Genomic DNA, 55,511 nt, shown 5'->3' on the forward strand with positions numbered 1-55,511 from the left:
CGGTGAAGTCGAAGAAATACAGGGCCAGGCCGCCCTCGATCTCGTCGACGAGCATGCCCCCCGCGCGCGCCTCGCACGCCCTGCCGGCCTCCGTGATGACCGCGCGCGCGAGGTCCTCCATCGTGGTCGCGCGGCCCATCGCGCTCTCGAGCTCGAAGAGCAGCTTGAGGTCGCTCACGCGGTGCTCGAGCTGCTCCTTCGTCTCCACGAGCTGCGTGTTCTTCTGGATCACCGAGAGGAACAGCCGCGAATTGTCGATCGAGACGGCCGCCTGCGTCGCCAGCGCGCTCAGGAGCTCCTCGTCGTGGACCGAGAACTCCCCTTCCCCGTGCTTGTTCAGGACCTGGATGACCCCGATGGTCCGGCCGACGTGGTTCTTCATCGGCGCGGCGAGGATCGAGCGGGTGCGGTACCCCGTCACCTCGTCCCAGTCGCGCTGGAACCTGCGGTCCCGGTAGGCGTCCTTCACGCGGACAGTGCGCCCGATCTTGGCGACGTGGCCGGCGATCCCGGCGCCGACGGGCAGCTCGATCGCGCGCGCCTCCTCGCCGATGACGATCCGCGAGAACAGCCGCTGGCGCTGCTCGTCGAGCAGGTAGAGGGTCGCCCGGTCCGCGTCGAGCAGCTCCGTGATCTTGTTCAGGATGAGCGCGAGCAGCTGGTCGAGATCCAGGGTGCTGCCGAGCGCGAGCCCGACATCCCGGAGCGCCTGCACGGTCTTGTCACTTTGGGCAAGGCGCGCCTCGAGCTCTTGAATCCGAGCCTGAAGCGCTTTCGTGCGTTGTTCCGCCTTCGCGGTCACCAGGAGACGCTAACACGACTTCGTCCGCAGAAGCGCGCGCGGTCCCCTGCGCGACCCGTTCGTCCCGCAGAGAGCGCCCCCTACGACGGCCGGGAGCGCCCCTAGGACGAACCGCTACTGGTTCATGCTCTCGAGGAATTCCTGATTGGTTTCGGTGCGGCTCACCTTGTCCAGGAGGAATTCCATCGAGTCGATGACGTTGAGGGGGTGCAGCAGCTGGCGGAGCAGCCACACGCGCTGGAGGATCCACTCCGGCAGCAGCAGCTCTTCCTTGCGGGTCGCGCTCTTGTTGATGTCGAGGCAGGGGAAGATCCGCTTCTCCATCAGCTTGCGATCGAGGTGGATCTCGCTGTTACCGGTCCCCTTGAACTCCTCGAAGATGACCTCGTCCATGCGCGAGCCTGTGTCGACGAGCGCGGTGGCGACGATGGTCAGCGACCCGCCTTCCTCGACGTTGCGCGCGGCGCCGAAGAACCGCTTCGGCTTGTGCAGCGCGTTCGAGTCGACGCCGCCGGACAGGATCTTGCCGCTCGGCGGGACGACCGTGTTGTAGGCGCGCGCCAGGCGGGTGATCGAGTCGAGCAGGATCACGACGTCGTGCTTGTGCTCGACGAGGCGCTTCGCCTTCTCGATCACCATCTCGGCCACCTGCACGTGCCGCGTCGCCGGCTCGTCGAAGGTCGAGCTGATCACCTCGCCCTTCACGGTGCGCTGCATGTCGGTCACCTCTTCCGGGCGCTCGTCGATGAGCAGCACGATCAGGGTCGTGTCCGGGTGGTTCGCCGAGATCGCGTTGGCGATCTGCTGGAGCAGCACCGTCTTGCCGGCGCGGGGCGGCGAGACGATGAGGCAGCGCTGCCCTTTGCCGATCGGGCAGAGCATGTCGATGATGCGCGTCGAGAAGCTCTTCGTCCCGTTCTCGATGTTGAACTTCTGCTGCGGGTAGAGCGGCGTCAGGTTGTCGAACAGGATCTTGTCGCGGGCGACCTCGGGGGGCTCGCCGTTGATCTTGTCGACCTTGAGCAGCGCGAAGTACGCCTCGCGCTCCTTGGGCGGCCGGATCGAGCCGCTGACGCTGTCGCCGGTGCGGAGGTTGAAGCGCCGGATCTGGGACGGCGAGACGTAGATGTCGTCCGGGCCCGGCAGGTAGTTGTAGTCCGGCGCCCGGAGGAACCCGAAGCCGTCGGGCAGGCATTCGAGCACGCCCTCACCGTAGACCGGCTGGTCCTGCGCCGCGTGGGCCTGCAGGAGCGCGAAGATGACCTCCTGCTTGCGCAGCCCGGCAGCGCCCTCGATGTTGAGCCCCTTCGCCATCTGGACGAGCTCGGCCATCGGTTTCTGCTTCAGTTCCCTGAGGTGCATGAGTCGGAAAGCTCCAGGATGCGACAGCGCGCGCCCTGTCAAGGGCGTGGAGGCCGTCGGTCGATGGTTTCTGTTTGGGGGGGTCTAGCGGGTCGAGCCCGAGGCGGGGCCGAGCATGTCGTCGATGTCGGCGGGTCGCCAGGGGGAAGAGGGCTCGCCTCGTAACCGGCGCCCCTCACGTTCATGTCGCTCGATCGGCGGGCTGCGCTTGCCGATCGGGCGGCGACTCTATCAAGCGCGTTTGCTCTGTCAATGCGCGCCGGGAACCACGGACGCGGGGTCGACGGCGCCGCGCGCGCGGAACGGCGGGGGCGAACTGCCTGTGGCACCCCGGCGCTGCCCGAAGTTGCCTCCCCTGGAGTGCGCGGCTAAGTCAAGCTGGTTCCATGGGGCTCAAACAGGTTCAGCTGTTCGTCCGCGGTCGCGTCCAGGGCGTCTTTTTTCGTGCTTCCACGCAGCGCGAGGCCAAGCGGCTCGGCCTCACCGGCTGGGTGAAAAACCGCTCCGATGGCAGCGTAGAGGTGCTCGCCGAGGGAGAGGAGGACGAGCTCAAGGAGCTCATCGCGTGGGCGAACCGCGGCCCGAGCGCGGCGCGCGTCGAGCGCGTCGACGTCCGGTGGCGCGGCTTCTCGGGCGACTTCTTCGACTTTCGCATCACGGATTGATGCGCTTGGCACGCAGCTCGTCGGATCCGAGGAGCGCAGGCGCGCGGCCGTCGCGGCGAGGCAGCCCGGCGTGCGCGTGGCTCGTCCTGCTCAGCCTGATCGCGGCCGCGCCGCTCGCGCCGCCCCTGGCGCACGCCGCCGCGCAGCGCGACGCTGGCGCCGCCGCGCCGGCCTCGTCGGCGCTCCCGGAGCTCCCGCGACTCGCCCCGATCGCCCGTCCGGAGCCCGACATCACCGCGGTCCGCGAGCTCGATCGCGTGCTCGACCAGATCACGTCGCAGGACGCCCGCTCACGGGAGAGCGCCCGCGCGTCCCTCGACGAGCCGATCTCCGGCATCGTCGATGCGGTTCGCCTCCGCGTGCAGGACATCCGCGGCTCGATCGATCGCGACGCGGCGCCCCGCGTGCTCGCGGAGGCGCGCAGAGAAGGGCGCAAGGCGCTGAAGGGCGACAAGGGCGATGACGCGCGCGACGACAAGAAGAAGGGCGCGGACGCGAAGGACCCCAAGGGCGCGAAGAAGAGCGGGGGCGACGCCAAGAAGGACGCCAAGGGCGCGAAGAAGGGCAGCGGCGACGCCAAGAAGGACGCCAAGGCCGACCAGGGCGCGAAGAAGGGCGCCGGCGACGAGAAGGACGAGGCCGAGGGCGACTGGGTGGACTTCATGCTCGCCGTGCCTCGGCCGCGCGACAGCGCGTGGCGCGATGTCGTGAAGCTGCTCGCGATGGAGCGGATGCTCGTCGCTGCGGGCACGACGCCGGCGATCCGCGAGCTCATCGCGCTGCACGCCTATTTCGGCGAGCTGCTCCGCATCGATCTCCAGCGGCAGATCGCCAAGCTGCGCGACAAGGCGGTCCCCGCGCTGATCGAGGCGCGCCAGCACGACGCCAAGATCGTCCAGCGATGGGCCAACAAGCAGCTCGATCTGCTCGGCCGGGCGATCCCCGGCGAGGCGATCGCGTCGAACGACACGCAGATCCTCGCCGACGTCCTCCGCGCATACGGCCGCGTCCGGGACGTGGACGCCATGCGCGTGATCCTGAGCTTCTGCAACAGCGACCGCGCGCGGCTGCGCGACGCTGCGCGCGAGGCCATCTCTGCGATCGGCGAGCCCGGCGTCTGGCAGCTCCGCGACGCCTACCTGAACCTCACGGGCGACAAGCCGCCGCGCGAGTGGTCGTGGGACCGGATCGCGCGCGAGCTCTTCGCGACGTACGATCGCGCTCGCCTCGCCGAGGTGTACAACCTGATGGACGAGGGCGTCGCCGCGGCGAGCGCGAGCAAGCTCGCCGAAGCGACCGACGCGTTCGACCGGGTCCTCGCCCGCGCGCCGCTCTTCGAGCGCCGCAAGGAGATGGTGGGGGCCTACGTCGAGCGGGCGAAGTCGCTGCCGGCCGACCGACGCGACGACGCGCTCGCGATGCTCCGCAAGGCGCTGCGCCTCGACCCGACCGGCGAGCGCGCGGGGAAGATCGAGGCCGAGATCGCCTACCACGAGGGCGTGCTCCTCATCGATCGCGGCACGCCGGACAAGTTCGTGCTCGAGCGCGCGCTCGAGCTCGACCCGGGCCACGCCGGGGCGAGGGCGGCGCTCGCGTCGCTCGGGGACAAGGTCGCCGAGCGGAAGAGCCAGAAGAACCGCTACATCGCCGCGGGAGCGGTGGGGTTCGTCGCCCTGCTCGCGATGTTCTTCCTTGCCCGACGCCGGAGCGATCCGGGGCCGTCTCGACAGCAGCCCAGCTCCGCTCCGCCGCAACCGCCGGCGTCTCCCGGCCCGGAGCCGTCTCGCGAGCCGGCCTGCGCCGCTCCTCCGCAACCGCCGGCGCCTGCCGAGCCGGCGCTGTCCCCGGGGCAGGACGGCGCCCCACCTCGGCATGCCCCGGCGTCGTCCGAGCCGGCGTTGTCCCCGAGGCAGGACGGCGCCCCACCTCGGCATGCCCCGGCGTCGTCGGATCCGGCGCTGCCGGCTGCCCCGGCGCCGTCTGCCGCCGCCTCGGAGGCAACCCCTGCCCTTCCGGTCGAACAGATCGAGCCGGCCGAACCGCGAAACGACGACGCACCTGAAACCGGAGCGCTCGACCGCTGAGCCACGGTACGCGCCCAATTTTACACCAGCGCAAGAATTTTTAAAGTACTGGTGCAGTCGCTGGGCCTCCCCTGGACTACTCCGGGCGAGCTCGCGACATCGAGGGGCCGGCGCGCGATCGCGCATCGGCTCACAACGCAGAGACGCCGGGGAGCTCATGGCTCTCCCGGCGTGCTCTCTGCTACTGCGCCGGCGCTACCGGGCGCCAGCCTGCATCCGGCTCAGCCGGCGGTCGTCGCCGGGGTAGCCGGCTCCGCTGCGGCGACCGGCTCGGCCGCCTGCGCGGGTGCGTCGTCCTCCACCGGAGGTGCGTCGATGAACTCGATGAGGCACATCGGCGCGTTATCGCCGCGACGCGGCCCGAGCTTGATGATCCGCGTGTAGCCACCCGGACGCCCCTCGAAGCGCTTCGAGAGATCGATCATCACCTTCGCGATGATATCGACCTTCTTGCCATCGGTCTCGACCCCCCACCGAGGGATGTAGCTGCCCACGAGCCGCTCGGCGTGAAGCCGGCGCGCTCTGTCACCGGGGCTGAGCTCCGCGTGCGCGGTATACGCGACCTTGCCGAGCCGCGTCGCCTTGGTGATGAGCCGCTCGGCCACGCGCCGCAGCTCCTTCGCCTTGGCGTCGGTCGTCTCGATCCGCTCGTGGGTGATCAGGTTCGCCGTCAGGTTGCGAAGCATCGCCCTGCGGCTGGAGGTATCCCGACCAAACTGCCTGCCAGCTTTCTTGTGACGCATGACGTTCCCTCAGTACCGACTCACGCCTGCGCCTGCTGCGCCTTCCAGCGCTCGAGGAGCTGCGGCCAGTTGTCGATCTTCATCCCGAGCGAGAGCCCCATGTTCGCGAGGATCTCTTTGATTTCCTTCAGCGACTTGCGGCCGAAGTTCTTGGTCTTGAGCATGTCCTGCTCGGTGCGCTGCACCAGCTCGCCGATGAGCGTGATGTTCGCGTTCTGCAAGCAGTTCGCGGAGCGGACGCTGAGCTCGAGCTCCTCGACGGAGCGGAACAGGTTCTCGTTCAGCGGCTCGTCGTCGCTCATCACCGCCTGGTAGCTCGTCTCCTCGCTCTCCTCGAAGTTGACCCAGATGGAGAGCTGCTCCTTGAGGATCTTCGCGGCGAAGGCGACCGCATCCGCCGGCGACACGGAGCCGTTGGTCCAGACCTCGAGCGTGAGCTTGTCGTAGTCGGTCACCTGCCCGACGCGGGCGTTCTGCACGGTGTAGTTCACCTTGCGGATGGGCGAGAACAGCGCGTCGATCGGGATCGTCCCGATGGGCATGGTCGGCGTCTTGTTCCGCTCGGCGGGCACGTAGCCGCGGCCCACGTTCACCGTGAGCTCCATCGAGAGCGGGCCCTTCTTGTCGAGCACGGCGACGAGGTGGTCGGGGTTGAGCACCGACAGCCCATCCACCAGCTGGATGTCGCGCGCGTACACGGGCCCGGGCCCCTCGCGATCGATCCGCACCGAGTACGTCTTCGGGGTCGCCGCCTTGAAGACGACCTCCTTCACGTTGAGGATGATGTCGCTGACGTCCTCGACCACGTCCGGCACGGTGGTGAACTCGTGCAGCGCGCCGTCGATGCGGATGGCCGTCGCAGCCGCCCCCTGGAGGGAGGAGAGCAGCACGCGGCGCAGCGAGTTCCCGATCGTGATCCCGAAGCCGCGCTCCAGGGGCTCACACGTGAACTTGGCGTAGAACTGGGTCCCGCTGTCCGCGTCGATCGAGATGCCCTTGGGCCGGATCAGATCGCGCCAGTTACGGGCGATCATCGTGAGGTTCGGGCTGTTCATCGTCATGGCGATCTCCTTCCTTCATGAGGTTTGCGCGGAGGTCTCACGCCGCGGCCGCACTCGACCGGACGGCGCCGCCTCCTGCCCGCATTCTTGGCTCCATTCGCCTGCGCGTCTGCGCGCAGGACAGCGACGCGGAGGCGAGCCCGCAGCGAACGACTGCACCCTGCAAGGTGCGCTCGTGACGCTGCCCTCCCCCGCGCCGCCCTCGCGATCAGCGCGAGTAGTACTCGACGACGAGCTGCTCGCGAATCTCGGGCTCGTTGAGGTCCTCGCGGATCGGAGCGCCCTTGACCGCTCCGGTGAACGCCGCGCGATCCACCTCGATCCAGCTCGCGACCGGGCGCTTGTCCGCGCCGCCGACGGACGCGAGGACGCTCTTGAACTTGCGCGCCCCCTCAGTGAGGTCGATCCGATCACCGGCCCGCACCACGTAGCTCGGGATGTCCAGCCGCTTGCCGTTCACATGAACGTGCCCGTGCCGGACGAGCTGACGCGCTTCGGCGCGAGACGAGCCGAAGCCCATCCGGTGCACCACGTTGTCAAGGCGCCGCTCCAGCAGCGCGAGCATCTCCTCGCCCGTCCGGCCCTTGCGCCGGTTGGCCTCCTGGAAATACCCGCTGAACTGCCGCTCGAGCACGCCGTAGATGCGTCGCACCTTTTGCTTCTCGCGCAGGCGCACCGCGTACTCGCTCAGCTTGATGCGCCCCTGGCCGTGCTGGCCGGGCGGATACGGGCGCCGCGTGTACGCGCACTTCTCGGAATAGCACCGCTCTCCCTTGAGGTAGAGCTTCATCCCCTCGCGGCGGCAGAGCTTGCAGACCGGACCAATGTAGCGAGCCATCGTGAATTACCTCAAACCCTGCGCCGCTTCGGCGGCCGGCAACCGTTGTGGGGGATCGGCGTGACGTCGCGGATCAGCGTCACCTTGAAGCCAGCGGTCTGAAGCGCGCGGAGCGCGCTCTCGCGCCCGGCCCCCGGGCCCTTCACGAACACGGCGACCGAGCGCATCCCGTGCTCCTGCGCCCGCCGCGCGGCCTCTTCCGCCGCCAGCTGCGCGGCGAACGGCGTCGACTTGCGCGATCCCTTGAAGCCGCGAGCGCCAGCGGACGACCACGCGATCGCGTTGCCGTTGATGTCCGTGATCGTCACGACCGTGTTGTTGAAGGTCGACTGAATGTGCGCGATGCCCGCGGAAACATTCTTCCTGACCTTCTTCTTCTGCTTGGTCTTGGTGTTGGTGGCAGCCGTCTTCGCTTGCGCCATGGCGTCCTAATCCCCGCTCGTCACTTGGCCGCGGCCGGACGCCGCTGCAACATGCCCTTGCGCGGACCCTTCCGGGTGCGCGCGTTCGTGTGCGTCCTCTGCCCGTTCGCCGGGAGGCCGCGCCGGTGGCGAAGCCCGCGGTAGCAGCCGAGGTCCATGAGCCGCTTGATGTTGAGCTGCACCTCGCGCCGCAGGTCGCCCTCGACCTTGTACTCGGCGTCCAAGAGGTCGCGGATCGCCTTCACCTCAGCGTCGCTGAGCTCCTCGACCCGCTTGTCCTGCGGGATGTTGGTCCTCTCGCAGATTCGCAACGAGAGAGTCCGCCCGATGCCGTAGAGGTACGGCAGGGCGTAGGCGACATGCTTCCGACGCGGGAGATCGACACCAGCGATACGAGCCATGGTTACTCCAAACCGAAACGGGGGCGGGCTTCCGCCGAAAGAGCTAGTTCCCCTGGCGCTGCTTGTGGCGGGGGTTCTCGCAGATGATCCGAACGACACCACGCCGCCGCACCACCTTGCACTTGTCGCAGATCTTCTTGACGCTCGGGCGCACCTTCACGGGGAGCCTCCAGATTCCTCAGAATACGTTATTTATGCCGGTATGTGATCCGGCCCCGGCTCGGGTCGTACGGCGAGACCTCGACGGTCACGCGGTCGCCCGGCAGAATCTTGATGTAATACTGCCGCATCCGGCCGCTGATGGTCGCGAGGACGCCCAGGCCATTGTCCGCCTTCACGCGAAACATGGCGTTCGGCAGGGCTTCTTGAACCACGCCGTCGAACTCGAGCTTGTCGCCCTTCGGTTCTTTCGGCGGTCTGGTCTGTTTAGTACGCCTCATTCTCCACCCGAGCCCGATCGGCCGATGGCCGACAGTACCCTGTGCGTAACTTCGTCTGGCTTCCCGACCCCATCGACGCGACGCAGCAGCTGCTTCTGTTCGTAGAACGGAAGCAGGGCAGCCGTCATCGCCTCGTAGGCATCGAGACGCTTGGTAACAGCCTCGGGCCGATCATCGGCCCGATGCTCTAGCTCCGCACCGGGGGGCGGCGGATTATAAACGAGATGATATATCTGTCCACTGCGTTTGTCAGTCCGGCGATGGATCAACCGTTCCTCCAGCAGAGGGCGCGGAACGTCCAGCTGGAGCACCGCGTCAATCCGCCTGCCGCCCTGACTGGCGAGGAGCTCGTCGAGCGCGTTCGCCTGGGGCACAGTCCTGGGAAATCCGTCCAGAAGGAAACCGGCACCGCAGTCGGGCTCGGCCGTCCGCTGAGCGATGAGGCCGATGACGGCCTCATCTGGCAGGAGCCCGCCAGAGTCCATGATGTCCAGGTAACGCTTCTCCAGCGTACCCACCCGCTTCGCCTCACGCAGCATGTCGCCGGTCGAGATCTGCGGGATACCGAAGCGTGCGCACAGCAGCTTCGCCTGCGTACCCTTCCCAGCTCCAGGAGGCCCCACCAGAACCAAGATCATTTGCCCTCCATCACGCTTCCGGGAGCCTGCGGCCCCGGATACGGGTGGCACCGGGGCCCGTCAGCCCCTCGTAGCTCCGCGTGATCAGGTGCGCCTCCAGCTGGTTCACCGTGTCGAGCGCGACGCCCACGACGATCATGAGCGACGTGCCGCCGAAGCCGAAGGGGATACGCAGCAGGTTGCCGACGATCGAGGGAACCACGCACACCGCGGCGACGTAGAGCGCGCCGCCCACGGTGATCCGCTGGATCACCCGGTGGATGTAGTCCGCCGTCTGCTTGCCTGGCCGGATCCCGGGGATGTTTGCCTGCTGCTTCTTCAGGTTCTCGGCGACGTCCACCGGCTGGAACGTCACGTTCGTGTAGAAGAAGCAGAAGAAGATGATGAGCAGCGCGTAACCGGTGTTGAAGACCCAGTCCCCCCGGTTGATGATCGCCTGGATCTGCTCGGCTCCGGGCACGTTCATGTTCGCGAGCGTCTGCGGGAACATCAGCAGCGACGACGCGAAGATGGGGGGGATGGTACCCGCGGTGTTCACCTTGAGCGGCAGGTGGGCCGTCTGCCCGCCATAGACGCGGCGGCCGACCTGGCGCCGCGAGTACACGATCGGGATCTGACGCCTGCCGTTCTCGAAGAACGCGATGACCCCGATGACGAGCACGATGAACGCGGCGATCGCGGCCATCGACAGCGGCTGGAGATCGCCGGCGTTCTGCGCGAAGTAGTTGCCGATCTCCCCGGGGATGCTGGTGATGATGCTCGCGAAGATCAGGAGCGAGACGCCGTTCGAGACGCCGCGCTCGGTGATCTGCTCGCCGATCCACATCAGGAACGCGGTCCCGGTCGTCAGCGTGATGACCGTCATCAGCTGGAAGCCGATGCCAGGGTGGTTCACGATGCCGGCGCCCGTCTCGCTGCTCGACAGGCCTTCCAGCATCTTCGCGATCGAGAAGGACTGGAACAGCGAGAGGGCGACCGTGCCGTAACGCGTGTACTGATCGAGCCGGCGACGCCCCTGCTCGCCCTCTTTCCGCAGCTCGTCGATGGGCTTGTACACCATGCCCATGAGCTGCATGATGATCGATGCCGAGATGTACGGCATGATCCCAAGCGCGAAGATCGACAGGTTCTCCAGGGCTCCGCCGGAGAACATATTCAGGAAGCCGACGAGCCCGCCGGACTGCTTCGCGACGTACTGTCGCATCGCGTTCCGGTCCACACCCGGGGTCGTCACGAAGACGCCGACCCGGTAGACCGCGAGCATCACCAGCGTGAAGATCACGCGTCGCCGGAGCTCCGGGATCTTGTGGAAGTTGGTGATTCCCGCGAGGCTGGCCATAGGCGATCCTGGACTCCGGCTTGAGGGGTGCGCCTGCGCGCTGGCTACGAGGACGAGGAGTCCGTCGCGTTGTCCTGGGACGCGGGCGACGCGAGCACGACCGCCTTGCCCCCCGCCTTCTCGATCTTCTCGATCGCTCCCTTGGAGAAGCGATGCGCGATCACCGTGAGCTTCTTCGTGAGCTCACCGCTGCCGAGGATCTTCAGGACGTCGAACCGACCCTGCACGAGGCGGGTCGCATGGAGCGCGACCAGATCGACCTGAACGCCGTCGTCGAACACCTCGAGAGCGCCGACGTTGACGTTGACCACAATGTCCGCGAGCGGATTCCGGAAGCCACGCTTCGGGAGGCGACGCTGGATCGGCGTCTGTCCACCCTGGAAGTGCTTCTTGTTGATGTTGCCGCCCGCCCGAGCCTTCTGCCCTTTTTGTCCGCGGCCAGACGTCTTGCCGACGCCCGACCCCACGCCGCGGCCAACGCGGAGCCTCTTGGTTACGGCGCCTTCAGGGGCTTGGAGCTTAGAAAGGATGTCCATGTTTCACACTTCCGTACGCGGCAACTCCGCTGGAATGACGATCTCGCTTCTCAGGACTTCGGGGAGGCTGCCTCGTCGGCGACCTCCTCCACCTCGACGAGGTGGAGGATCTTCTTCACCATGCCACGGAACGAGGGCGTGTTCGCGACGACCACCTCGGACCCCGGCCCGCGCAGGCCGAGGCCCTTGATGACCTTGCGGGTGTGCTCGACCTGGCCGATGTTGCTGGCCTTCTGGCGTACGCGGAGCTTCACTGCGAGCCTCCTTCGCCACCACCGCCCTGCGCCTGCGGCTGCGGTGCGCCGCCCGGCCCGGGGGGCGCCACGCTCACGCGTCGGCGACCCGCGGTGTTCGTACCGCCGCGACGCTGGTAGTCGAGCGAGTCGAGCTGCATCGACCGCTTCCCGGCGACGCTCTCCGGGCTCTTCAGCCCGCGGAGCGCCGCGACGGTCGCGTGCACGACGTTGTGCGGGTTGCTCGTGCCGAGCGACTTCGACAGCACGTCGTGGATCCCGGCCGACTCGACAACAGCGCGAACCGCGCCGCCGGCGATGACGCCCGTCCCAGGGCTGGCCGGCTTCAGCAGGACCTTGCCCGCCCCGACGTGACCAAACGAGTCGTGCGGGATCGTCACACCGTCCAGCGGGATGCGGAACAGGTTCTTGCGAGCCTGATCGTTCCCCTTGCGGATGGCCTCCGGCACCTCGTTGGCCTTGCCCAGGCCGACGCCCACGTGCCCCGCCTCGTCGCCCACCACGACCAGCGCCGAGAAGCTGAAACGCCGGCCGCCCTTGACGACCTTGGCGACGCGGTTGATGTGGATGACTCGCTCTTTCAGCTTCTCTTCGTCGACATGATCGAACGCCATAACCCGTCCTCTATCACGTTCTCCGCCGCGGCAGTTGACCGCGCCCGCCGCCCTTCACCATCAGGGCAGCGGCTGTGGGAGTCAGAAATCGAGACCTGCCTCGCGGGCTGCCTGGGCGAGGGCGCTCACGCGCCCGTGATACAGATAGCCGTTGCGGTCGAAGACCACCTTGCCGATCTGCTTCTCTTTGCAGATCTTCGCGATCAGCGCCCCGACCTTCTTCGCCGCCTCGACCTTGTTGTCCTCGTCGAGGGAGCCCTTCAGATCCTTCGACAGCGTCGAAGCGTGGGCGAGGGTCTTGCCGCTCACGTCGTCGATGACCTGCGCGTAGATGTGCTTCGAGCTGCGGAAGACGCTGAGGCGCGGGCGCTCCGGCGTCCCCTCGACCTTCTTGCGGATGCGGAGCTTCCGGCGCTCCCGACCGACGATTTTCATGCCCATGACCGTCTCGTCCCTCGGTGCAGCGGCGTACCCGCCGCCGCTCGCCTTTACTTCTTGCCGCCCTTGCCGGCCTTGCCAGCCTTCTCCCGCACGCGCTCGCCGCGGTAACGCACGCCCTTGCCGCCGTACGGCTCCGGCGGCCTGAAGCCGCGAATCGTAGCGGCCGTCTGCCCGATGAGCTCCTTGTCCGCACCCGTCAGGACGAGGACCGTGCCCTTCGAGTCCGCCGGGATCGCCGCGGTGAGGCCCGTCGGCACCGCGAAGGTCACCGGATGCGAGAAGCCGAGGGCGAAGTTCAGCGTCGTGCCCTTGAGCTCGACGCGATAGCCGGTCCCCTTGAGCTCGAGCGTCCGCTCGTACCCCTCGGCGACGCCCTTCACCATCGCGGCCACGAGCGCCCGCGTGAGCCCCTGGAGGCGCGATCCGTCGCGTCCAGGCGCCTCCGAGCTCACGAGCAGCTTGCCCCCGTCGAGCTTGATGTCCACCTTGTCGGTGAACGCGCGGGAGAGCTGCCCCTTCGGGCCCTTGACGTCGATCTTCCGGCCGCTGACGGTCGCGGTGACCCCCTTCGGCAGATCGATCGGACGCTTGCCAACGCGCGACGTCTTCGTCGCGAGCCGGCTGTCACCGTTCGCGTTGCCCTTCGCGGGCTGGGCTGCGTTCGCCTGAGCTTCCATCACCACACCTCGCAGAGCAGCTCGCCGCCCATCTTCAGGCGGCGCGCATCCCTGTCGCTCATGAGCCCGCGGGACGTGCTCAGGATCGAGATCCCGAGCCCGCTGAACACGCGCGGGATCCTGTCGTGGCGCACGTACACGCGGCGCCCGGGGCGGGAGACGCGGCGCACGCCGTCGATCGCGCTCTGGCGGTCGCGCCCGTACTTGAGCACGATCGTCAGCTTCTTGGGACCCTCGCCCTCGGTCTCGCGCACGTCGGCGATGAAGCCCTCGGACTTGAGGATCTCCGCAACCGCAGCCTTGATGCGGCTCGCGGGGACTTCGGTCCGGTCGTGCCGCGCGAGCGCCGCGTTGCGAATGCGGGTCAGCATGTCGGCGATGGGATCGGTCATCATAGAATCACCAGCTGGCCTTGATCACACCAGGGAGCTCACCACGGAGCGCGAACAGCCGAAGGCAGATACGGCAGAGCTCGAAGTCGCGGTAGTAAGCGCGCGAGCGCCCGCACACCTTGCAACGGTTCTTTTGCCGCGTAGAAAACTTCGGCGGACGGTTCAGCTTCGCAAACTCTTTTGCACGGGCCATCGAAAATCCCTCAATGCCGGAACGGGATGCCAAGCTCGGTGAGGAGCGCGCGTCCTTCTTCGTCCGTCTTCGCCGTGGTCACGAACGAGATGTTGAGCCCCTTCACGACATCGATCTTGTCGTAGTCGATCTCGGGGAAGATGATCTGCTCGCGCAGGCCCATCGTGAAGTTGCCCTTGCCGTCGAACCCCTTCGGGCTGACGCCCTTGAAGTCGCGGACGCGCGGCAGGGAGAACGCGATCAGGCGATCCACGAACTCCCACATCCGCTCGGCGCGCAGGGTCACCATCACCCCGATGGGCAGGTTCTCGCGCAGCTTGAAGGTCGCGATCGACTTACGGGCACGGGTCACCACCGGCTTTTGGCCGGAGATCGCCCGCATGTCCTCGACCGCCGAGTCGATGATCTTCGGGTTCTGCACCGCGGCGCCGAGCCCCATGTTGAGCACCACCTTCTGCAGGCGGGGCACCATCATCGGGTTCTTGTAGCCGAACCGCTTCGTGAGCGCGGCCGTCGCGTTCTTCTGGTAGTGCGCGCGCAGCCGCGGAATGTAGTTCGGGTCGCGCGGGCGCACCTCGGCCGGCTCAGAGGCCTCGGCCTCCGCGCCTTTGCCCTTGGCGCCCCTGGCTTCCTTGCTCTTGGCGGGCGCCTGCGGCTTGGCCTGCTGCGGCTGCTTGGGCTTATCCTTGCCCTTGCCGCCGTCCTTGGCCGCCTTGTCCTTGTCCTTCTTGTCCGCCATGGCTAGCCCACACCGATCGCGCTGCCGCTCTTGCCGACGCGCGTCTTCTTGCCGTCCTCACCGACGCGGACCTTCACACGCGTCGGCTTGCCCGTCGCCGGATCGACCGGCATGACATTCGAGGCGTGAATCGGCGCCTCCTTGGTGATCTTCCCGCCCTCCTGGTTGCGCGGCGTGGGCCGCTGATGGCGGGTCACCGTGTTCAGGCCCTCCACCACCACGCGCTCCTCGTCGGCGAGGATCTTGGTGATGCGGCCCTGCTTCCCCTGCTCCTTGCCGCTGATGACCTGCACGAGGTCACCGACCCTGAGGCGCTTCATCAGAGGACCTCCGGCGCGAGCGAGATGATCTTCATGAACTTCTTCGCGCGCAGCTCGCGAGCGACCGGCCCGAAGATGCGGGTACCGATCGGCTCCTTCTCCTTGTTGATGAGGACCGCGCTGTTCCCATCAAACTTGATGTAGCTGCCGTCCGAGCGGAGGTACTCCCGGGCGGTGCGGACGACGACGGCGCGCGCCGTGTCCCCCTTCTTCACCTTGGTCCCCGGCAACGCCTCCTTGATCGAGACGACGATGACGTCGCCGAGGGCGGCGTACTTGCGGCGCGAGCCGCCGAGCACCTTGATGCACTTCACGATTCGGGCGCCGGAGTTGTCCGCGACCTCGAGATGCGTCGACACCTGGATCATGGCGTTACTCCTCCACCGGCCGGGCAACGAGCTTGGTCACGAGCCACCGCTTGTCGCGGGAGATCGGCCTGTGCTCCGTGATCTCGACGCGATCGCCCACCTTGTACTGGTTCGTCTCGTCGTGCGCCTTGTAGCGCTCCCGCTGACGGACGTACTTCTTGTACACAGGGTCGAGCGCGTTCCGGATGACCTCGACGATGACCGTCTTGTTCATCTTGTCGCTGGTCACCTTGCCGACCAGCTTGCGCCGGAAGCCGTGCGCCTTCGCCTCGGTCTCGGCCTGCGCAGGCGCCGCGGCTACCAGCTCGGGCGCCGCAGCGACCGGCTGCTGGTTCTCTGCCTTCTTCTTCGCCATGGCTACGCCTTCTCCTCGGCACGCGTGCGCTGCGTGAGGATCGTCTTCACCCGCGCGAGATCCCGCTTCGCCTTGCGGATCGTCGCCGTGTCGTTCAGCCGATTCGTAAAATTCTTGAACCGCGCCTCGAACAGGCCCGCCGCCAGCGACTTCTCGAGCTCGCGCAGGTGCTCGGTGGTGCGTTCACGCAAATCCTTCGCCTTCATCGCCTACCTCACGTCAGCCCGCGGACGAGGAACTTGCATTGCATCGGGAGCTTGTGCGACGCGAGGCGGAACGCCTCCTTCGCAATCTCCTCGGTCACGCCGCTGATCTCGTACATCACGCGGCCCGGCTTCACGACGGCGCACCACTCCTCGGGCGCGCCCTTGCCCCCGCCCATGCGGACCTCGAGCGGCTTCTTCGTCACCGGACGGTCCGGGAAGATGCGGATCCAGAGCTTGCCCGCGCGCTTCACGTGCCGCTGGATCGCCATACGAGCCGCCTCGATCTGCCGCGAGGTGACGCGGGCAGGCTCGACGCACTGGAGCGCGAAGTCGCCGAAGGAGACGTCGCTGCCCGTCATGGCGAGGCCGCGGTTGTTCCCCTTCTGCATCTTGCGGAACTTGGTTCGCTTCGGAGACAGCATTCTGCAATCCCTCTACTGGATCCGGCGCGCCTTACGCTGCAGGACCTCGCCCTTGAACATCCAGACCTTCACGCCGATGATGCCGACCTTCGTCTTCGCCTCGGCCAGGCCGAACTCGATGTCGGCACGGAGCGTGTGCAGCGGCACCCGACCCTCGCGGTAGGTCTCGACGCGGCTCATCTCGCTGCCGCCGAGCCTGCCGGCGCAGCGCACGCGGATGCCCTTCGCGCCGAACTTCATCGCGGTGGCCACCGCCTTCTTCATCGCCCGGCGGAACGCGATCCGGCGCTCGAGCTGCGTCGCGATGTTCTCGGCGACGAGCTGCGCGTTGGTCTCGGCCTTCCGGACCTCCTGCACGTCGATGAACACCTCGTTGTCCGTGAACGAGGACACGCCGGGGAAGAGGGTCTCGCCCTTCGACGCGGTGCCGATGTTGCCGCTCTTCAGCGTCTCGATCCCCTTGCCGCCCTTGCCGATCACCATGCCGGGGCGGGCGGTGAAGACGATCACCTTCGCGCGGTTCGCGGCGCGCTCGATCTCCACGCCGGCGATGTTCGCGTTGTAGAGGTACTGCTTGATCGCGCGCTTGATGCGGATGTCCTGGTGGAGCCACTTCTGATACGCGGCGCCATCCTCGTACCACTTGCTGCTCCACGTCTTGATGACACCGACGCGGAAGCCATACGGATGGGTCTTTTGTCCCATATCGGCAGGTCCTCTACTTACTTTCTCTCGTCGACTTCGATGACGATGTGCGACACGCCCTTGGTGATTCGGGTCGCACGGCCCATCGCGCGCGGCCGCCAGCGGCGGTTAAACTTGTTGGGCCCCTTGTCGACGGTGGCCTTGCTGATGAAGAGCGCATCGATGTCGGCGCCCGCCTGCTGGGCGTTCGCGACCGCGCTCTCGATGATCTTCCGCAAGACGGGGGCGCCGCTCTTCTGCGTGAACGAGAGCAGCTGGATCGCCTCGTCCGCGTCGCGACCCCGGACGAGATCGGCGATCATGCGTGCCTTGCGCGGGGCGATCCGCGAAAACATCGCACTGGCTTTGCTTACCATTCGAGACACCTCGCGACACCGGCGGGCGGAGTTACTCCGTACCGGGTTTCGGTTCTCTTCGAACCGGTTGCACCGTCGTACGCCTCCGGTCTCAACCCGACGTCCATCGACGTGATCCCCCTTCGCGTCACCGGGGGGGTTCCCACGGCGGCCGAAGGGGCGGAGCTGAGATCGAAGCGCCGTTACGGCTCTTCTACTGGGAGACCGGGAGGACACCCGATCGCCCGGGAAAACGGAGCGCGGTGATTACCAACGGGAAGCTCTGCACGCAAGCGCGATCCTTCCGCGTCCTTTCAATTTGTTTCTCACGCCCGAGCGACCTGAGCAATTTTTCAGATCTTCCTGAACGGACGTCCGGGGGCGCCGTCGCGCGTCGCCCAGTCGTCCGTCGCCCAGTCGCCGCCCTCGTGCCCGGCCGGCCGCCTGGAGCGGGCGCGGTCGCTCACGGTCTCGAAACTTGTTCTTGACATGGAAGAAACACTGATGAAACAAGCCGTCCCCGGCGGCATGAGCCGGCGAGGACCGGGCGGGTCCGCGACGTATCGACGTCCTGCAGCTCGACCAGGGCGAAGAACAGGATTGCGAGGGGAATAGGAGAGCACCAGGCTCAGTCGAACGTACCAGGCCGGGGGGCTCTTCCCTGACATTGTAGGAGGCAACGTGACCATGCTTGCTCGTCATCGCCATTCTTTCCTCGCGCTTACCCTGATCTTGCCCGCCCTCTACGGCGGCTGCGTCGTGGCCACGGAGGACACCGACAACGACGTGGACCAGACGACCGGCTCCGGCGTCAGCACCAGCTCCTCCACCGGCGGAGGTGACGGAGGAGAAGGCGGCCAGGGCGGCGACGGCGGCGACGGAGGAGAAGGCGGCGACGGCGGCGATGGCGGCGACGGAGGAGAAGGCGGCCAGGGAGGCAGCGGGGCGTGCATCGAGGCCGAGGACGCCGCAGTCGCTGTCGCCGACTGCGATGAGCTGAACATCGCGCCCGCCCAGGGGGCGACGAGCCAGTGCGGCGACACCGGCGACCAGGTCCCCTTCGGCTACGCGGTCTGCAAGCGCGCCTTCACCATCTACGCCGAGAGCCACGTCGAGGACCTCCTGGACTGCCTGAGCGACATCGGCGTGGAGCGCGCGTGCGACGACCCGCCGGTCAACGCGTGCGTCGAGCGCATGTACGATAATGCCTGCACCGGCCAGTCCGTCGGCGACTGCGACCTTATCGCCAGCTCCTGCGGCACCGACCCGTTCGACACGGCGAAGTGCGCCGCCCAGCTGAACCCCATCAGCGAGGCCGGCTATACGGAGCTCGTGGAGTGCATGAACGACAACCTCGACGTCACCTGCCAGCAGGCGTACGACGGGTGCCTCGTCGAGGTCATCAGCGTGGAGTGAACAGGTCACCGTCGCGGAGGCGAGGCCAGGACATGGCCCCGGCCCGCTTTGCTCTCGCGGTTCTTTTCCTGCGACATCCAACGTGCACCAGCTGAACTCTGGGCCTCTCCCGAGCTCGCGCCCACCTTAGCACCCCGGCGTACGCCCCCTCTCCTGTACGCGCCTTCGGGGGACCCCTGAGGGCGGTATTCGGTTGCAAAAAAGATGGCGGGAAGGGATCCTCGGCTCCGTCGTGGCCAAGGACCTCTCCCGCCCGCGTGTGGCAACTTCCCTTCCGCGTTCGTCGGGGGCGCGTCCATACCGCAGCGGTGCCCTGCTTCTTCTGGTCGTCGCGTCGGCCGGCTGCGCGCCGGGGTCGACGACAGCGGAGCAGATCACGCCGCGCGTGGTGGCGCGAGCGCCGCTCGAAGGAACCGCCGCCGTCCTCACGGAGCGGCCCATCAAGGCGAAGGGGAGCACGCTCGCTACCGTCAAGGACAGCGCCGCGATCGCGTCCGTGATGGATCCCGAGGCCGGCGCCGCCCAGGTGTCCTCGTCGACGGACAGCGCGCGCTGTCCGGCCGAGATGGCCCTCGTCGAAGATCGCGTGTGCGTCGACCGCTGGGAGAGCTCTCTGGTCGAGCTGACGCCCAGCGGCGAGCGCCCCTGGTCGCCCTTCGATCCGATCGATGGCAGCGAGCGCCGCGTCCGCGCCGTGTCCTGGCCGGGCGTCATCCCGCAGGGCTACATCAGCGGGATGCAGGCGAAGCGGGCGTGCGCGGCGTCGAGCAAGCGCCTGTGCACATCGGACGAGTGGGTGAGCGCCTGCCGAGGCCCCGAGGACACGATCTTCCCCTACGGTACGAGCCGGCAGCTGGGGGTCTGCAACGACGACGAGCGACCGGTGCACCCGGTCGCCGAGATCGCGGCGCTGCTCGATATCAAGTCCGAGGAGCTCTGGACGACGGCGATGAACAACCCGCTCATCAACCAGCTGTCCCACGCGTTGCTCCCGACGGGCGAGCGCGCGGGGTGCACCAACGGCTACGGGGTGTTCGACATGGTCGGCAACCTCCACGAGTGGGTCGATGATCCGCGCGGCACCTTCCGTGGCGGCTATTTCATGGACACGACGCGCAACGGCGAGGGGTGCAAGTACTCGACAACCGCGCACTCCTTCGGCTACCACGACTACTCGACCGGCTTCCGGTGCTGCATGGATCCGGAGCAGGCTGATTAGTGCTGGCCGCACGGCGTGCGGCCGACGGTAGAGCGGCCGCGAGGCGGACGCGGTGCTCGGGGCGATGCGGCGGAGAATCCAGGCGTGCGCCCCGCGCGCGTCCCGCCGCGGAGCGGTGGCCCGCGCTCCGGCTGGGCCGCTCGCGCGCGGCACGAGCGAGCGCGCGAGTCGACGGCAGCCCGGCGATGCAGCGCAGGAATCCAAGGCGACACCAGCGAAGAGAGTGCCGATGCTCGACCCCGGAGTGAGCGCGGCGGCGCGGCGCCGCGCCGCCGCGACCGCCCTTGCCGCCCTGACCGCCCTCCTGGCGATCGGGTGCAGGAAAAAAGAAAGAGCAGAGCCCATCAACGTCCAGCCGCCCCCGGGCGCGGCGTCCGCGGATGAGCTGACCACCGCCATTGGCCAGGCACGTGGCATCGACTCGGCGCTCGCGCCGTCCTCGACCCGATGGCGACGGGTGTTCGTGCTGGACGACAAGCGTGCGGTGGTGACAGGAGAAGTCGAGAACGAGGCGATCGCGCTCGTGACCGAGAACGCAGGCAGGACCTGGCGCTCTCTGCGGCGCCTCCGTGAGGGGTGGTCCACCTGGTCGGTCGGCGCCGACGGCGCCACCGTGCTCACCGCCGGCCCGCGCGGCCAGGTTCCCCCGAAGGGCGCGCGCGGCGCTGCAGGGACGCCGCCCGCGGTGGACCCGCCAAGCCTCTTCTTCGCGCCGTTCGAGGCGAACGAGCTCTCGGCGCCCGCGCCGGTCGCGCTGCCCGAGATGGGCCGCGAAGCGCGGCCGCTGGTGAGCTCCGTACCTGCGGTCCTGTCGGCCGAGAGCGCCGTGCTGCTCGTCGAGCCGAAGCCCCGGCGCGCGACCCTCGTCTATGCGGGGCCGCCCGGAGCCGCGCCGGTGCCGCCGGTCCAGCTCCCCGCGCAGGAACAAGCGCTGCCCGTGCCGTATGGCCGCCCGCCGGCGATCCTGTCGGTGCGCGGGCGCAGCCTCCTCGCGCGACCCGTCCCCGAACCGGGGAGGCCGCTCGACGCGCCCCGGATCATCGAGGGACTCGCGATGAGCCCAGCGGCTACGGCCGCGCTCTCCGCGATACCCGCGTGCGACTTCGCCGGGTGGTCGATCCAGCTCGTGCCTCAGCCGGAAGGCAAGACCGCCGTGGTCGCCATCTCGGCGACGCAGACAGCCGTGCTGAAGCTCCCGGCGAAAGCCGCACCCGGAGCCGCGGTCGGCTGTGCAGCCGATCGGATCATGGTCGAGGTCATCGCACCCACAACCGGAGAGCACACGCTCGTGACGTGCACCCTCGAAGGGACCTGCGTCCTCGCCGAGAAGCCGCCTTTTCGCCCCTGGATGGGTCCGCACGAACGGTCTGTCGCTCTGGCGCCCACACGCGAGGGGGTCGTGGCGGTGCTGACGTCCCGCGCCGCAACGCGATGGGGGCTCCATATCGCGCAATCGCCGGAAGGAGGTAAGATCTACGACGTCCCCAGGATAATCGGCGAAGACACGGGCGAGCGCGGCCGTATCGAGCTTGGAGCGCTCCTCTCCTTCGGAAATCGACTCTTGATGCTCCTCCAGGCAGACGTCACCGGGACATCGCGTCGCGGATGGTACGTCACGGCCTCCGAGGACAGCGGGCTCACCTGGAGCCCGCCCTGAGCTCCGTCTCGAACGGGATAGCCATTCTGAACGCAGCGCGTCAGCAAAGCCTCCATCCCATCTGACCCCTGCGTGTGCAGTGGTCTCCAGACCTACTTCGCTGGAGCGGCCGCCTGAGCGACGCGCTTGCGTCCCTTGGCGCTCGGCTTCTTCACAGGCGCAGGTCCCGCCGCGGTCTTGCGCGCGTTCGCGCTCGCCTGCTCGGCGGTCTTCGCGTCGCCTGCATAGCGGGCGAAGCGACGGTCGCCCCCCTGGAAGATCCGCTTCTCCAGCTTGAGCTCCTTCAGCGCTGCGGCGGCGCGCGTCTGCGGGATACCCGCCTGCTTCGCCACCTCGCTCGCGCTGACGCCCGAGCTCGCCTTGACGACGCGCTCGACCGCGTCAAGCGTCTCCTGACGCTCCGCCGAGGCGGCCGGCGACTTGCGCGGGCGGCCAGGCCGGCGCTTCGGCGCGGCACCACGCTTGGCCGCGACGGAAGACGGTTTGGACTGGACCGCTCCAGGGCGGGCGCGCGAACGGCTGCGACGCGGCGCCGGAGCCGCAGCCGGAACCAACGGCGCTCCCCCCGTCACGGCGCCCAGCTGATTCTTGACGAGCGCGAGGATCGCCTCGTCCGGCATTTTCCGCACGAGGTTTACAATCTGCTGTGAAAAGGCATCGGTCGCCATGTGCTCTCCCTCGTCGCCGAATCCAGCTCGGCGGTTGGATACGACTATGCCGTTGCCACTTGCCTGGTCAAGCGAATTGAGGATAGCCGGCCGTCTTTTCTTTCAATAGGCGCTGCGGGCGGGCTCAATCGGAGAGCTCATTGGACGGCCACGAACGGCTGGGCTGCTTTGCTCGACACGAGCCGAGCGATGAAGCGCCCCACGCGCGTCGATTGATAGCCGAGACCCCTCCCCCGCGCAGGACGGCCCGGGCCCCGCGAATTCCCTCAGCCCCGCTCACGATGCACCGCGGCATTGCGTGTCTCGGGTGCTCGCGGCAGGTCAGGTAAGCACTGTATGAGAACCAAGCAACCCCGCTCCCTTGATCAGGCCCGTCACGGGCGGCAATGCGGGCACGCGCACAACGGCGAGGCGCATCGACCCCGGCCCGGGCCTGCCCACCCCAATCATTGAAGCGCCCCGAGCCGGGTGCGAGCGCCTGGCGACCACACACAGGCGGCCAGCGCCTGGCTACATTGCACGCCCTGGGCGCACGACTGACCTATGCAGGGGCGTGATACGATGCCGCCCGCGGGAGGGGCGCGGCGGGGGAGCTTCGCTATGAGCGCCGGAGGGGGAGGAACCACGGTCGACCCGTGAGCGCCTCGCCTCACGGTCCCCGGGGCCACGTGCTCTCGCCGAGACCACCTTTCCTGTCCGCCCGCGGCGCGACCTCGGCGTCTATGCTCGCGCGCCCGCTTCGAGCCCCGCTGCGCCGGAGCAAGTCGCCAACAGCGCGCCGCGAGCCGCTGCTCTTCGCGCGACATCCGCTCATCTCCGCGAGATAGCGCTGGCCCCGTGCTCGGCCGCGTCCCGATCGACAGCCAACCCGCCGAGCTCTTCGGATTGGCGACTCCACGTCGGCGCCGCCCCGATCCGAGGCACGCTCTCTCGCGCAGCACCGATCTCGACATTAACCCCCGCAGCTTCGGCCCCCGGGCGGCGTGGGGTGGCCACCTGGAGCCCGTCGCGCCCGGCAGACCGGTGCGTGTACGCGCGGCCGGTCGGCAGACCTCTCGTTACATAGGAGAGCGCCGAGGAGAGCGCATCGCCGTGCTCGGCCTCTCCGCTCGAGCTCTCCCGAGAGAGCTCAGCCTTCGGCCCGGTGCTCGCGAGCGCGGCGCGCGGGTCGCGCCCCGGGGTGCACGTCTTCTACGACATTGGCGCCCGCCCCAATGGGGGAGGAGGAGGGACGGCGGGGAGCCGGCCCGCTCCGCCTCGACTTCTTCAAACGCCTTCCTGTCCATATCTACGCCGACCCAGGATCCACGCCGGCCCCGGTCGACGCCGGCCCGGCGGTCGGACGAGATTGACCAGCCGCCGACAATCCGTTGACATGCGCGTCCGCCGCGGAGAACGATGCGCGCATGTCGCTGGTACGCGTGCTCGAACCCGAGGTGATGGATACCGACGAGGACGCGCGGGCCTACGACAGCATGGACCACGCCGCCGTGAACACGGCGTTCTGCGACGCTCTCCTCTCCCACGCCCCCGATCTCGCATACGCCCTCGACGTCGGCACAGGGACGTGCCTGTTGCCCATCGAGCTTTGCAAGCGCATGCCGACAGCGCGGATCAAGGCGATCGATCTCTCCGCCTCGATGCTCGATCTCGGACGCCGCCACGTCGAGCAGGCCGGGCTCACCGGCGCGATCGCGCTCGCCCTCGAGGACGCCACGGCGCTGCCCGAACCGGACGAGACGTTTTCAGCCGTCCTTTCGAACAGCATCGTCCATCATATCCCGGAGCCGATGCGGGTCATGCGCGAGATGCTCCGCGTCCTCCGACCCGGCGGGGTCCTGTTCGTGCGAGATCTGGTCCGTCCGGACGACGAGGCGTCGGTGGCGGCCCTCGTCGGTACGTATGCAGCGAACGATACGGCGTACCAGCGAGCCCTCTTCGACGCATCGCTGCGCGCCGCGCTCTCGCTCGTGGAGGTCCGGGAAATCCTGCGCTCGCTCGGGATTCCCCCCGAATGCGCGCAGATGACGAGCGACCGGCACTGGACCCTGGCGTTCCGCACGGCCTCCTGATCCGGAGGCGCCACGCCTCGACGACGCGGGCCCGTCAAATCGACGGGACGGCCGGCCCAGCACGTAATAAAAGCGTCCGCGTGAACGCCACCGGAACACGAGCCCGCCGGACGCGCAGCGGTGCCCCCGCGCTCCTCCTGTCCTTCGCCATCGCCCTCCTCGCGGCCTGCGAGGAAAGCCCGCCGCGCCCGGGCGAACCGGAGCGACCAGCGCCCCCGCCACCCCAGCCGAGCGCGGCGGCCGCGCCGCCCGCGGCCAGCTCGGCCGCCGCGGAGCTGCCGAGCGCAGGCGCGCCGGGAGACGCGGGCGATCCCAAGGGCGCGCCCGCATGGCAGGGGACCTGGGAAGGGCGCTACGACGCCAAGAAAGGCAGCGTCGTGCTGCCCCCCAAGGTCAAGGACGCCGTGCGCCAGAAGGACGACGGCAAGCTGGCCACCGGCCCAGGAACGGTGACGCTCACCATCGAGCCGAGCGGTGAGCTGAAGGGCACCGCGAAGGGCGCGCTCGGCGACGCGACGATCGTCGGAAAGGTCGAGGACGGCATGGTCCGCGCCTCGGTCTTCCCCGAAGACCCGCGCGCGCCGAACGCGATGACCGGCATCCTCGTCGGCGAGCTGAAGGAGAACGTCATCGACGGCCGGCTCCGGGTGACCGGACCCGACGCCATGCTCGTGCGCGAATCCCCCGTGGAGCTGAAGAAGAAATGATCAGCTCCGCTGGACAAGAACGCCGGCGCCGGCGTCTCGTCCAGCGGCATCGCCGTCAGCGCGCTTCGCCGGCTCCGCCCGACTCGCCCGCCGCTCGGCCCTGCGGTGCAGCCCCGGCCTCGCCGGCGGCGCCGCCGCGGCCGCGACCCGCCTCGCTCCGTCGTTCCTCGCGCTGGCGGGCCACCTCGGCGTCCCGCTGCTCGTACGCCACGATGATCCGCTGCACGAGCGGGTGGCGCACGACGTCGACCTCGGTGAACGAGCAGATCGCGATCCCCTCGATCCCCGCGAGCAGCTCGCGCGCCTCGGCGAGGCCGCTGCGCGCGCCGTGCGGGAGATCGACCTGCGTGACGTCGCCGGTCACCACGGCGCGCGAGGCGTAGCCGAGGCGCGTGAGGAACATGCGCATCTGGTCGCTCGTCGCGTTCTGCGCCTCGTCGAGGATGACGAAGCAATCGTTGAGCGTGCGGCCGCGCATGAAGGCGAGCGGGGCGACCTCGATCTGACCGCGCGTCACGAGGCCTTGCGCCTTGTCCGCGTCCATCATGTCGTGGAGCGCATCGTAGAGCGGGCGCAGGTAGGGATTCACCTTCTCGGCGAGATCACCGGGCAGGAAGCCGAGCCGCTCTCCCGCCTCGACGGCCGGACGGGTCAGGATGATCCGCTTGACGCGGCGCTCGAGCAGCGCGTGGACCGCCATGGCCATCGCGAGGTACGTCTTGCCCGTCCCCGCCGGCCCGATCCCGAACGTCATGTCGTTCGATCGGATCGCCTGGATATAGCGCTTCTGCGCCAGCCCCTTCGCCGAGATCGGCCGGCGGCGCGCCGAGATGAGGACGACGTCCTCGAACAGATCGCGCAGGGTCATCCCCGGGTCGTCCCGGAGCGCCTGCACCCCGCGGACGTAGTCCTGCGGGTCGAGGACCACGCCGCTCCTCAACATCTGCGCGGCCTCCGCCAGGCACCGCTCGGCGAGCGCGACCTTGTCCGCGTCCCCGGCGAGCCGGATCGTGTTGCCTCGAACGCCCGACTCGATGCCAAGAGTGCGCGCGATGAGCTTGAGATTCTCGTTCCCTGGCCCGGCGAGGGCCACCAAGGTGCTGTTGTCGAGCACCTCGACATCCGCCGTGATCCGCACGCTGGTCGTCATCGCGTGATCCTTCCCCGCCTTTGCCCCGGCGCTCCGCCGCCGGTACGTGCCGTCCTCCCATGAACGGGCCCTTGACTACACCCACCTCTCACGCGACTGTCCTGCCCGCTCGCCCTGTGACCTACGCAGAATCGTAACGTTCTGGTCATAATCTCGCGATGAAATGCGTGTGGTATCGGGCGCGCGGGCGAGCCCCGCACAGGGAGAACTGCATGAGGTTAGCTACATCGGCGCTGCTGGGCATGACTGTTACGCTGTCGGGCCTTTCGGCGCTAGCACAGCCTGGGCCCCGGGGCCCAGCGCAACCGGCTCCAGCGCCGACCCCGGCCGCCGCAGCCCCGGCACCGCCCGCTGGCGCGGTGCCGCCCGCCGGGGCCGTGCCGCCGCCCGCTGCGGCCCCAGCGCCAGCGCCGCCGCCGGATCCGGTACCGCCACCGGCAGAGCAGCTTCCGCCGCCGCCTCCTCCTGGAGCAGCGGCGGCCGCCGCCGTGCCGCCGCCGCCGGCGCAGGTGTTCGCGCCGACCGCCGAGGCCGCGGTCGTGAAGGAGCAGCAGCCGCTGGCCGGCTGGCACGGCGGCTTCTTCCTGCGGGACGCCAACGACACCTTCCGGCTGTACCCGAAGGGGAGGATGAACCTCGACTTCTACAGCAGCTTCGGCAGCGGCGTGTCGGACGTGACGGCAACGGGCGGCGGGGGCGCGCTCAAGCCGCGCTTCTTCGTCCGCCGCGCGCGGCTGGAGCTGGCCGGCGAGTTCCTGAAGAAGTGGTCCTTTGACATCGACGTGGATTTCGGCGGTCAGGGGCTCGGGAACACCAACGGCAGGACGCAGAACTCCGCGTCGTCGGCCGGCCAGGCGCCGACGGCCGAGAGCGCGCGTTTCGCCGCGATCGAGAGCACGACCTCGAACGCCGTGCTCGCCGACGTCTGGATCAACTACTCAGTCATGCCCGCGCTGAACTTCATGTTCGGGCAGTACACGACGTTCTTCTCGATGGATAACCAGACGAGCGACAACAGCTCGACGTTCCTGGAGCGCAACATCGCGATCCGGAGCTTCGTGTACCCCGAGGGCAAGGACATCGGCCTGACGATCTGGGGCGACGTCGCTGACAGGACGCTCGTCTACGGCGTCAGCGTGCTCAGCGGCGACGGGCAGAACCGGCCGGGCGTCGACGCCCCGCCCGATTTCGTCGCCCGCGTGTTCGCTCGCCCGTTCGGCGGCGACAAGAAGGCGCTGCTCGCCAAGGCGCAGATCGGCATCAGCGCGCGCCACGGGGAGCGCGACCAGGAGTTCGTGAGCTACGACTACTCGCCCATCAGGACGGGGCAGGGCTACACCCTGTGGGGCGGCGGCTACACGGACTCCCTGAAGCGGCCGATCCACGTCATCCCGTCGGGTGCGCAGAACGCGATCGGCGGCGAGCTCCGGCTGCCCATCAAGATGGCCGAGCTCCGGGCCGAGGCGTACTACGTCGCGAACAACACGCGCGAGGCCGTGGAAGGTTATCAGCTCACCAACACCGAGCGGCTCGGGCAGGTGAAGGGGCTCGGCTGGTACGTGCAGCTCTCGGCGTGGCCGGTGGGCGACGCCTTCGTCAACGGCGATCCTGGGTTCAGCCCGCGTCCCACGAAGGTCGACCTGTCGAAGGAGCTCGAGAAGCCGAAGGCGGGGCTCGAGGTCGCGGCGCACCTCGCCGGGATCAACGCGACGTACGACGGCGCGTCCCGCGAAAATGGCGGCGTGTATGACGCAAAGACGCCGGGCGCCGAAGATGGGCCGGGCACCGACCTCAAGGTCATGCAGATCGGCCTCGCCGCCAACTACTGGCACACGAAAAACGTGCGGCTCGGCGTGAATTACAACGCCTACCTGACGCCGGGTAGCGGCTCGAACGAGAACCTCCTCCGGGTGCCGGGCAACACCCTGAGCGAACCCGATCCCGAGGCGCACGCGCTGCACGAGGTCAGCGCCCGGCTCGGCCTGTCCTTCTAGCCTCCCGGGCGCCGCCCTCCCCGCCGTGGCCGACGTCCCGGCCGCGCCCTCGATCGTTTGCCCTCCAACGAAGCGCGCCGGCAGGGCCCCTGCAGCGCACACCTCGCGATGCGCGACGCCCGCCGTCTGGATCGCGCGCCTCAATTTTGGCCCACGACACCCCGGCAGGGTACCCGTCGGGCCATGCGCGAGATGCGTCAGTGGATCGCCGTCGGTGCAGCCGTGGGGCTCGTGGCCGTGACCCTCCCCATGCTGCGCGAGCACGACGTAGAGCTCGGAGGGCTGCTCGCCAAGAAGACGATCGCCGGCGCGCCGAAGATCACACGGACCGTGACGCCGCCGCCGCTCACGGACCTTGACCTCACGCGCATCGACGACCGGAGGAGCCCGCCGACGGCGCCGGCGCACACCGGCCGCGTCGCGGAGCTGACCCTCGACCCGATGTACCAGCGCGCGGCGATCGGCTTCCTGCGGGCAGGCCAGGTCCCGGAGGGCGCGGTCGTGATGACCGATATTCGCACCGGGAAGGTGCTCGTCTGGGCGAGCTACGTGCACGAAGGCGCGCTGCACGACGTCGCCGCCGAGGCCACCGCGCCGTCGGCGAGCATCTTCAAGGTCGTGACCGGCACCGCCCTCATGGAGGCCGGCCTGAGCCCGAGCACGAAGCAGTGTTATTCGGGCGGCGAGCACTCGATCCGGCCGGCCGATATGATCGACAACAAACGACGCGACAAGTACTGCGCGACGCTCACGCAGGCGATGGGCCGGAGCATCAACACGGTGTTCGCGCGGCTCGCCGCCAAGAACCTCGACCACGAGAAGCTCGGCGCCGTGGCCGCGAAGCTCGGATGGGGGCAGGACACGCCGTTCGACGTCAAGATCGCGGCGAGCACGATCTCGCTGCCGGAAGACGAGCTCGGCTTCGCGCGCACCGCGGCCGGCTTCTGGAACACGACGCTGTCGCCGTTCCAGGGGGCGAACCTGGCGACCACCGTCGCCAACGGCGGCGAGATGATCCGGCTCCACGTCGTGTCGAGCGTGAAGGACGAAATCGGCGAGATCTACCAGGGCGCGAGCGAGCGGCAGGTGCTCAAGCGGGTGATGGACGAGAGCACGGCGAGCGCGGTGACCGCGATGATGGAAGCGACGGTGGATAACGGCACGAGCTACCGTTCGTTCCACGATCGCAACGGTCGCGCCTACCTCCCGGATATCCGCGTCGCCGGCAAGACCGGGACGCTCACAAAGCCGGCGCCCGAGGGGCCCTTCTACACCTGGTTTGTCGGCTTCGCCCCGAGCCGCAAACCGGAGGTCGCGATCTCCGTGATGGTCGCCAACGCCCCGAAATGGCGAGTGAAAGCGACCAACGTCGCGTGCGACATGCTCCGCACCTACTTCGCGGACAAGGGCGCGCCCGGCGTGACCGATCCGAGCAACCGGACCAGCTCGACCGCCCACCGGCGATGACGCGGACACCTGGACGAGTCGCTGAGCCGCGGTGCGCCAGGCCGACCTGGCGCGCTACGCGGCGCAGCAGCGGACGGGCACAGCGAAGAGCGCCCGGACCGAGGCGCCTCGACCACCAGCACGGCCCGACCGGGCTGGATGTCAGGCAGACCACCCCGTAGGCGGCGCGACCCTGCCTCGAAGCTGAGATCGTTCGCCAGGATTCCGCCCTGATCGCGATCCGGCGATGAGGACGCGCGGTCGATGTGCCTGCTCGACGGCCGGCAGGGTCTGCAGGACCGTTGTACGCCCGCGAGGACGATCGATTTATAGAACTTTTCCGCCCAGGGCCGGCCCCCCACCACCTGCTCGCCGTCCGCGGTGCGAAGGTCCGGGCCGCTCCGATGCAGCCGGACACCCTGGGCCAGGGTGGGACCTAGTTGCGAGAGGTGCTGCTTGTGCAGCTTGTGCTCGGCCGAGATCTGCGTGCTAGCATCTCTGTTGTGCAGGTTGTGCTCCGCAAGCTCGGCCGGGGATCGCGCGCAGTCGTTGGCCGGCTCGTCCGTGCACCACGGAAAGGCTCGGTCATCGTCATCGAGTTCTCCGACGGAATGCATGAATACGTGACGACGCCGGTCAAGCGCGTGTTGCGTCTCGCCGGGCGCGAAGTCTTCTACATAGAGACCGTGAACTCCCGGTACCGCCTCGAGGTGCGCGGCCGCGAGGTCGCGCTGGACGGCGCGGTCGGCGGCTGAGCGCTGCCGGATGCGCCGGGAGCCGCGCGAATCCCGCGCCCGATGTGACGCCCGCAGCCCCTGAGCCCTGCGAACTAGGGCTTGCAAACGGACGGCCTGACAGAGCGCCGTACTGCACACTCGTCTAGCGCAAGAACTGCGTTTCCGAGCGCATTGCCCCTTGCGCTTCCATTCGCTCTTGGGCAGAGTCCCGCTCCCTTTGAGGGGCCCCGCGGTAGGCCATCCACCGGTGCAGGATGGGGCTCGCCTGGCGAGCTGTCGTCACGATGCCGCGCCCGCGCCCCGACCGTGAGGAGATTGAAGCAGATGGGCAAGCGCGATCGCCGCCAGTCGATGAAGATGAAGCGCCGCAAGGCGCAGACGGCCAAGAAGCAGCGCGCCAAGCGCAGCAAGCTGTCGCGGGCCACGACCGAGGTCGCCGGCAAGGCGAAGAAGCCCCGCGCCTCCAAGGGCGCCGCCGCTCCCGCGAGCCCTTCCCCGGCTTCCTGACGGGTGCATGGCCGGTTCGCCGGCCACACGCGGGGCCGCCGCTGCGGAGCGGCCCGAGCGATCCCCGACGTCCCGCCCGCGCCGCGCTGACCCTGCGCGCGGCCTAGAGTCGCCCGGTCCAGCGGCGGCGCTCACTCATCACGAATGACACGCGTGTGAAGGCTCAGGCCGGGTTGCCGGCCCGGGTCGCTCGCCGCCTCGCCGGCTGCCTTCTCCTTCGGCGGGGGCTCGCCGAGCAGCCCGGTGTCGCCGTCTCGTCGCTCCTCGCCGACCAGCTCCCAGTGGCCTCGCTCGTCGCGCCAGCGCTGCGCGACCCGGGTGGTGCGGACCGTGGCCTCGTCGTTCCGCAGCCAGAGGACATCGAGGTAGACCTCGGCCTCGTCGCGCTGGGTCATCTCGAAGCCGCCGAACTCCACGTCGACGACCCGGAGGCGCGTGCCCCAGTCGGCGTGGCGGCTCATGAAGTCCTGGCGCGCCTTCGACCCGACGCGCTCGAGCGCGACATCCATGCGGCCGAACCGGGCCGCCGTGTTCATCTCGAGCGCCGCCTCGGTGAGGCGCTGGGAGCTGCTCGGGACGATGCCGCAGCCGGCGAGGTGGACGAGGCTCAGGGCGAGGAGGAAGCGGCGCATGGCCGAGCACCGTGGGCGAAGGGGTCGGCACCGGCAAAGTTTCCGGCCGGCGCGCGGCGCTCAGAACGAGTTCGTCGCGACGAAGTAGAGCTGGCCACCGGGGATCGCGAGCGGGCTCAGGCCGTACGCGTACCCGAAGCGCAGCTGCGAAGAGAGGACGTACCCGAGCGTCAGGCTCAGCCACACCTCGCCGCCGATCGAGGTGTGCAGCTGGGGCGAGTAGAGCAGGCTCTTCTGCGTGAAGAGCGCGAGGTCATCCGTCTCGAAGCGGTTGAATGCGCCGCCGTGGTCGAGGAAGAGGCTCGCGTCGATGCGGCGCAGGTAGAGCGGCAGCGTCGAGAGGCCGCGATCGGGCTGCAGGAGGGGCACGCGGTACTCGAACGTCTGCGAGAAGTACGAGCGACCCGCCATCACGCCCGGCGCATAGCCGCGGAGCGTGAACGAGCTATTCGTGACCCCGGTGAGCAGGGTGTCGACGAGCGTGAGGTTCTCGAGATCGTACCCGCCGACCGCGTAGGTGGCGCCGCGCGGGAAGTTGCCGCCAGAGACCGCCCCGGCGATGCGGAATGCGAGGGTGTGGTCGCCTGACCAGGGCATCGCGACGTACGCGCTGAGGGCCGTCGAGAACGCGTAGGTCGTATAGCTGCTGGCCGTCTCCGGGCCGGCGTAATCGAGGCCAGCGTTGAGCGAGAGCCCGCGCGGCGCGCCGGCAGCGTCGATCGAGCCCTCGGCGTTCGAGAACCCATAGCCGATGTGCGCGAGGTTCAGCGTGCCCTGCGGCGGGAGGACGGTCCGGGGCGCGTACGGGTCAAGCTCGTTGCCGATGGGGAGCTGCCCCTTGAAGGCGACGCTGCTGAACGATGCGCTCAGGCTCTGCCGCGAGAACTCGCCGCGGATCGGGTAGCTGACGCCCGAGACGATCCCGATCGATCGCTCGTCGTAGGTGACGTTGCGGCCGTTGATGCGGTAGCCGCTGCGCGGCGACATGGCGTAGTACGCGCGGACGCCGAGATCGACGGGCAATCGCCCGTAAGTGTACCCGAAGAGGACGGTCGGGGCCGGCGCGTCCGGCTGCACGGTGAGCTCGCCGAAGACCCCGTGGCGACCGACGATGTCGGAGCCGGTCACGCTCACGGTCAGCGCGTTCGATCCATAGCTCCCGGGCGCGTAGTCGAGCGTGATCGCGCGCGGCGCGAGCGTCGGAAACGGGCTGTAGGGGGAGCGCTCGAGCCGCACCGCCGAGGGCTCGGTCGCGGGATCGGGGCGGTCGGTCGGGGGCGGCGGCGCCGGGAGGAAGCGCGCCGGGTCGAGCGGCATGACGAAGAGGTCGTGGCCGCGGGAGGTATATCCGACATAGACAAGCGTCTTTCCATCGGGGCTGATCGCCGGATGAAAGGCCCCGAGTCTGACGTTTGTGACCTGCCGCAGCGTGCCGGCCGAGAGCGCGTAGGCGTAGACGTTCTGGATGCCGGTGCGGTCGGAGGTGAAATAGAGCGTCTCGCCGTCGGGCGACCAGACCGGGCTCATCTCGGTGGCGCGATCGCGCGTCACCTGGCGGTAGCTGCCGGTGGCGACGTCCACCACGCGGATGTCGCGGTAGCCGCCGGCGGTCCAGACGCTGTAGGCGAGGCGCTTGCCGTCGGGAGAGAACGACGGGGAGTAGGCCTGCTCGAAGCGGGCGCTCGGCACGAGATCGCGCCGCTCCGAGAGGGTGCCGTCCCGGGAGAGCCGCGCGATCTCCAGGTAGCGGGTGCCCTTGCTGTTGAGCGAGAAGGCGACGAGATCTCCGGTAGGGCTCACGTCGGGGGCCGAGGATCGGAGGCCGCGCGTCAGCCGGCGCCGCGCGGGCTCGTCGCCGTCGGGCGCCTCCTCGCCGCGCGGAAGGAAGACCAGGTTGTGTCGATAGTACTGATTGCGCCACGGCATGAGGGCCGTGAAGATCAGGTCACCGGCCGGCGTGAACGCCGGTCGCGAGGCCGCGTTGGTGCGCGCGACCAGCGCCTCCTGGCGCTCGGCCCCGGGCGCAGGCGCGGCGAGCGAGAGGCGGTAGATGCCGGGGCGGGCGCGGCCGTCGTCGCGGAAGTAGACGATCTCGTCCGCCGCGGTCCGGCGCGCGACGGGCGGAACGAACCGCGGGTAATAGACGGTGCGGCCGTGATGGGTGAGCCGCGTGCCTTCGCGGAGACCGCGCGCCTCGACGGCCGCCATCTGCTCCCGGTAGAGCCCGCGGAGGTGGTCCTTCCAGCCCTCGTAGAGCTCGACGTAGGTCTTGCCGGTCACGCGGCGGATGGCGCGGTTGAGCCCCCACGGGATGAGCGACGCGCCGTAGTCGGCGGAGACGGCGCGCATCGTGTTGGGCCCGTAGACGTCGATGATCCAGCCCAGGAACCTCGATCCGTAGAGGTACCAGAGGGTGCCCTGCGGCCAGCGGAACGGGGAGCTCGAGATCTGATCGAGCCCCGCGATGTTGTCCTCGAGCACGTCGGCGCGCAGGTACATGTCGAACGTGGTCGAGCGCATCCGGCCGCCGCTCGTGTGGTTGCTCTCGCTCACGACGGCGAGCCCCTCGATGATCCACCGCGGTTGCACCTGGTTCGGCGAGAACGACTTGCCCACGATCGCGTTCAGGATCGCGGGGATCCCGGAGGTGTTGTCGAGGTGCGCGATGTGCGTGAACTCGTGCGTGAGCAGGTCGAGGTACCAGTCGTCGTAGTCGCCGAGCGTCGACATGTCCTCGGGCCCCGACACGAGGAGGTGGATCGCGTTGTAGGGGAGCGTGCCGGCCGATCCGTTCGCGATCTCCGAGTCGTCGGTGATCACGATCTCGGTGCGGCCCTGCGGGGCGTAGCCGAGCGTGTGCTCGACGCGCCCGTAGATCGTCTCGGCGAGCGAGGCGATGCGCGCCGCGATGGGCTCGAGGCCCTGCGGATGGTGCACGCGGAAATGCGCGGTCTCGAAGGTCCAGAACGCGAGATCGGGGTCGCCTGTCGCCCGGGCGGGACGCGGCGCGAGGAGCAGCAGCGCCGCAAGGGCGACGGCGGAGAGGACGGAGGCTACGCGGTGGAGCGGCCGGCTCGCTCGCGAGCCGGGGCGCGCGGTAAAACGGTTCACCAGGATCGAGGTGACGTTGCGGCGTCAGAGGTCGTCGTAGAAGAGCGGCTCCCTGTTGCGCGTGAACCGGGAGACGAGCTGGCGGCCCTCCGCCGAGATCTGCGTGATCCGGGCGCCGAAGCCCGGCTCGGCCGAGTCCTTCGAGCCGCCGGCCTCGCGCGTCCACCGGACCGTCGCCAGCGCGGTGAACTCGTAGTCGCCCGGCAGGCGGACACGCAGGCTCACGACGGAGCCGGTCGGCGGGATCTTGTAGGTCGCAACGAAGATGCCCCCGTGCTCGATGACGTCGTTGCCAGCGAGGCCCTTGTAAAAATTCGACGGGGTCAAAGCGCCGAGCTCGACGTCGACGACGGCGGCGGGCGTGCGGTTGTCGACGGACGGCTGCGTGGCCTGGGGTGGCGGTGCTCGGCGCGCGTCCGCAGCCGGGCGGGAGGCGGCGGGGTGAGCGGGCGGGGCGGGCGCCGGCGCATGCCGTGACGGCTGCGGCGAGGGCAGCGTCTGCTGGAGGGGCACAGGAGCGGCCACCGCGACGGGCGGCGGTGCCACCGCGATGGGCGGCGCAGGGGCGGCCACCGCGACAGGCGGCGGAACCACCGCGACGGGCGCAGGGGCGGCCACCGCGACAGGCGGCGGTGCCACCGCGACGGGCGCAGGGGCGGCCACCGGAGCCGGCGCTGGCGCTGGCGCGCCGGCGGCCTGCGCTCTGCTCAGCGCGTGCACCTTGCTCAGCGAGGAGGCGACGTGCTCCATCAACACGTCGACCACCGGATCCGCCACCGTGATCCTCTGCAGGCGGTTCAGGACGTCGCGCACATGGCCTAACGCGATCTCGCTGCCGTCGAGGGTCTGCCCCCCGGAGCGCTCGACGCGGTGCATGATGCCCATCGCCTGCGCAATCGGCTCGGCGAGCGCCTCGATTTCCGGCGACACTCCCCCGTTCGACTGGAGCGCATTGAGCGCCGATGCAAGCAGTTCGCGGGCGCTTTTCGCAAGCTGCGCGGGTTCCGACATGAATCCTCCGAGGGGCGCATCCTACGCGGTCGCGCGCGCGTAGGTTCAGGATTCGATGGCCCGCGCGCCGGCCAGGCGACCCCGCCGGTGCCACGGCCGCCCGCCGAGCGCGCCCCGGCCGGCGGTCACCCGCTCGGCGCCCCCGAAGCGCCCGACGAAACGAGCGCCGCAAGCTCGCCCGCCGACGCCGGCTCGCCATCGATCTCCCCCTCCAGCAGCGCGACGGCCGTGTCGCCGGTGCGCACGAGGACCACCCCGCCCTCAGCTACCGCCTCGCCCGGCGCGAGCGCCTCGGGGAACCTCGGCGCCGGCGCGGCCCGCAGGACGATGACGCAGGCGCCCTCGATCTCGGTCCACGCCCCCGGCGCCGGGGCGAGGGCGCGGATGTGCCGCAGCACGCGCTCCGTCGGCCAGGACCAGCAGATCGCGCACGCCTCGTCGTCCGGCGCGGGCGCCTCCGTCGCGAGCGCCGGATCCTGGGCGAACCCCGCCACCTCCTCGCCGCGCGCGAACCGGGCGACCGTGCGTCGCAGGACGCGCAGGCTCGGCCGGTCCAGGGCGCGGGCGAGCTGCCACGCGGTCCACGCCGGATCGATGAGGAGCCTCTCCTGCTCCAGGATGTCGCCTGTGTCGTACTCCGCCTCGAGCCGGTGCGCCGTGACGCCGCTCTCGGCGTCACCCGAGGCGATCGCCCAGAAGGTCGGATCCGGCCCGCGATGGCGCGGGAGCAGCGAGGGGTGCACGCCGATGCCGCCGAGCCGCGCCGCCGTCACGAGCGACATCGGCAGGCGCGTGGTCCAGAACCAGCTGACGAGGAGGTCGGGCGCGAGCGCCTCGACACGCGACCCGAGCTCGGGGCCCTCGACGTCGGGGCGCAGGAGGAGGCGCGCGCCGAAGACCCGTCGGGCGCGGCGGAGCCCCACCGCGTCGGCGCGGCTGATCGCGGCGAGGACGATCTCGTGGCCGTCGCCGTGGAGCAGCAGCGCGGCCAGCGGGAGGCCGAAAAAGACGACCCGGAGAGGACGCTCGCCCGGGCGTCGGCCGAAAAGTTTTCCGTGTCCGAGCAGGCTGATAGGTGAAGGGTCCGATGGCGGCGCCCCCTCCGCAAGGCTCATTTCGTCCGGCGCTCCGGCCCGGTCACCGCTACGACGCGTCCGCCGCGCGACGGCCAATCCTCGTCTTCGAGGACGTATATAAGTCCTACCGCGCGGATCAGCCGGTGCTCCGCGGGATGTCGCTGTCGATCGAGCGAGGCGAGTTCGTGTTCATCACCGGCCCGAGCGGCTCGGGCAAGAGCACGCTCCTCCGGCTCGTGCACCGCACCGAGCGCGTCGACGACGGCCGGATCCTGTTCCTCGGCCGGGACATCGCGCGCCTGACCGACGCGTCGATCCCCGCGCTCCGGCGCAACATCGGCTTCGTGTTCCAGGATTTCAAGCTGGTCCCGAGCTGGACGGTTTTCGACAACGTGGCGATCGCGCTCGAGGTGCTCGGCCTCCCGTCGCGCCTGCTCCGGACCCGGGTAGGCGAGGCGCTCGAGCGTGTCGGTCTGTCGGGGCGCGGCGGTGACCGGGCGCAGGTGCTGAGCGGCGGCGAGCAGCAGCGCGTCTCGATCGCGCGGGCGATCGTCGGGGAGCCGGCGCTGATCCTCGCGGACGAGCCCACGGGCAACCTCGACCCGCAGCTCGCGATCGATCTGCTCGGGCTGTTCGAGGACATCCACGAGATCGGCACGACGGTCCTGTTCGCGACGCACGACCGAACGCTGCTCGACGTGCGCCCGCGGCGCGTCGTGGTGCTCGACGACGGGAAGGCGACGGACGTGCCGCACGGCCTCGGGTCCGGCGGCGAGCTCGTCGACGGCGACGACGAGGACGAGATGGACAGCGGCGTGCGCGGCGCAGCATAGCGCCGAGCGCTCCACCTCATGCGACGGGGATAAGGGAACGGGATGCAGACCAGCGAGCGTGACGATCGGCGGAGATGGCTTCGCACCTGGCGGGCCGGGAGGAGCGACTGGCGCCTGCAGGCGCTGTCGATCTTCTCGCTCGCGGTTGCATTCGTCTGCCTCGCGTCGGCCCTCCTCGTGGTCACGAACCTCATGGCCGTGCGCGATCGCTGGTCGCGCGCGGGCCGCGCCACGATCTACCTGCTCGACAGCGCGACCGAGGCGGAGACCGCGGAGCTCACCCGCGCGCTCGAGGGCACGGAGGGGGTCAAGAAGGTCCGGCTCGTGACGAGCGCCGAGGCGCGCCGCGAGGTGGTGCACGACGACGGCGACAAGGCCCTCGCCGCGCTGCCCCTGAGCGCGTTCCCCGCGTCCCTCGAGGTCGGCTTCACCGAGGAGATCTCCGACGAGGCGCTCGCGTCGATGACCGTGAAGCTGCGCGCCCTGCCGGCCGTGGACACGGTGGAGACCTACCAGCGCTGGACGGAGCGGCTCTCGTCGCTCCTCGGCGGCGGCGTGGCCGCGAGCACCTGCCTCGCGGCGATCGTCCTCTGCGCCGTCGTCAGCGTCATCGGCTCGACGATGCGCCTCCTCCTGCACCGCCGGAAGATCGAGGTCGAGGTGCTGAAGCTCGTCGGCGCGACCGACGGCTTCGTGCGCCGGCCGTTCATCGTCGAGGGCGCGACGCAGGGCGCGGCCGGCGCGGCCGGCGCGCTGCTGATGCTGGGCGCGCTGTTCATGATGGTGCGGGGCCGCTTCGATCACGAGCTCGCCAACCTGCTCGGCGTCTCGCCGTCGTTCCTGCCCTGGCCGGTCGCGCTCGGGATGGTCGCCCTCGGCGCCACGCTCGGCGCCGCGACCGCGGTGCTCACGCTGCGCAAGATGGTGGCCGTGTGAGGCGCCGCGCCCGGCTCGCGCCGATCGCGCTGGCGCTCCTGACCGGCGCGGCGACCAGCGGCGCCGAGGTCCCGGCGGCCTATGCCCCGGCGGCTCCCCCGCCCTCCGTGGCGACGCGGGCCGCGGCGCCGGCGGCGCGCCCGAGCTCGGCGCTGGCGGAGAACGATCTCGACCGGCTGCTCGCGAAGCTCGACGCCGAGGAGAAGGCGCTGCGCGCGGAGCTCGACTCCATCGGCCCCGCGCTCGAGCTCACCCGCCGCCGGATGGTCGCGCGCGGCCGCGCGTACTACCGCCACATCCGCGCCGGCTTCCTCCCGGTGGGCGGCGGGTTCGACGCGCTTGTCGACCACGCCGCCCGCGTGGAGCGCACCCGGCTCGCCTTGGAGCGCGATCTCGCCCGCGAGGCCGACCTGACCCGGCGCAGCGCCGAGCTCGCGGACCGGCTCACGCACCTCGGCGCGGAGCGCGCGCCCCTCGAGGTGCACCGCGAGGCGATGAACCGCGCGCGGGTCGCGCTGGCCCAGGAGGAGGAGCGCCGCGCCGCGTTCGGGCGCGCGTTCGAGACGAGCGTGCGCCCCGACTACCTCGCGATCTACGGCGCGGACACCGGGCCCGCCGAGCTCGATCGCCGCGCCGGCTTCCGCTCGCTCCTGGGTCGGCTCCCCTTCCCGATCGCCGGCCGAGCGGAGGTGCGCAAGGTGTCGCGCCGCGGCGCCGGCGGGCCCGGCGTCGAGCTCACCGCGCTGGACGGCGCGCCGGTCCGCAGCGTGGCCGCGGGGCGGGTGGCCTTCGCCGACACCTACGCGGACTACGGGCTCACCGTGATCGTCGATCACGGCGAGCGGCACTACTCGGTGTACGCGAGCCTCGGCGCCGCGGACGTGCGCGCCGGCGATCAGCTCCCGGGCGGGGCGCGGGTGGGCACGGTCGCGAGCGGGCCGGACGGCGCGAAGCTCTACTTCGAGCTGAGGCGCGGCGCCGAGGTGATCGACCCGGGCCCCTGGTTCGGGATGTAGCGCCGCCGGGCCGCAGGGCGCCTCGCGCGCCGCCGCGAGGCGAGCCCGTGCGTCGCCCGAGTTGTGCTAAGGCGGCCCTCGTGAATCGCCCTGACGGCCGCGCCCTCGACGCCCACCGCCCCGTGGAGATGATCCTCGGGTTCCACCGCAACGCCGAGGGCTCCGTCCTCTACCGCGCCGGGAGGACGGTCGTGCTCTGTACGGCGTCGGTCGAGCCCACGGTGCCCGCCTGGATGATGGGCAAGGGCAAGGGCTGGCTCACGGCCGAGTACCAGATGCACCCGCGATCGAGCCCGGTCCGCAGGGAGCCGCGCGACGGGCGGGGCAAGGCCCCGAGCGGGCGCACGCAGGAGATCCAGCGGCTCATCGGGCGCGCGCTCCGGGCGGCGATCGATCTGAAGCAGCTCGGCGAGCAGACGATCGCGATCGACTGCGACATCCTCGAGGCGGACGGGGGCACGCGGACCGCGTCGATCACCGCCGGGTTCGTGGCGCTCGCGCTGGCGCTCGACCGGATGCGCGCGGCCGGGTCGCTCGAGGGGCCGGTGCTCCGCGATCAGGTGGCGGCGATCAGCGTGGGCCACCTTCCGGGCGGGCTCGCCCTCGATCTCGTGTACACCGAGGACAGCGCGGCGCGCGTCGACATGAACGTCGTGGCGACGACGGTCGGCTCCGTCGTCGAGGTCCAGGCGACGGCCGAGGACGAGGCCATCCCCCGGACGGAGCTCGACAGCATGATCGACCTCGCGCTCGCGGGCGTGGCGTCGCTCGCGAGCGCGCAGCACCGCGCGCTGAGCGACGCCGGCGTCGATCTCTCCGCGCTATTTCTGACGGACCACTGGAGGATCGCGTGAGCCGGGAGCGGCTGCGTCTGCTCGCCGCGACCTCGAACCGGGGGAAGCTCGCGGAGCTGCGATCGCTGCTCGCCGATCTCCCGATCGAGGTGCTCTCGCTGGCGGAGGTGCTGCCGGACGCGCCGCCGGTGGTCGAGGACGGCGCGACGTTCCTGGACAACGCGCTCCTCAAGGTGCGCGCCGGCGTGCTCCGATCGCAGATGGTGACGCTCGCCGAGGACTCGGGGCTCGAGGTGGACGCGCTCGGCGGCCGGCCGGGCGTGCGGTCCGCCCGCTTCGCGGGGGAGAGCGCGACCGACGCGGAGAACAACGAGGCGCTGCTCTCGGCGCTCGCGCACGTGGCGGACGACGCCCGTCGAGCGCGCTTCCGTTGCGTGATGGTGCTGCTCGATCCGCGCTCCAAGGAGCAACCCGTCGTGACCGAAGGGCGCTGCGAGGGATGGATCGGCAGAGAGCCCAGGGGTACGGGCGGCTTCGGCTACGACCCGCTGTTCGTCGTGGAAGCGTACGGACGGACGATGGCCGAGCTCGACGAGGCCGAGAAGAACCGCGTGAGCCACCGCGGCAGGGCCGCGCAGGCGATGCGATCCGCGCTCGAGGCGCTGGTCGCGCGGCGGTAGGCGGTGCGCCTCCGGCGGAGGCGCCCGACGGCGGTTGACCCCGTCCGGGACCGCTTGTAATCGCGACCGGAGGCACCCAGGTACCCACCGGGTGATCGGATCCCTTGATGAAGCAGGATTGGAAGGCCGTCGGAAGCTACGGGACCGTCGGTCTCGAGGTGGTGCTTTGCATCATGCTCGGCCTGTTCGTCGGCCGCTGGCTCGACGCGAAGCTCGGGACGGATCCGTTCCTCTCGGTGCTCTGGTTCTTCTTCGGCCTCGGCGCCGCCTGCAAGGCGGTCCACCGGGCGTGGAAGGAGATGCAGATCGCGGCTGCGAGGGAGGAGCGCGAGCAAGGGAACCCCGCGCCAATGTTCGACGACCGCAAGGCGCGACAGGACGAGCGCGCGGACGACGACCGCCGGACGGACTCGAGCGATGTCGTCCCCTACCCCGACGAGCGGCCGCCCGCGAAGGAGCACGATGAACGCTGAGCGAAGACCCGAGACGCGCGACGGCGAGCCGCCGCACGAGGAGCCCGACGCGGACGGCCCGCCCGGCCTCGGGGACGCGACGATGCGGGCCGTGCTCCGCTGGGTCGCCGGCACCGCCGCGGTCCTGTCCGTGGCCGCGCTGCTCGCGTACGGCGCGCGCGCGGCGCTCGGCGTCGGCATCGGGGGCGCCATCGCCACGGCGAACCTGTACGTCTTCGCACGCATCGTCGACGCGTTCCTCTCGCGCAGGGGCCACACCGTATCGTGGACGTTGATCGCGATGGTGAAGCTCACCGGGCTGATGGGCGGCGTCTGGCTCATCCTGAAGAGCGATCTCGTCTCGGGGGTCGCCCTGATGGTCGGCTACGCCTCGCTCGTGGTCGGCATCAGCCTCGGGACCCTGTTCGGGCCGAAGCCCCCGGCAGACGGGGCCCCGCCGGGCGCTCGCGGCTGAGCCCCCGCGGCGACCGGCGCCGCCGCGAGCGACCCGCGCGCGATGCGGCGGCGACTCGACGCGCTCCAGGGTGCCCACCGTAAAGGAGTTGTGGTAGAGGCGAGGCCCCCTCGACCGAGGGCGGACTCCCCCAAGGCGCGCCGGCGCGCGCGGCCGTGCCGGCACAGCCGCGCGGCTGCCAGCGCGGCGCATCGACGACGAAAGCCATGCCTGAGCACACAGGGTTCCTCACGTACCTCCTGGCGCAGCTCCCCGGACTCCGGGAGAACGCTCGCAACATCGGCAAGACGTTCATCGGTCACCACACGGTGGACTACCGCGGGACCGAGCCGATCTTCATGAGCCTCCTGATCATGGTGCTGTTCGTGCTGCTCGCCAGCGAGGTGCGCGGACAGTACCGGCGCCTGAACGAGTCCGTGGTCCCCGAGGACAAGCTCACGCTGCGCACGTTCTTCGAGGCGTTCTTCGGCTACTTCTACGGGATGGCTCGGGATGTGATGGGGCCCGAGAACGCGAAGCGGTACTTCCCGCTCATCGGGGGCTCGGCCGCGTTCATCTTCTTCTCGAACGCGTCGGCGCTCATCCCGGGGGTGAACCCGCCGACCTCGAACCTGAACGTCACGATCGGGTGCGCGGTCGTGGTGTTCGTCCTCTTCAACTACTACGGGCTGAAGGAGAACGGCTGGGGCTACATCGCCCACCTCGCCGGGCCGAAGTGGTACCTGGCGCCGCTCATCTTCCCCATCGAGGTCATCTCCACCTGCGTCCGCCCGGTCACGCTCTCGATCCGGCTCATGCTCAACATCGGGGTCGACCACCTCGTGGCGAGCATCTTCCTCGGGCTCATCGCGCTGTTCGTCCCGGTGCCGCTCATGTTCCTGGCGATCATCGTCATCGTCGTGCAGACGCTTGTGTTCTGTCTGCTGAGTTGCATCTACATCGGGCTCGCGACGGAGAAGGCGGACCATCACTGATCGCTGCGCCTGACCGCTCGGTCAGGGATCACCCGGCGCCGCGGAGAACGGCGCTGGAGGATGAAGAGAAGGCTAGCCAGCCCTCGAAAATCGGATTAGAGGGGCCCCGCTGTCGATGGGTTGCCCCAGAGCGGTAGGTGGATCGCGCGAGCGCATCCCCTACCGAGCAGTCGAAGAGGTCCCGGGAGCGATCCCCGGTTCTCGAGGGGGTACCGCCCGCGCGGCCCCCGACCCACGCAGATGTTACGCATGCAGCCCCGCGCGGGCTGTGTGGCTTGAAAGGAGCAGATTCGGATGTCGCTGAAGAGCAAGCTGTCGCTGTCCGCCGTTGTCGGCACTGCGCTGGTACTGGTTCCCGCTATGGCGCTGGCGCAGGATGGCGCGGCGTCGAACAAGTACGACGCGAACTCGTGGCTCGCCGTCGCTGCCGGATTCGCGATCGGCATCGCTGCCCTCGGCGGCACCATGGGCCAGGGGCGTGCCGCTGCCGCCGCCCTGGAGGGCATCTCCCGGAACCCGGGCGCTGCGGCCCGGATCCAGACCCCGATGATCCTCGGCCTGGCGCTCATCGAGTCGCTCGTGCTCCTCTCCTGGGTCATCGCCTTCTTCCTCCAGGGCAAGATCGCCCCCTGAGCCAGCGCTGGCCGCGGCCCCCTGGGTCCGGCTCCGCTGCTCCTTTCCTGCCCCTTCCTGCTGCGCCGGCCGAGCGCTCCTTCGATGGAGCCTCGCCAGCGCGCGCGTTCCCGCCCGCGCACAGACCCATCGCGCTCGCTGCCAGGCCGTGCATGGCAGCGAGCGCCTCACGGATCTGCCCCGCCGCGGCTTTGCGTGACCCGTCTCGCGTGCGCTGCGGCTTTGCGTGACCCGTCTCGCGTGCGCTGCGGCTTTGCGTGACCCGTCTCGCGCGCGCCGCGGTCGCGGCCGGCCGCTATCGCACGCGCACCACGGTGCCCGGCTCGTGCGCCGTGGGGAGGACGGCCGTCCAGCCGGCGGGGAGCCGGGGCGACGTCCACCAGAACAGCCGCTGCGCGTCGAGCGGGGCCAGGTTCACGCAGCCGTGGCTCCGCACCTGGCCGAACGAGCGATGCCAGAACGCGCCGTGCAGCCCGACCCCCTTCGAGAAGTACTGCACGTAGGGGACGTCCTCCATCCGGTAATAGCGATCGGCGTCCTCGTCCTCGAGGTTGTCCATGTCCGAGGTGAGCAGCTTGGCCCAGATCCGGTACGTGCCGGCGGGCGTGGCGCGCGACGACCCGGGCGCGCCCTTGCCGGTCGAGACGAGCGTCGCGAACACAGGGCGACGCCCCTCGTAGGCCACGAGCGTCTGCGTCGAGCGCTCGACGTCGATCCAGCGCTCGCCCGCATCGGCGTCGACCTCGGGCGGCGGCGGCGCCACCGACGGGCGCCGGAGATCGCGGATCGAGATCCACGCCGCCGCGTCGCCGTCCGCGATGCGCGCGAGCTTGCCCGAGGCGCCCTGCGCCTCCTCGAGATAGGAGACGACGTCGAACCGCGCCTTGCTCTCCTCGGTCCGCGTGAAGCCCGCCCCGGTCCGCGTGAAGAGCGGAGCCCTCTCGGACACGACCCACGCGATCGCGATCTGCGCGGCGTCCGGAGGGACGTCCACCCCGTGGAAGGCGAAGGCGCGCACCGGGCCGAGATCGCGCATCGGCACCCAGAAGCCGCTGTTCGTGCGGCCGTACCGCGCCCCGCCGAGGGCTCGCTCCTCGACGATCGCCACCGCGAAGCCAGGCTCGAGCTGCGCGTCCGGCGCGTCGATGTCGGCCGCGTCGGCGCGGCGGTAGCCGAAGGACCCATCGGGGCCGACGAAGTAGTAGCGGTACGGGAGCCCGTCCGGCATCTCGCGCCACGTGCGCACGAGCGGGCTGATCGGGCCTGCGGCGGAGAGCTCGACGGCGTCGTCGCAGACCCAGGCCGCGGCGCCCACCTCGAGCCAGCGTCCGAGGCAGCCGTCGCCGCGCCGGGCCGCGAAGAGGGGCAGCTGCACGTTGCGATCGACGGAGCCGCGCCGGCGCGGGCTCCCGCCCGGCGCGTCGAACAGCGGCTGATCGCGCTTGAGCACGCGCGCGCTCTTGACCCAGGCCGGGAGCGGGGCGTCGCCCGCCGGGACCCACGGCGGCAGCTGCGAAGCGAGGACCGCTCCGCCCCAGATCGCCGCGCCGAGGACGACCCCCGTCGCACCGACCCGCAGCGCGCCGCGGCGCTCGCGCCGCAGCGTGCCGCGGCGCAGCTCCCGCAAGCCCGCCGCGGCGCCTCCACGCTTCACCATCTCGCGAGATCCGGCGGAGACGACGGGCCTGCCGCGGTCAGCGGTAGGAGAAGCGCACTTCGTGATCGCAGATCCGGAAGAGGTCGCCCTCGACGATGGCCTTCCGGGCGATGCGCTGGCCGTTGTACTCGACGCCGTTCGTCGAGCCCATGTCGACCATGTAGTACTGGCCGTTCAGGAACTCGACCATGGCGTGCTGGCGCGACACGTTCGGGTCCTTGATCGTCAGATCGCTCGACTGCTTGCCGCGCCCGATGATGAACCGGTCCTTGTTCACCACGAACCGCTGCCCCGCGTAGAACGCGGCGAGCGCCGGGCCAGCGGGGATCTGGTTCGGCATCCCCATGGCCATCGGCGGCGGGCCCGGCATGCTGCTCGCCGCCTGCGGCGGAACGCCGTACGGCGGCGGCGCCATCGGCGGTCCCATGGGCGAGGCGTACCCGGCGGCGCTGCTCAGCGGCGGCGGCGGCGGCCCCGAGCGGCTCACCGAGCCGCCGGGCATGCTCTGGCGCCCGCCGGGGTTCGTGGCCTGCGACGGGAGCGGCGGCGGCGCGCCGAGACGGGTCACGCTGGTCGGCGGCGGCGGCGGGCCGCCGACGCGGCCCGGGATGGGCGGCGGAACGGGCAGGCTGGGCCGCTTCCCACCGGCATTGCTGCTGCCGGGCGGCGGCGGCGGTGGCGGCGGCGCGCCCGGCCGGACCGGCGGCGGTGGCGGCGGCGTCAGCGCCGGCACCGGCGTCGGCCCCGGCCCCACGGGGGGCACGCCGTACGGCGGCGACGGCGCGCCATAGGCAGGCGCGATGGCCGGGGCACCGTAGGCCGCCCCCACGGGCGTCGGCTGCTGCTGCAGGGCGACCATCGAAGGCCCGCCCGGTCCGTAGGGCGGCGGCGAGCCGGGCGTCATCAGCCCGGGCGGCGGGGGCGTCGCGGCCGGAGGCACCGCGCTGGGCTGATGAGCGTGCGGGACCGCCTGGTGTCCAGAGCCGGGCGCCGCGTCGACCCTCGCGGGCGGCGGAAAAGGCGTGCGCGGGCTGTAGCTTCGCTGCCGCGCGTACTGCTTCATCGACTCGTTGATGAGGTAGTCGATGGAGCACTCGAGCTCGCGCGCCATCTGCTCGAACGTCTCCCAAAGGACATCGCGACACTGGAACGTCCGTGCGCTTTTCTTGTTCGGATCCGCGCTCATCTCTACCCAACGATATCGGAGGATGAATTGCGCTGGGAAGCCTCCTCCCGGCCTCTTCCCTGCAAGCACCTGATGGCTCTGGACCGCGCCGAAAGCGCGCTGCGACCGCAAACATGCCCGCGCGAGATCCGCTGAGAGCCCGCGCAGCCCGCCGTGAAACCTGCGCCCCGACCGCCCTTCGCGGCGAGGGCGAAGCGCTGCGGGCCCGGCGCGAAGGGCCGCGCTGGCATCGCGGCGGGATCGCCCGAAGATCCCGCGTGCTGCGCCGGCGCTCGCGTCACTTCTTCTCGCCCTTCTCGATCTCCGGCTTCCTCTCCTGCATGGCCGGCTGGATGCAGTACTGAACGAACTCGCCGACGGTCTTCACTTCCCTGAGCTCACGCTCGTTCGACCCCTCTTTCGACACCTCGCACGCCCACTTGCAGTCCGGATCGGCCTCGCAGACCGGCGCGCGCGTGGTGTCGCCCTCGAGCGCCTTGACCGCTGGGAGATCGGCGGTCGTGCCGAAGGTGAAGTAGTAGGCGATCGCGCTCGTGCGCGCCGGCCCCGAGCCCGCGGCGAAGTGGCTCTTCAGGGCCTCGACGGGCGAGCCCTCCTTCAGATCGCCGAACGCCGCGCCGTACGTGAGCGCCTCGGGCATGGCGAACCCCTTGCTGTCGGGGAGCCTGCTCATGAACTCGTCGATGTGCTTCACCGTCGACATCTTCAGGATGGTCGCGGCGGCGGCGCGGCGGATCTTCCACTTGTCGGTCTTGAACAGGCCGTAGAGCTTCTCGACGACGAGCTCGCGCGGCATCTCGCCGACGCGGCGGAAGGCCTGGTCGAGCACCACATCGGGCGCGTCCGCGGTGGCGATCTCGAGGATGCGCTGGATGTCGCTCGGGTTGTTGCGGTCGAGCCGGCCTTCGAGCGCGGCGAGGGCGGCCTGGCGGCGCTTCTCGGGCTGCTCCCTGTTGGCCGCGAACCCGAGGAGGAAGTCGACCGACGGCCTGCCGCCGAGCTTCTTCATCGAGCCGAAGACCCGGAAGAGCTCCTCCTCCTGGTACTGCGCGAGCTGCGCCTCGAACTGCTTCTCGGTGGGCTCGAGCTTCGACGCGGCGTTCGCCGCCTGGAGCTCGGGCTTCTTCACGTCGACCCACTCGCTGGAGGTGACGAACTTCGCGATGGAGACGAGGTTCGCCGAGGCGGCTTCCTTCGTCGGCGGGTCGCCGTACTCGGCCACGAGCGACGCCATCTGGTCGAGCCGCTTCGCCTCGCGGGTCATGAGCTTCGGCAGCCCGGCCACCGCGGGCGGGCCGATGAAGCGCAGGAGCTGCTCCATCCCGTACGCCTGCGAGCGGTCCTCGAGCCGGTGCTCGAAGTCCGCCATCGCCCAGTCGATGAGCGCGGCCTTGAGCCCCTCCTTCAGCGCCTCGTCCGCGATGATCACGGTCCGATCCGACGTGAGCATCGCGTACGCGGCGTCCTTGTAGGGGAACGACGTGTCCGGCGGGAGCGGCTGCCCCGGCTGCGCGACGGGCGGCGGCTTCCTCAGCTCGGCGATGATCGACGGCACGAGCGCGGCCACGATGGACTGCCGGGCCTCCGGCGCCATGGTCGCGAGGGTCTCGACCATGATGCCGATGCCCACGCGCCGGCCCTGCCGCGGCTTCATGCGGATGAGCGACGTGGCCGCCTCGATGCGGAGCGAGTTGTCGTACTTGTCGTGAAACAGCACCGCCCTGAGCTTGTCCGGCCCGTGCGCCGTGGACTCCCACCGGTGGATGTCGTTCTCGTTGACGCGGCACCCGCTGGTCGCGAGCCCCACGCCAGCGGTCGCGAGGCACAGCAAAAGAAGGCCCGCAGCGCCGACGCGCCGCCCTGCTCGTTCGACAGTTTCCATGCACGTCCCAGGAAGGTCGGGATGGTACCGCCCGCAGCGCTCTGTTTGAAAGAATTTCAAGGCCGGGAAGAAGGGAGGTCGAACAAAGTTTGCGCGAAATGCGGCCAGAACTCCAGCGCGGCGGCGTCCTCCCCTGCCTGACAGGCCTCCCAGACTTCTTGCCCCCGGGGTGGAGTGCGCATATGTGAGCAAGGTAGGTTTAGGTAGGCATGAACGTCCCTTTGTTCGCTCCTCGCCGTGCCCAGCCCGTCGCCGGCCTTGGCGAGCCCTTGCGCTCCGGGGCGCGTGGCGCCGCACGGACCAGCCCGGCGGGGGTCGCGGGTCCTGCGGCGCCGCCGGGGCACAGCTATGCCCGCGATGCGGCGGCGCTGGTCCTCCTGGTGTCCGCCTTGTACAGCGCGCTGGCGCTCGCCTCATTTCGTGCGGATCCGCTGCGCCCGGAGATCTCGGGCGACGACTGGGTGGGGCCGGTGGGCGCGGCGCTCGCGGGGGCGTCGGTCGAGACGGTCGGGGTCATCGCGTGGTTCGTCCCGCTGGAGCTCGCGCTGCTCGCGATGCCGCTGCTCGGGGCGAAGCGCTCGATCGCCAGCCTGTTCCGGCTGAGCGGCGACATCGTGGTGGTCATCGTGCTCGCGGCGCTCGCGCACGTCGCGTTCCCGCAGGCGGTCGCGTTCGGCGCGATGCCGCTCGGCGGGGCCGTGGGCGAGCTGTTCGGGGAGGTGCTGCGCGCGCTCTTCTCGAACATCGGGTCGTACATCATCGGGCTCACCGTCGTCGCGCTCATCCTGATGGGCCGGGCGACGTTCTCGTTCATCGAGCTGGCGCACCGGGCCGAGCAGCTCGCGGTGGCGATCGCCGTGCGCGTCGCCGGCTGGGCGCGCGCGCTCTTCGGGGCGTGGGCCGCGGCGCGCGACCTGGAGCGGCGGGAGGGCGCCTCGGCGAAGGAAGCGCCGCCGATCATCGCGCGCAACTCGAGCCCCGACGCGATCATCGCCGCGCTGGCCGACGACGCCGACGAGCCGCTCTCGGATCCCGCCGCGAGGACCACGCCCGTCGAGCCGGCCCAGGTCGAGGCGCCGGCGCTCGACCTCTGGAAGAGCGCGCCGACGAGCGCCGCCCCCGAGGAGCCGGCGGCCCCGCCGAAGCCGCGACGCGGGCGGAAGGCGCAGGCCAAGGAGCCGCGCGAGGCGGCGCAGCAGGACGCCGAGGCGAGCGAGGTGGTGCCTCACAGCGCCGAGCCGCACGAGGTGGTGATCCACGGCGGCGAGGCGCACGAGGTGGTGCTGCGCGGCGCCGAGCCGCGCGAGGTGGTGCTGCGCGGCGCCGAGCCGCGCGAGGCAGCGGAGCAGGTCGACGAGCCGCACGAGGTAGCCGAGCCGGACGACGAGCCGCGCCAGGTGGTGATGCGCAGCGCCGAGCCGCGCGAGGGCGCACGGCGCGGCGCCGAGGCGCGCGAGGGTGCGCAGCGTGGGGCTGCGCGGCGTCGCGCCGCGCCCCCGAGAGAGCCGCGCGGCGCCGCGTTCCCGGAGGACGGCGACGAGTCGCCTTTCGGAGGCGAGGCTCACCTCTTCGAGGGGGATGCGCACCTGGACGAGGACGACGCGGAGGATCGCGCGGCGCTCGATCTGGCCGACGAGGAGACCTCGACCGCGTTCGCTGAGCCGGAAGCGCTCGACGTGCCCACCCCGTCGCCCATCCTGCCCGTGCGCGGGCCGCGCGAGGTGTCGATGCGCGAGCCGGACGCCAGGCCCGCGCACCGCGACCTGCCCCCGCGCGAGCCGCGCGAGCCGGACGCCCGGGCCGTGCACCGCGAGCTGCCCGCGCGCGAGCCGGACGCCAGGCCCGCGCACCGCGAGCTGCCGCCCGCCGGCGGGCCGGAGCGACCGCACGGCGCCGCGCCGCGCGCCCCGACCATCGTCGATACGAGCCGCGAGCTCGTGAGCGAGAAGCCGGCCGTGGTGAAGGTCGTCCCGGCCGCCGGGGCGGGCTTCCGCCTGCCGATCACGGACATGCTCGAGGCGGCCGCGGGCGGACGCATCCAGCTCGACGCGGATCAGCTCAAGGCGACCGCGCAGCTCCTCGAGAAGACGCTCGCCGACTACGGCGTCAGCGGGAAGGTCGAGGAGATCCACCCCGGGCCGACCGTCACGACGTTCGAGGTCTCGCCAGCCGCCGGCACCAAGGTCTCGAAGGTGGCAGGCCTCGCGGACGACCTCGCGCTCGGCCTCTCGCGCAAGGTCCGCATCGTCGCCCCCATCCCAGGGAAGAACCGGATCGGCTTCGAGATCCCGAACGAGCACCGCCAGCCCGTCAACCTGCGCGAGCTCGTCGAGGATCGCCGCTTCCTCGAGATGAAGGCGCCGCTGCCGTGCGTGCTCGGCCGCGACATCATCGGGACGCCGTACTTCGCCGACCTCGCGTCGATGCCGCACGTCATCGTCGCGGGCGCGACCGGCGCGGGCAAGAGCGTCGGGCTCAACGTGATGCTGGTGAGCCTGCTCTTCCGCAAGACGCCGGACGAGCTCCGGCTCCTGATGATCGATCCCAAGGTCGTCGAGCTCGCGCCCTTCGACCGCATCCCGCACCTGCTCCTGCCGGTCGTGACGGACATGAAGCAGGCGGCGAACGCGCTCAAGTGGGCCGTCGACGAGATGGAGCGCCGGTACCAGCTCTTCGCGAACGCGGGGACGAAGAACATCACGACCTACAACGCCTGGGTCGAGCGCGTGCAGCGCGGCGAGGCGCGCCCGCCGAGGCCCCCGGCCAAGGTGAGCGCGATCGGCGCAGACGGGCTCGAGGTGGAGATCGACGCCGCGAAGGACGGGTCGGACGCGGCGCTGCCGGAGAAGATCCCGTTCATCGTGATCGTGGTCGACGAGTTCGCCGATCTGATGATGCAGCAGGGCAAGGACGTGGAGGCGAGCGTGGCCCGGCTCGCGCAGAAGGCGCGCGCCGCCGGCATGCACGTGATCCTGGCGACGCAGCGGCCGAGCGTCGACGTGATCACCGGCATGATCAAGGCGAACTTCCCCACGCGCATCGCCTTCCGGGTCGCGCAGAAGGTGGACAGCCGCACGATCCTCGACGAGCAGGGCGCCGAGCACCTGCTCGGCCGCGGCGACATGCTGATCAAGATGAACGGCTCGAACGACACGCGCCGCGTCCAGTGCCCGTTCTGCTCCGAGGAGGAGGTCCAGAAGATCACCGACTTCCTCCGGCTCCAGGGCGAGCCGGTCTACGACGAGGCGATCCTCCGGCCCCGGGACGACGAGGGCGAGGAGCCCGACACCGCCGACGCGGAGGCCGATCCCATGTACGACGCCGCGGTGCGGATCGTGGCCGATACCCGGCGCTGCTCGACCTCCTGGCTGCAGCGCAAGCTCGGCGTCGGCTACAACCGCGCGGCCAAGCTGGTCGAGGCCATGGAGAAGCGCGGGCTCGTCGGACCGGCGAACGGCGCCAAGGATCGCGAGGTGCTGATCGCGCCGATCTGACCCTTGTGCAATTTTTCTTGACGCCGTTTCGTAATGCGTGTTGGCACGCCGTCGACCTGCGCGCGCGGTCCAGATCGGATGTTGAGGAGAGCACATCGCCGGCCTTTCCGCCGCCGAGGCCGCGCGACAGCGTGGCGGTTCTTTTGACTTTCCCGTTCGAATGCTTCATGGAGCACGCAGGATGGCGCCTGAGGAAACGCGCACGCGTCTGATCGCCCAGATCGCGAGCCTCCTGAAAGAAGGAACGATGCCCGCAGACGCCCGCGCAGCGGGGCTGACGCTCATCGGCTGGCTTGCGAGGCGCATGCCCGGAGAGGCGGCGTCGCGGGACGGCGTCGAGGAGATGCGCCGTCGCGCAGCGGTCCTGAGCTGCCCGCCGCGACGCATGGGCGGGCGGCGGTCCACCTGAGCGTGCGGCGCTGAGCGTGCGGCGCTGAGCGGGGCACAGACGCCGCGCGCTCAGATGCCGTACGCGGCGCGGATCCTGCCGGCAATCTGGCCGACTGCCCCTACGGGAGCGCGGCGCTCGCCTCAAGTCCACGAAGCGTCGCGCCGGCCCCGCGGGTACGCGCCAGCGCCCTGGGGGCCGGCGGCCGCGCACGGCGACGAGAGGACCGAAAGCGACATCAGTATCGTAATTTGTACGAGCCGTATCGAGCGCGGCTAAGCTCTTGGTGGCGCGGCTTTCCGCGCCGTGGGGCTCGCGCGACGTTCGAACCGGGACGTCGGCTCGCTCGGTATCATGGGTAAACGGCCGCAGTGGGGCCTGTGATAGGTGGTGTTGCTCATGGCGAACCGCGTGGTCGCCCTCCCCGAACCGCACCCGAATGACGATGAAGATGTCGTGTGGGGGATCTCCACGGCCAGCGCGCTGTGGGCGCGCGGCGAGCGGCGCGACGCCATCGTGTGGCTGCGACGCGCGGCCGACGCGGCCGGGGCGGCCGCGCAGCCGTTCCGCGCCTCGGAGCTCGGGCTGTGCGCGACGGCGCTCGAGGAGGTGATGGCCTCGGAGGTCGGGCAGCCGAGCGATCCCGATCTCCTGGAGACGATCACCGGCGAGGACGACGACGAGCCGTCCCCTTCCGATGAGGAAGCTGACGAAGCTCCTCCGTCCGACGAGCAGACCTGGCGCCGCCGCCTCTCGCTCGGCGCAGAGCTGCGCGCGTCGATGCCCTCGATCGAGATCGATCTGTTCGAGCCGCTCTCGGAGCCGGAGCTGGCCGCCGAAGCGGAGCGCCTGCCGGCGCCGTCACGGCCGGCGCCGAAGCTTCCTCCGGGCGCGAAGGAAGGGCCGGCCGCCGCGGGCCGACCGATCGCGCCGTTTCCCCCCGCGCCTGCCGGGCATTCGCAGGGAAGCGCGTCGCAGCCCCCGCCTCCCCCGCCGCCGATGGCGCATCGGCCGGCGCAGCAGCCGACGGGCGGTGCTTTCCCGCAGCCTGCGCCGTACGCGCAGCCGCCCGCTGCGCCGTACCCGCAGCCGCCCGCTGCGCCGTACCCGCAGCCGCCCGCCGCGCCGTACCCGCAGCCGCCGACGCGGGTCGCACCCTCCACACCGCCGCCGGCGCCCAACGTCCAGGCCGGCGCCCTTTATCGGAGTCAACCACCGCCGGCACCTCCGCTACCTGTCGCGCCGGTGGCGAACGCCATCGCGCCGCTGCCTCCACCGCCAGGGGCTCCGTCGTTCAGGCCGCAGATCACCACGGATCCGCATTCGATCGCGACGCAGGCCAAGACGCAGAGCGCGCAGCCGCCCGCCCCGGTACCGCCGCCGGCCGTACCGCGAGGAGCATCCCCGCGGCCATCGTCGGCCCCCCCTCGCCCTTCCCCGGCACCGGTGCTGCCGGAGCGGCCGGCCGCCCTGGCTTCGTTGCCGGAGCACGGCCGGTCCGACACCACGATGGGGTCCCCGCCGCCCCCGCGCCGCGCCGGGGCACGCGCCACGAGCGAGCCGCCGCCCGCGGCGCCGCTGCCTCCGCCAACGTTCTCCGCGCTTCCGGCAGCAGCCCTCGCCGCGCCACCACCGCCGAGGTTCATCGCGGAGCCGCATTCGCCGCCAGCGCCAGGAAGCGCCGCGCCCGCGTCGACACCGCCGCACCCGCCATCCTTCGGGCCGCCGCCGGCACCGCCGCACCCGCCATCCTTCGGGCCGCCACCGGCGCCGCCCGTCGGGCTTCCACCGGCACCGCCCGTCGGGCTTCCACCAGCGCCGCCCGTCGGGCTTCCACCGGCGCCGCCCGTCGGGCTTCCACCGGCGCCGCACCCACCGTCGTTCGCGCCCCCGCGCGCGCAGCCTCCGCCCGCGCCGCTCCCGCGCCCGCAACCGCTGCCTCCACCCGCTGCGTCTCTGCACCCGCAGGTGCTGGCCCCGCCAGCGTCGCCGCAGTCGGTCGCGCCGCCGCTGCCTCCGCCGGCTGCGCTGCCGCCGCCCGCCGCACCGCCGCACCCGCCGACGCTGCCTCCGCCGGCGCCGCCTCCGCTCGCGACCACCGCTTCCGCTGCGCCGCCGCTTCCGCCGCACCCGCCGACGCTGCCTCCGCCGGCGCCGCCTCCGCTCGCGACCACCGCTTCCGCTGCGCCGCTTCCGCCGTTCGCCGCGCCGCCGCACCCGCCGACGCTGCCTCCGCCGGCGCCGCCTCCGCTCGCGACCACCGCTTCCGCTGCGCCGCCGCTTCCGCCGCACCCGCCGACGCTGCCTCCGCCGGCGCCGCCTCCGCTCGCGACCACCGCTTCCGCTGCGCCGCTTCCGCCGTTCGCCGCGCCGCCGCACCCGCCGACGCTGCCTCCGCCGGCGCCGCCTCCGCTCGCGACCACCGCTTCCGCTGCGCCGCCGCTTCCGCCGCCCACCTCGCCGCCGCACTCGCCGACGCTGCTTCCGTCGGTGCCACCGCCGTCACCCACGCTGACCTCCGCCGCGCCGGTGCCGCCTGCGGCGCCACTTCCGCCGCCGGTGGCGCAGTCGCCGTCTGCGCCGGCATCCGTTGCGCCGCCGCCGCCTCCGGCGCCCGTGGCGCAGCCGCCGTCCGCGCCGCCGCTGGCCGCACCGCCTCCCGCCGCGCCTCCGGCCTCCACCGCTTCGTTGCCGCTGCCGCCCTCGACATCGCCACATGTCCCGAGCCCGGCAGCGCCCACCGAGCAGCACGCGCCGGACGACGACGTCGTCGGCGAGATCCTCGTCGAGGATCAGGTCCCGACGCCCGCCCCGGCCCGCGCAGACACGGCCGCTCCGGCGCACGCAACGACTGGCTCGAGAAGGAAACCCCGGGAGCCGATCCTCGATCCGTGGTCCGACGACGCGGAGATAGCCGCGCCACCTCGGCCTCCCCAGGAAACCATCACGCCGAGCGGCGACACGTACCTCGTGGCTCGCCGGCCTCCCTCGACGCCGCAGGCCGAAGACGAGGAGGAGGAGGTCATCACCTCGGCAGCACCGCTCGATCTGACGCTCAAGCGGAAACCGAACTCCGCGCGACCTCCCGCGCCTCCGGCACCCGCAGCGCCACGCCCCCGCTCAGCGACGCCCACGGGAAGCGAGCCGCCCGGACACCTCGGAGCCTCCGCCGACGACGTTCCCTCCAAGGACGCCGGCGCGCCCGCGATCCCTGCCGGGAAGATCGAGCCTCCTGCGAGCACGGAAGCGCCGCTCCCAGCCTCGACGCCCGACGGGACCGTCATCATCGAGCTCTCCGACCACGATCTCGACGCTCCGACGTCGTCGCGGCTCGACAGCCCATTCCCCGCGCCGCA

General features: G+C 70.4%; 58 protein-coding genes and 1 pseudogene (2 of these 59 only partly in view). 22 read left to right on the forward strand and 37 right to left on the reverse strand.

What is annotated here, in order from left to right:
- Both WMF36_RS41105 and rho read right to left on the reverse strand, forming a co-directional pair.
- Window positions 1-715 carry the 5' portion of a GAF domain-containing protein gene (locus tag WMF36_RS41105; protein ID WP_437576292.1) on the reverse strand. 1,325 nt of this gene lie to the left of the window's left edge, so 715 of the gene's 2,040 nt are visible here — the first part of the coding sequence; its start codon is at window positions 713-715; the stop codon falls past the left edge of the window.
- Window positions 716-916: 201 nt separating this feature from the next.
- Window positions 917-2,164 carry a transcription termination factor Rho gene (gene rho / locus WMF36_RS41110; protein ID WP_437482338.1) on the reverse strand — a complete coding sequence of 416 codons (1,248 nt, stop codon included), beginning with the start codon at window positions 2,162-2,164 and terminating at the stop codon, window positions 917-919.
- A gap of 386 nt (window positions 2,165-2,550) precedes the next feature.
- Here rho and yccX point away from each other — a divergent pair, with 386 nt between their 5' ends.
- Together yccX and WMF36_RS41120 are read left to right on the forward strand one after the other, a co-directional pair.
- Entirely contained in the window at window positions 2,551-2,829 is a 279-nt protein-coding gene (yccX, locus tag WMF36_RS41115) for an acylphosphatase (protein WP_012240542.1), read from the forward strand.
- 5 nt (window positions 2,830-2,834) lie between these two features.
- The gene (locus tag WMF36_RS41120; RefSeq protein WP_437576293.1) at window positions 2,835-4,913 is read left to right on the forward strand and encodes a hypothetical protein; all 2,079 of its coding nucleotides are present in this window, start codon (window positions 2,835-2,837) and stop codon (window positions 4,911-4,913) included.
- 221 nt (window positions 4,914-5,134) lie between these two features.
- Here the strand turns inward: WMF36_RS41120 and rplQ are convergent, their stop codons facing one another.
- From rplQ to WMF36_RS41245, 25 genes and pseudogenes are all read right to left on the reverse strand, one after another.
- Window positions 5,135-5,656, reverse strand: coding sequence for a 50S ribosomal protein L17 (rplQ, locus tag WMF36_RS41125; protein WP_437576294.1), 522 nt, complete (start codon window positions 5,654-5,656; stop codon window positions 5,135-5,137).
- A 20-nt stretch (window positions 5,657-5,676) separates the two neighbouring features.
- The gene (locus tag WMF36_RS41130; protein WP_437576295.1) at window positions 5,677-6,717 is read right to left on the reverse strand and encodes a DNA-directed RNA polymerase subunit alpha; all 1,041 of its coding nucleotides are present in this window, start codon (window positions 6,715-6,717) and stop codon (window positions 5,677-5,679) included.
- A gap of 208 nt (window positions 6,718-6,925) precedes the next feature.
- Entirely contained in the window at window positions 6,926-7,555 is a 630-nt protein-coding gene (rpsD, locus tag WMF36_RS41135) for a 30S ribosomal protein S4 (protein ID WP_437482352.1), read from the reverse strand.
- A gap of 11 nt (window positions 7,556-7,566) precedes the next feature.
- On the reverse strand, window positions 7,567-7,977 hold the full coding sequence (gene rpsK / locus WMF36_RS41140) for a 30S ribosomal protein S11 (protein WP_437482355.1): 411 nt from the start codon (window positions 7,975-7,977) through the stop codon (window positions 7,567-7,569).
- 20 nt (window positions 7,978-7,997) lie between these two features.
- Entirely contained in the window at window positions 7,998-8,378 is a 381-nt protein-coding gene (gene rpsM / locus WMF36_RS41145; RefSeq protein ID WP_437576296.1) for a 30S ribosomal protein S13, read from the reverse strand.
- Window positions 8,379-8,421: 43 nt separating this feature from the next.
- Window positions 8,422-8,538 carry a 50S ribosomal protein L36 gene (gene rpmJ, locus WMF36_RS41150; RefSeq protein ID WP_012240549.1) on the reverse strand — a complete coding sequence of 39 codons (117 nt, stop codon included), beginning with the start codon at window positions 8,536-8,538 and terminating at the stop codon, window positions 8,422-8,424.
- A 28-nt stretch (window positions 8,539-8,566) separates the two neighbouring features.
- A complete protein-coding gene (infA, locus tag WMF36_RS41155) occupies window positions 8,567-8,818 on the reverse strand; it encodes a translation initiation factor IF-1 (protein ID WP_104985813.1) in 252 nt (83 codons plus the stop codon).
- Window positions 8,815-9,456: an adenylate kinase gene (locus tag WMF36_RS41160; protein ID WP_437576297.1), complete on the reverse strand. Its 642-nt coding sequence runs from the start codon at window positions 9,454-9,456 to the stop codon at window positions 8,815-8,817. Before WMF36_RS41160 ends, infA begins: the two co-directional genes overlap by 4 nt.
- Window positions 9,457-9,466: 10 nt before the next feature.
- On the reverse strand, window positions 9,467-10,795 hold the full coding sequence (gene secY, locus WMF36_RS41165) for a preprotein translocase subunit SecY (protein WP_437576298.1): 1,329 nt from the start codon (window positions 10,793-10,795) through the stop codon (window positions 9,467-9,469).
- Window positions 10,796-10,839: 44 nt separating this feature from the next.
- Entirely contained in the window at window positions 10,840-11,331 is a 492-nt protein-coding gene (rplO, locus tag WMF36_RS41170) for a 50S ribosomal protein L15 (RefSeq protein ID WP_437576299.1), read from the reverse strand.
- A 50-nt stretch (window positions 11,332-11,381) separates the two neighbouring features.
- Window positions 11,382-11,585: a 50S ribosomal protein L30 gene (gene rpmD / locus WMF36_RS41175; protein ID WP_020740970.1), complete on the reverse strand. Its 204-nt coding sequence runs from the start codon at window positions 11,583-11,585 to the stop codon at window positions 11,382-11,384.
- A gap of 134 nt (window positions 11,586-11,719) precedes the next feature.
- A pseudogene (gene rpsE / locus WMF36_RS41180) lies at window positions 11,720-12,199 on the reverse strand (30S ribosomal protein S5); the annotation flags it as partial.
- Between the two features lie 81 nt (window positions 12,200-12,280).
- Entirely contained in the window at window positions 12,281-12,640 is a 360-nt protein-coding gene (gene rplR / locus WMF36_RS41185; RefSeq protein WP_437482370.1) for a 50S ribosomal protein L18, read from the reverse strand.
- A 47-nt stretch (window positions 12,641-12,687) separates the two neighbouring features.
- On the reverse strand, window positions 12,688-13,317 hold the full coding sequence (gene rplF / locus WMF36_RS41190; RefSeq protein ID WP_437582024.1) for a 50S ribosomal protein L6: 630 nt from the start codon (window positions 13,315-13,317) through the stop codon (window positions 12,688-12,690).
- Window positions 13,317-13,712 carry a 30S ribosomal protein S8 gene (rpsH, locus tag WMF36_RS41195; RefSeq protein WP_437482376.1) on the reverse strand — a complete coding sequence of 132 codons (396 nt, stop codon included), beginning with the start codon at window positions 13,710-13,712 and terminating at the stop codon, window positions 13,317-13,319. Before rpsH ends, rplF begins: the two co-directional genes overlap by 1 nt.
- 4 nt (window positions 13,713-13,716) lie before the next feature.
- Window positions 13,717-13,902: a type Z 30S ribosomal protein S14 gene (locus WMF36_RS41200; protein ID WP_437482379.1), complete on the reverse strand. Its 186-nt coding sequence runs from the start codon at window positions 13,900-13,902 to the stop codon at window positions 13,717-13,719.
- 10 nt (window positions 13,903-13,912) lie between these two features.
- A complete protein-coding gene (rplE, locus tag WMF36_RS41205; protein ID WP_437576300.1) occupies window positions 13,913-14,641 on the reverse strand; it encodes a 50S ribosomal protein L5 in 729 nt (242 codons plus the stop codon).
- Between the two features lie 2 nt (window positions 14,642-14,643).
- Window positions 14,644-14,961: a 50S ribosomal protein L24 gene (gene rplX / locus WMF36_RS41210; RefSeq protein WP_437576301.1), complete on the reverse strand. Its 318-nt coding sequence runs from the start codon at window positions 14,959-14,961 to the stop codon at window positions 14,644-14,646.
- A complete protein-coding gene (gene rplN / locus WMF36_RS41215) occupies window positions 14,961-15,329 on the reverse strand; it encodes a 50S ribosomal protein L14 (protein ID WP_020740977.1) in 369 nt (122 codons plus the stop codon). Before rplN ends, rplX begins: the two co-directional genes overlap by 1 nt.
- A gap of 4 nt (window positions 15,330-15,333) precedes the next feature.
- The gene (gene rpsQ, locus WMF36_RS41220) at window positions 15,334-15,684 is read right to left on the reverse strand and encodes a 30S ribosomal protein S17 (protein ID WP_437576302.1); all 351 of its coding nucleotides are present in this window, start codon (window positions 15,682-15,684) and stop codon (window positions 15,334-15,336) included.
- A gap of 2 nt (window positions 15,685-15,686) precedes the next feature.
- Window positions 15,687-15,890 (reverse strand): 50S ribosomal protein L29, encoded by a 204-nt coding sequence (gene rpmC, locus WMF36_RS41225; RefSeq protein ID WP_437482390.1) that lies wholly within the window; start codon window positions 15,888-15,890, stop codon window positions 15,687-15,689.
- An 8-nt stretch (window positions 15,891-15,898) separates the two neighbouring features.
- A complete protein-coding gene (rplP, locus tag WMF36_RS41230; RefSeq protein ID WP_437482393.1) occupies window positions 15,899-16,312 on the reverse strand; it encodes a 50S ribosomal protein L16 in 414 nt (137 codons plus the stop codon).
- A 12-nt stretch (window positions 16,313-16,324) separates the two neighbouring features.
- Window positions 16,325-17,017: a 30S ribosomal protein S3 gene (gene rpsC, locus WMF36_RS41235; RefSeq protein ID WP_437482396.1), complete on the reverse strand. Its 693-nt coding sequence runs from the start codon at window positions 17,015-17,017 to the stop codon at window positions 16,325-16,327.
- Window positions 17,018-17,034: 17 nt separating this feature from the next.
- Entirely contained in the window at window positions 17,035-17,373 is a 339-nt protein-coding gene (gene rplV, locus WMF36_RS41240; protein WP_012240567.1) for a 50S ribosomal protein L22, read from the reverse strand.
- Between the two features lie 332 nt (window positions 17,374-17,705).
- Complete coding sequence (locus tag WMF36_RS41245) at window positions 17,706-17,843, reverse strand: hypothetical protein (RefSeq protein ID WP_437576303.1); 138 nt, start codon at window positions 17,841-17,843, stop codon at window positions 17,706-17,708.
- A gap of 196 nt (window positions 17,844-18,039) precedes the next feature.
- On the opposite strand from WMF36_RS41245, the gene WMF36_RS41250 reads away from it, so the two are divergent.
- From WMF36_RS41250 to WMF36_RS41260, 3 genes are all read left to right on the forward strand, one after another.
- Window positions 18,040-18,768: a hypothetical protein gene (locus WMF36_RS41250; RefSeq protein WP_437582025.1), complete on the forward strand. Its 729-nt coding sequence runs from the start codon at window positions 18,040-18,042 to the stop codon at window positions 18,766-18,768.
- A 385-nt stretch (window positions 18,769-19,153) separates the two neighbouring features.
- Entirely contained in the window at window positions 19,154-19,987 is an 834-nt protein-coding gene (locus WMF36_RS41255) for an SUMF1/EgtB/PvdO family nonheme iron enzyme (protein WP_437576304.1), read from the forward strand.
- Window positions 19,988-20,216: 229 nt separating this feature from the next.
- A complete protein-coding gene (locus tag WMF36_RS41260) occupies window positions 20,217-21,644 on the forward strand; it encodes a hypothetical protein (protein ID WP_437576305.1) in 1,428 nt (475 codons plus the stop codon).
- 92 nt (window positions 21,645-21,736) lie between these two features.
- Here WMF36_RS41260 and WMF36_RS41265 read toward each other — a convergent pair whose 3' ends face one another.
- Window positions 21,737-22,312, reverse strand: a complete 576-nt coding sequence (locus WMF36_RS41265; protein WP_437576306.1) for a hypothetical protein — start codon at window positions 22,310-22,312, stop codon at window positions 21,737-21,739.
- Window positions 22,313-23,718: 1,406 nt separating this feature from the next.
- Here WMF36_RS41265 and WMF36_RS41270 point away from each other — a divergent pair.
- Complete coding sequence (locus WMF36_RS41270; RefSeq protein ID WP_437576307.1) at window positions 23,719-24,384, forward strand: class I SAM-dependent methyltransferase; 666 nt, start codon at window positions 23,719-23,721, stop codon at window positions 24,382-24,384.
- 80 nt (window positions 24,385-24,464) lie between these two features.
- Window positions 24,465-25,091: a hypothetical protein gene (locus tag WMF36_RS41275; RefSeq protein WP_437576308.1), complete on the forward strand. Its 627-nt coding sequence runs from the start codon at window positions 24,465-24,467 to the stop codon at window positions 25,089-25,091.
- Between the two features lie 55 nt (window positions 25,092-25,146).
- On the opposite strand, the gene WMF36_RS41280 is transcribed toward WMF36_RS41275, so the two are convergent.
- Window positions 25,147-26,241: a PhoH family protein gene (locus WMF36_RS41280; RefSeq protein WP_437576309.1), complete on the reverse strand. Its 1,095-nt coding sequence runs from the start codon at window positions 26,239-26,241 to the stop codon at window positions 25,147-25,149.
- Window positions 26,242-26,729: 488 nt separating this feature from the next.
- Here WMF36_RS41280 and WMF36_RS41285 point away from each other — a divergent pair, with 488 nt between their 5' ends.
- From WMF36_RS41285 to WMF36_RS41300, 4 genes are all read left to right on the forward strand, one after another.
- Window positions 26,730-28,235, forward strand: coding sequence for a porin (locus WMF36_RS41285; RefSeq protein ID WP_437576310.1), 1,506 nt, complete (start codon window positions 26,730-26,732; stop codon window positions 28,233-28,235).
- 183 nt (window positions 28,236-28,418) lie between these two features.
- Window positions 28,419-29,702, forward strand: coding sequence for a penicillin-binding transpeptidase domain-containing protein (locus WMF36_RS41290; RefSeq protein ID WP_437576311.1), 1,284 nt, complete (start codon window positions 28,419-28,421; stop codon window positions 29,700-29,702).
- A gap of 428 nt (window positions 29,703-30,130) precedes the next feature.
- Window positions 30,131-30,436, forward strand: coding sequence for a hypothetical protein (locus WMF36_RS41295; RefSeq protein ID WP_129579885.1), 306 nt, complete (start codon window positions 30,131-30,133; stop codon window positions 30,434-30,436).
- Window positions 30,437-30,742: 306 nt separating this feature from the next.
- Complete coding sequence (locus WMF36_RS41300; protein ID WP_437576312.1) at window positions 30,743-30,925, forward strand: hypothetical protein; 183 nt, start codon at window positions 30,743-30,745, stop codon at window positions 30,923-30,925.
- A gap of 131 nt (window positions 30,926-31,056) precedes the next feature.
- On the opposite strand, the gene WMF36_RS41305 is transcribed toward WMF36_RS41300, so the two are convergent.
- From WMF36_RS41305 to WMF36_RS41320, 4 genes are all read right to left on the reverse strand, one after another.
- Window positions 31,057-31,557 carry a hypothetical protein gene (locus WMF36_RS41305; RefSeq protein WP_437576313.1) on the reverse strand — a complete coding sequence of 167 codons (501 nt, stop codon included), beginning with the start codon at window positions 31,555-31,557 and terminating at the stop codon, window positions 31,057-31,059.
- A gap of 60 nt (window positions 31,558-31,617) precedes the next feature.
- Entirely contained in the window at window positions 31,618-34,668 is a 3,051-nt protein-coding gene (locus WMF36_RS41310) for a BamA/TamA family outer membrane protein (protein ID WP_437576314.1), read from the reverse strand.
- 24 nt (window positions 34,669-34,692) lie between these two features.
- Complete coding sequence (locus WMF36_RS41315) at window positions 34,693-35,598, reverse strand: hypothetical protein (RefSeq protein ID WP_437576315.1); 906 nt, start codon at window positions 35,596-35,598, stop codon at window positions 34,693-34,695.
- A 206-nt stretch (window positions 35,599-35,804) separates the two neighbouring features.
- Window positions 35,805-36,794 carry a methionyl-tRNA formyltransferase gene (locus WMF36_RS41320; protein WP_437576316.1) on the reverse strand — a complete coding sequence of 330 codons (990 nt, stop codon included), beginning with the start codon at window positions 36,792-36,794 and terminating at the stop codon, window positions 35,805-35,807.
- On the opposite strand from WMF36_RS41320, the gene WMF36_RS41325 reads away from it, so the two are divergent.
- From WMF36_RS41325 to WMF36_RS41365, 9 genes are all read left to right on the forward strand, one after another.
- On the forward strand, window positions 36,767-37,588 hold the full coding sequence (locus WMF36_RS41325; protein WP_437576317.1) for a cell division ATP-binding protein FtsE: 822 nt from the start codon (window positions 36,767-36,769) through the stop codon (window positions 37,586-37,588). The two genes, WMF36_RS41320 and WMF36_RS41325, sit on opposite strands and share 28 nt — an antisense overlap.
- A gap of 42 nt (window positions 37,589-37,630) precedes the next feature.
- Window positions 37,631-38,524 (forward strand): cell division protein FtsX, encoded by an 894-nt coding sequence (locus tag WMF36_RS41330; protein WP_437576318.1) that lies wholly within the window; start codon window positions 37,631-37,633, stop codon window positions 38,522-38,524.
- Window positions 38,521-39,540, forward strand: coding sequence for a murein hydrolase activator EnvC family protein (locus WMF36_RS41335; protein ID WP_437576320.1), 1,020 nt, complete (start codon window positions 38,521-38,523; stop codon window positions 39,538-39,540). Before WMF36_RS41330 ends, WMF36_RS41335 begins: the two co-directional genes overlap by 4 nt.
- A gap of 80 nt (window positions 39,541-39,620) precedes the next feature.
- Window positions 39,621-40,394, forward strand: coding sequence for a ribonuclease PH (gene rph, locus WMF36_RS41340; protein ID WP_437482444.1), 774 nt, complete (start codon window positions 39,621-39,623; stop codon window positions 40,392-40,394).
- Entirely contained in the window at window positions 40,391-41,014 is a 624-nt protein-coding gene (gene rdgB, locus WMF36_RS41345; RefSeq protein ID WP_437576321.1) for an RdgB/HAM1 family non-canonical purine NTP pyrophosphatase, read from the forward strand. Before rph ends, rdgB begins: the two co-directional genes overlap by 4 nt.
- 107 nt (window positions 41,015-41,121) lie before the next feature.
- A complete protein-coding gene (locus WMF36_RS41350) occupies window positions 41,122-41,487 on the forward strand; it encodes an AtpZ/AtpI family protein (protein WP_437576322.1) in 366 nt (121 codons plus the stop codon).
- Window positions 41,477-41,941 carry an ATP synthase subunit I gene (locus WMF36_RS41355; protein ID WP_437576323.1) on the forward strand — a complete coding sequence of 155 codons (465 nt, stop codon included), beginning with the start codon at window positions 41,477-41,479 and terminating at the stop codon, window positions 41,939-41,941. Before WMF36_RS41350 ends, WMF36_RS41355 begins: the two co-directional genes overlap by 11 nt.
- Window positions 41,942-42,147: 206 nt before the next feature.
- Complete coding sequence (atpB, locus tag WMF36_RS41360; RefSeq protein ID WP_437482455.1) at window positions 42,148-42,915, forward strand: F0F1 ATP synthase subunit A; 768 nt, start codon at window positions 42,148-42,150, stop codon at window positions 42,913-42,915.
- Between the two features lie 294 nt (window positions 42,916-43,209).
- Complete coding sequence (locus WMF36_RS41365) at window positions 43,210-43,548, forward strand: ATP synthase F0 subunit C (RefSeq protein WP_012240589.1); 339 nt, start codon at window positions 43,210-43,212, stop codon at window positions 43,546-43,548.
- A 295-nt stretch (window positions 43,549-43,843) separates the two neighbouring features.
- Here the strand turns inward: WMF36_RS41365 and WMF36_RS41370 are convergent, their stop codons facing one another.
- The 3 genes from WMF36_RS41370 to WMF36_RS41380 all read right to left on the reverse strand — a co-directional run bounded on the left by WMF36_RS41370 (window position 43,844) and on the right by WMF36_RS41380 (window position 48,273).
- Window positions 43,844-45,205, reverse strand: coding sequence for a L,D-transpeptidase (locus tag WMF36_RS41370; RefSeq protein WP_437576324.1), 1,362 nt, complete (start codon window positions 45,203-45,205; stop codon window positions 43,844-43,846).
- Window positions 45,206-45,242: 37 nt separating this feature from the next.
- Window positions 45,243-46,391, reverse strand: a complete 1,149-nt coding sequence (locus WMF36_RS41375) for an FHA domain-containing protein (RefSeq protein WP_437576325.1) — start codon at window positions 46,389-46,391, stop codon at window positions 45,243-45,245.
- 277 nt (window positions 46,392-46,668) lie between these two features.
- Window positions 46,669-48,273: a hypothetical protein gene (locus tag WMF36_RS41380; RefSeq protein WP_437576326.1), complete on the reverse strand. Its 1,605-nt coding sequence runs from the start codon at window positions 48,271-48,273 to the stop codon at window positions 46,669-46,671.
- 209 nt (window positions 48,274-48,482) lie between these two features.
- Between WMF36_RS41380 and WMF36_RS41385 the strand changes: the two genes are divergently transcribed.
- Window positions 48,483-51,767 (forward strand): DNA translocase FtsK, encoded by a 3,285-nt coding sequence (locus WMF36_RS41385; RefSeq protein ID WP_437576327.1) that lies wholly within the window; start codon window positions 48,483-48,485, stop codon window positions 51,765-51,767.
- Window positions 51,768-53,363: 1,596 nt separating this feature from the next.
- Here WMF36_RS41385 and WMF36_RS41390 read toward each other — a convergent pair.
- Complete coding sequence (locus WMF36_RS41390; protein ID WP_437576328.1) at window positions 53,364-54,836, reverse strand: hypothetical protein; 1,473 nt, start codon at window positions 54,834-54,836, stop codon at window positions 53,364-53,366.
- 7 nt (window positions 54,837-54,843) lie between these two features.
- Between WMF36_RS41390 and WMF36_RS41395 the strand changes: the two genes are divergently transcribed.
- On the forward strand, window positions 54,844-55,511 hold the 5' end (the start) of the coding sequence (locus WMF36_RS41395) for a cyclic nucleotide-binding domain-containing protein (protein WP_437576330.1). It continues 1,246 nt past the right edge of the window; 668 of the gene's 1,914 nt are visible here — the first part of the coding sequence; it begins with the start codon at window positions 54,844-54,846; its stop codon lies beyond the right edge, outside the window.

It is taken from the genome of Sorangium sp. So ce887 (genome assembly GCF_051521455.1).
Taxonomy (GTDB): domain Bacteria; phylum Myxococcota_A; class Polyangia; order Polyangiales; family Polyangiaceae; genus Sorangium.

Coding starts and splice junctions, on each gene's coding strand:
- rho (WP_437482338.1), bottom strand. CDS start 2,164: ATGCACCTCAGGGAACTGAAGCAGAAACCGATGGCCGAGCTCGTCCAG.
- yccX (WP_012240542.1), top strand. CDS start 2,551: ATGGGGCTCAAACAGGTTCAGCTGTTCGTCCGCGGTCGCGTCCAGGGC.
- rplQ (WP_437576294.1), bottom strand. CDS start 5,656: ATGCGTCACAAGAAAGCTGGCAGGCAGTTTGGTCGGGATACCTCCAGC.
- WMF36_RS41130 (WP_437576295.1), bottom strand. CDS start 6,717: ATGACGATGAACAGCCCGAACCTCACGATGATCGCCCGTAACTGGCGC.
- rpsD (WP_437482352.1), bottom strand. CDS start 7,555: ATGGCTCGCTACATTGGTCCGGTCTGCAAGCTCTGCCGCCGCGAGGGG.
- rpsK (WP_437482355.1), bottom strand. CDS start 7,977: ATGGCGCAAGCGAAGACGGCTGCCACCAACACCAAGACCAAGCAGAAG.
- rpsM (WP_437576296.1), bottom strand. CDS start 8,378: ATGGCTCGTATCGCTGGTGTCGATCTCCCGCGTCGGAAGCATGTCGCC.
- infA (WP_104985813.1), bottom strand. CDS start 8,818: ATGAGGCGTACTAAACAGACCAGACCGCCGAAAGAACCGAAGGGCGAC.
- WMF36_RS41160 (WP_437576297.1), bottom strand. CDS start 9,456: ATGATCTTGGTTCTGGTGGGGCCTCCTGGAGCTGGGAAGGGTACGCAG.
- secY (WP_437576298.1), bottom strand. CDS start 10,795: ATGGCCAGCCTCGCGGGAATCACCAACTTCCACAAGATCCCGGAGCTC.
- rplO (WP_437576299.1), bottom strand. CDS start 11,331: ATGGACATCCTTTCTAAGCTCCAAGCCCCTGAAGGCGCCGTAACCAAG.
- rplR (WP_437482370.1), bottom strand. CDS start 12,640: ATGGGCATGAAAATCGTCGGTCGGGAGCGCCGGAAGCTCCGCATCCGC.
- rplF (WP_437582024.1), bottom strand. CDS start 13,317: ATGGAAGCTCAGGCGAACGCAGCCCAGCCCGCGAAGGGCAACGCGAAC.
- rpsH (WP_437482376.1), bottom strand. CDS start 13,712: ATGATGACCGATCCCATCGCCGACATGCTGACCCGCATTCGCAACGCG.
- WMF36_RS41200 (WP_437482379.1), bottom strand. CDS start 13,902: ATGGCCCGTGCAAAAGAGTTTGCGAAGCTGAACCGTCCGCCGAAGTTT.
- rplE (WP_437576300.1), bottom strand. CDS start 14,641: ATGGCGGACAAGAAGGACAAGGACAAGGCGGCCAAGGACGGCGGCAAG.
- rplX (WP_437576301.1), bottom strand. CDS start 14,961: ATGAAGCGCCTCAGGGTCGGTGACCTCGTGCAGGTCATCAGCGGCAAG.
- rplN (WP_020740977.1), bottom strand. CDS start 15,329: ATGATCCAGGTGTCGACGCATCTCGAGGTCGCGGACAACTCCGGCGCC.
- rpsQ (WP_437576302.1), bottom strand. CDS start 15,684: ATGGCGAAGAAGAAGGCAGAGAACCAGCAGCCGGTCGCTGCGGCGCCC.
- rpmC (WP_437482390.1), bottom strand. CDS start 15,890: ATGAAGGCGAAGGATTTGCGTGAACGCACCACCGAGCACCTGCGCGAG.
- rplP (WP_437482393.1), bottom strand. CDS start 16,312: ATGCTGTCTCCGAAGCGAACCAAGTTCCGCAAGATGCAGAAGGGGAAC.
- rpsC (WP_437482396.1), bottom strand. CDS start 17,017: ATGGGACAAAAGACCCATCCGTATGGCTTCCGCGTCGGTGTCATCAAG.
- rplV (WP_012240567.1), bottom strand. CDS start 17,373: ATGGTAAGCAAAGCCAGTGCGATGTTTTCGCGGATCGCCCCGCGCAAG.
- WMF36_RS41245 (WP_437576303.1), bottom strand. CDS start 17,843: ATGTCAAGAACAAGTTTCGAGACCGTGAGCGACCGCGCCCGCTCCAGG.
- WMF36_RS41250 (WP_437582025.1), top strand. CDS start 18,040: ATGCTTGCTCGTCATCGCCATTCTTTCCTCGCGCTTACCCTGATCTTG.
- WMF36_RS41260 (WP_437576305.1), top strand. CDS start 20,217: ATGCTCGACCCCGGAGTGAGCGCGGCGGCGCGGCGCCGCGCCGCCGCG.
- WMF36_RS41265 (WP_437576306.1), bottom strand. CDS start 22,312: ATGGCGACCGATGCCTTTTCACAGCAGATTGTAAACCTCGTGCGGAAA.
- WMF36_RS41270 (WP_437576307.1), top strand. CDS start 23,719: ATGTCGCTGGTACGCGTGCTCGAACCCGAGGTGATGGATACCGACGAG.
- WMF36_RS41280 (WP_437576309.1), bottom strand. CDS start 26,241: ATGACGACCAGCGTGCGGATCACGGCGGATGTCGAGGTGCTCGACAAC.
- WMF36_RS41290 (WP_437576311.1), top strand. CDS start 28,419: ATGCGCGAGATGCGTCAGTGGATCGCCGTCGGTGCAGCCGTGGGGCTC.
- WMF36_RS41300 (WP_437576312.1), top strand. CDS start 30,743: ATGGGCAAGCGCGATCGCCGCCAGTCGATGAAGATGAAGCGCCGCAAG.
- WMF36_RS41305 (WP_437576313.1), bottom strand. CDS start 31,557: ATGCGCCGCTTCCTCCTCGCCCTGAGCCTCGTCCACCTCGCCGGCTGC.
- WMF36_RS41325 (WP_437576317.1), top strand. CDS start 36,767: ATGGCGGCGCCCCCTCCGCAAGGCTCATTTCGTCCGGCGCTCCGGCCC.
- WMF36_RS41320 (WP_437576316.1), bottom strand. CDS start 36,794: ATGAGCCTTGCGGAGGGGGCGCCGCCATCGGACCCTTCACCTATCAGC.
- WMF36_RS41330 (WP_437576318.1), top strand. CDS start 37,631: ATGCAGACCAGCGAGCGTGACGATCGGCGGAGATGGCTTCGCACCTGG.
- WMF36_RS41350 (WP_437576322.1), top strand. CDS start 41,122: ATGAAGCAGGATTGGAAGGCCGTCGGAAGCTACGGGACCGTCGGTCTC.
- WMF36_RS41355 (WP_437576323.1), top strand. CDS start 41,477: ATGAACGCTGAGCGAAGACCCGAGACGCGCGACGGCGAGCCGCCGCAC.
- atpB (WP_437482455.1), top strand. CDS start 42,148: ATGCCTGAGCACACAGGGTTCCTCACGTACCTCCTGGCGCAGCTCCCC.
- WMF36_RS41365 (WP_012240589.1), top strand. CDS start 43,210: ATGTCGCTGAAGAGCAAGCTGTCGCTGTCCGCCGTTGTCGGCACTGCG.
- WMF36_RS41370 (WP_437576324.1), bottom strand. CDS start 45,205: ATGGTGAAGCGTGGAGGCGCCGCGGCGGGCTTGCGGGAGCTGCGCCGC.
- WMF36_RS41375 (WP_437576325.1), bottom strand. CDS start 46,391: ATGAGCGCGGATCCGAACAAGAAAAGCGCACGGACGTTCCAGTGTCGC.
- WMF36_RS41380 (WP_437576326.1), bottom strand. CDS start 48,273: ATGGAAACTGTCGAACGAGCAGGGCGGCGCGTCGGCGCTGCGGGCCTT.
- WMF36_RS41385 (WP_437576327.1), top strand. CDS start 48,483: ATGAACGTCCCTTTGTTCGCTCCTCGCCGTGCCCAGCCCGTCGCCGGC.